55 protein-coding genes, 1 tRNA gene and 1 pseudogene (2 of these 57 cut by a window edge) are annotated in these 57,671 nt (G+C 31.8%); 28 read left to right on the top strand and 29 right to left on the bottom strand.

From position 1 onward, the window contains the following. On the top strand, positions 1-1,299 hold the 3' portion of the coding sequence (locus CX675_RS12425) for an ABC-F family ATP-binding cassette domain-containing protein (RefSeq protein WP_130735564.1). The gene continues 564 nt to the left of window position 1, outside the view; only the last 1,299 of its 1,863 coding nucleotides appear in the window; its start codon lies beyond the left edge, outside the window; the stop codon is at positions 1,297-1,299. Positions 1,300-1,368: 69 nt separating this feature from the next. On the opposite strand, the gene CX675_RS12420 is transcribed toward CX675_RS12425, so the two are convergent. Further along, the gene (locus CX675_RS12420; protein WP_130735563.1) at positions 1,369-1,743 is read right to left on the bottom strand and encodes a hypothetical protein; all 375 of its coding nucleotides are present in this window, start codon (positions 1,741-1,743) and stop codon (positions 1,369-1,371) included. Positions 1,744-1,865: 122 nt separating this feature from the next. Here CX675_RS12420 and CX675_RS12415 point away from each other — a divergent pair, with 122 nt between their 5' ends. The 10 genes from CX675_RS12415 (at position 1,866) to CX675_RS12375 (ending at position 10,767) form a co-directional block, all read left to right on the top strand. After that, a complete protein-coding gene (locus tag CX675_RS12415) occupies positions 1,866-2,216 on the top strand; it encodes a helix-turn-helix transcriptional regulator (RefSeq protein ID WP_130735562.1) in 351 nt (116 codons plus the stop codon). 73 nt (positions 2,217-2,289) lie between these two features. Next, complete coding sequence (locus CX675_RS12410; protein WP_130735561.1) at positions 2,290-3,117, top strand: O-methyltransferase; 828 nt, start codon at positions 2,290-2,292, stop codon at positions 3,115-3,117. A 76-nt stretch (positions 3,118-3,193) separates the two neighbouring features. After that, entirely contained in the window at positions 3,194-3,883 is a 690-nt protein-coding gene (locus CX675_RS12405) for an ABC transporter ATP-binding protein (protein WP_130735560.1), read from the top strand. A 7-nt stretch (positions 3,884-3,890) separates the two neighbouring features. Continuing rightward, positions 3,891-4,058: a hypothetical protein gene (locus CX675_RS19845; protein WP_165396039.1), complete on the top strand. Its 168-nt coding sequence runs from the start codon at positions 3,891-3,893 to the stop codon at positions 4,056-4,058. Positions 4,059-4,219: 161 nt separating this feature from the next. After that, the gene (locus tag CX675_RS12400; protein WP_130735559.1) at positions 4,220-5,080 is read left to right on the top strand and encodes a RimK family alpha-L-glutamate ligase; all 861 of its coding nucleotides are present in this window, start codon (positions 4,220-4,222) and stop codon (positions 5,078-5,080) included. Between the two features lie 213 nt (positions 5,081-5,293). Then, positions 5,294-5,863: a cob(I)yrinic acid a,c-diamide adenosyltransferase gene (locus CX675_RS12395; RefSeq protein WP_130735558.1), complete on the top strand. Its 570-nt coding sequence runs from the start codon at positions 5,294-5,296 to the stop codon at positions 5,861-5,863. 188 nt (positions 5,864-6,051) lie between these two features. After that, positions 6,052-6,273 carry a DUF2795 domain-containing protein gene (locus CX675_RS12390; protein ID WP_002986941.1) on the top strand — a complete coding sequence of 74 codons (222 nt, stop codon included), beginning with the start codon at positions 6,052-6,054 and terminating at the stop codon, positions 6,271-6,273. An 85-nt stretch (positions 6,274-6,358) separates the two neighbouring features. Continuing rightward, the gene (gene secA, locus CX675_RS12385; RefSeq protein ID WP_130735557.1) at positions 6,359-9,715 is read left to right on the top strand and encodes a preprotein translocase subunit SecA; all 3,357 of its coding nucleotides are present in this window, start codon (positions 6,359-6,361) and stop codon (positions 9,713-9,715) included. 79 nt (positions 9,716-9,794) lie between these two features. Beyond that, the gene (locus CX675_RS12380) at positions 9,795-10,367 is read left to right on the top strand and encodes a hypothetical protein (protein ID WP_130735556.1); all 573 of its coding nucleotides are present in this window, start codon (positions 9,795-9,797) and stop codon (positions 10,365-10,367) included. A 1-nt stretch (position 10,368) separates the two neighbouring features. Continuing rightward, complete coding sequence (locus CX675_RS12375; RefSeq protein WP_130735555.1) at positions 10,369-10,767, top strand: hypothetical protein; 399 nt, start codon at positions 10,369-10,371, stop codon at positions 10,765-10,767. A gap of 50 nt (positions 10,768-10,817) precedes the next feature. On the opposite strand, the gene CX675_RS12370 is transcribed toward CX675_RS12375, so the two are convergent. Together CX675_RS12370 and CX675_RS12365 are read right to left on the bottom strand one after the other, a co-directional pair. Beyond that, entirely contained in the window at positions 10,818-11,660 is an 843-nt protein-coding gene (locus CX675_RS12370) for a DUF5777 family beta-barrel protein (RefSeq protein ID WP_130735554.1), read from the bottom strand. Between the two features lie 16 nt (positions 11,661-11,676). After that, positions 11,677-12,069, bottom strand: coding sequence for a hypothetical protein (locus tag CX675_RS12365; RefSeq protein ID WP_130735553.1), 393 nt, complete (start codon positions 12,067-12,069; stop codon positions 11,677-11,679). Positions 12,070-12,182: 113 nt separating this feature from the next. Between CX675_RS12365 and CX675_RS12360 the strand changes: the two genes are divergently transcribed. Further along, positions 12,183-12,521 (top strand): cytochrome c, encoded by a 339-nt coding sequence (locus CX675_RS12360; RefSeq protein ID WP_130735552.1) that lies wholly within the window; start codon positions 12,183-12,185, stop codon positions 12,519-12,521. Positions 12,522-12,542: 21 nt separating this feature from the next. Continuing rightward, positions 12,543-13,079 carry a YceI family protein gene (locus tag CX675_RS12355; RefSeq protein ID WP_130735551.1) on the top strand — a complete coding sequence of 179 codons (537 nt, stop codon included), beginning with the start codon at positions 12,543-12,545 and terminating at the stop codon, positions 13,077-13,079. A 37-nt stretch (positions 13,080-13,116) separates the two neighbouring features. Here CX675_RS12355 and CX675_RS12350 read toward each other — a convergent pair whose 3' ends face one another. From CX675_RS12350 to CX675_RS12335, 4 genes are all read right to left on the bottom strand, one after another. After that, positions 13,117-13,827 carry a DUF6048 family protein gene (locus CX675_RS12350; protein WP_130735550.1) on the bottom strand — a complete coding sequence of 237 codons (711 nt, stop codon included), beginning with the start codon at positions 13,825-13,827 and terminating at the stop codon, positions 13,117-13,119. Next, positions 13,808-14,341: a DUF6452 family protein gene (locus CX675_RS12345; RefSeq protein WP_130735549.1), complete on the bottom strand. Its 534-nt coding sequence runs from the start codon at positions 14,339-14,341 to the stop codon at positions 13,808-13,810. Before CX675_RS12345 ends, CX675_RS12350 begins: the two co-directional genes overlap by 20 nt. A gap of 20 nt (positions 14,342-14,361) precedes the next feature. Then, a complete protein-coding gene (rlmD, locus tag CX675_RS12340; RefSeq protein WP_130735548.1) occupies positions 14,362-15,774 on the bottom strand; it encodes a 23S rRNA (uracil(1939)-C(5))-methyltransferase RlmD in 1,413 nt (470 codons plus the stop codon). Between the two features lie 463 nt (positions 15,775-16,237). Next, on the bottom strand, positions 16,238-18,577 hold the full coding sequence (locus CX675_RS12335) for a fibronectin type III domain-containing protein (protein ID WP_130735547.1): 2,340 nt from the start codon (positions 18,575-18,577) through the stop codon (positions 16,238-16,240). Between the two features lie 169 nt (positions 18,578-18,746). Between CX675_RS12335 and CX675_RS12330 the strand changes: the two genes are divergently transcribed. Further along, positions 18,747-19,616: a hypothetical protein gene (locus tag CX675_RS12330; protein ID WP_130735546.1), complete on the top strand. Its 870-nt coding sequence runs from the start codon at positions 18,747-18,749 to the stop codon at positions 19,614-19,616. Between the two features lie 51 nt (positions 19,617-19,667). Here the strand turns inward: CX675_RS12330 and CX675_RS12325 are convergent, their stop codons facing one another. Beyond that, complete coding sequence (locus CX675_RS12325) at positions 19,668-24,257, bottom strand: PA domain-containing protein (protein WP_130735545.1); 4,590 nt, start codon at positions 24,255-24,257, stop codon at positions 19,668-19,670. A gap of 110 nt (positions 24,258-24,367) precedes the next feature. Here CX675_RS12325 and CX675_RS12320 point away from each other — a divergent pair, with 110 nt between their 5' ends. From CX675_RS12320 to rocD, 3 genes are all read left to right on the top strand, one after another. Next, on the top strand, positions 24,368-24,913 hold the full coding sequence (locus CX675_RS12320; protein WP_130735544.1) for a DUF1697 domain-containing protein: 546 nt from the start codon (positions 24,368-24,370) through the stop codon (positions 24,911-24,913). Positions 24,914-25,028: 115 nt separating this feature from the next. After that, on the top strand, positions 25,029-25,439 hold the full coding sequence (locus tag CX675_RS12315) for an OsmC family protein (RefSeq protein ID WP_130735543.1): 411 nt from the start codon (positions 25,029-25,031) through the stop codon (positions 25,437-25,439). Positions 25,440-25,630: 191 nt separating this feature from the next. Further along, on the top strand, positions 25,631-26,875 hold the full coding sequence (gene rocD / locus CX675_RS12310; RefSeq protein ID WP_130735542.1) for an ornithine--oxo-acid transaminase: 1,245 nt from the start codon (positions 25,631-25,633) through the stop codon (positions 26,873-26,875). 49 nt (positions 26,876-26,924) lie between these two features. Here rocD and CX675_RS12305 read toward each other — a convergent pair whose 3' ends face one another. The 8 genes from CX675_RS12305 to rsfS form a co-directional block, all read right to left on the bottom strand. Continuing rightward, a complete protein-coding gene (locus CX675_RS12305) occupies positions 26,925-27,500 on the bottom strand; it encodes a uracil-DNA glycosylase family protein (RefSeq protein WP_130735541.1) in 576 nt (191 codons plus the stop codon). Positions 27,501-27,513: 13 nt separating this feature from the next. Next, positions 27,514-28,287: a superoxide dismutase gene (locus tag CX675_RS12300; RefSeq protein WP_130735540.1), complete on the bottom strand. Its 774-nt coding sequence runs from the start codon at positions 28,285-28,287 to the stop codon at positions 27,514-27,516. After that, entirely contained in the window at positions 28,284-28,562 is a 279-nt protein-coding gene (locus tag CX675_RS12295; RefSeq protein WP_130735539.1) for an acyl-CoA-binding protein, read from the bottom strand. Before CX675_RS12295 ends, CX675_RS12300 begins: the two co-directional genes overlap by 4 nt. Continuing rightward, positions 28,562-29,209 carry a phosphatidylserine decarboxylase family protein gene (locus CX675_RS12290; RefSeq protein WP_130735538.1) on the bottom strand — a complete coding sequence of 216 codons (648 nt, stop codon included), beginning with the start codon at positions 29,207-29,209 and terminating at the stop codon, positions 28,562-28,564. The genes CX675_RS12295 and CX675_RS12290 overlap by 1 nt, the downstream gene beginning before the upstream one ends. Next, entirely contained in the window at positions 29,199-30,011 is an 813-nt protein-coding gene (locus CX675_RS12285; protein ID WP_130735537.1) for a phosphatidate cytidylyltransferase, read from the bottom strand. The genes CX675_RS12290 and CX675_RS12285 overlap by 11 nt, the downstream gene beginning before the upstream one ends. A 1-nt stretch (position 30,012) precedes the next feature. Next, positions 30,013-30,615 (bottom strand): LUD domain-containing protein, encoded by a 603-nt coding sequence (locus CX675_RS12280; protein WP_130735536.1) that lies wholly within the window; start codon positions 30,613-30,615, stop codon positions 30,013-30,015. A gap of 115 nt (positions 30,616-30,730) precedes the next feature. Further along, positions 30,731-32,650 carry an ATP-dependent zinc metalloprotease FtsH gene (ftsH, locus tag CX675_RS12275; RefSeq protein ID WP_130735535.1) on the bottom strand — a complete coding sequence of 640 codons (1,920 nt, stop codon included), beginning with the start codon at positions 32,648-32,650 and terminating at the stop codon, positions 30,731-30,733. An 8-nt stretch (positions 32,651-32,658) separates the two neighbouring features. After that, complete coding sequence (gene rsfS / locus CX675_RS12270) at positions 32,659-33,027, bottom strand: ribosome silencing factor (RefSeq protein ID WP_130735534.1); 369 nt, start codon at positions 33,025-33,027, stop codon at positions 32,659-32,661. Between the two features lie 95 nt (positions 33,028-33,122). Between rsfS and CX675_RS12265 the strand changes: the two genes are divergently transcribed. Further along, positions 33,123-33,848, top strand: coding sequence for a biotin--[acetyl-CoA-carboxylase] ligase (locus CX675_RS12265; RefSeq protein WP_130735533.1), 726 nt, complete (start codon positions 33,123-33,125; stop codon positions 33,846-33,848). Between the two features lie 97 nt (positions 33,849-33,945). Further along, a complete protein-coding gene (gene ccsA, locus CX675_RS12260; protein ID WP_130735532.1) occupies positions 33,946-37,116 on the top strand; it encodes a cytochrome c biogenesis protein CcsA in 3,171 nt (1,056 codons plus the stop codon). An 82-nt stretch (positions 37,117-37,198) separates the two neighbouring features. Here the strand turns inward: ccsA and CX675_RS12255 are convergent, their stop codons facing one another. Together CX675_RS12255 and CX675_RS12250 are read right to left on the bottom strand one after the other, a co-directional pair. Further along, positions 37,199-38,239: a PLP-dependent cysteine synthase family protein gene (locus CX675_RS12255; protein WP_130735531.1), complete on the bottom strand. Its 1,041-nt coding sequence runs from the start codon at positions 38,237-38,239 to the stop codon at positions 37,199-37,201. A 76-nt stretch (positions 38,240-38,315) separates the two neighbouring features. Continuing rightward, a complete protein-coding gene (locus CX675_RS12250) occupies positions 38,316-40,448 on the bottom strand; it encodes a S9 family peptidase (RefSeq protein WP_165396038.1) in 2,133 nt (710 codons plus the stop codon). Between the two features lie 65 nt (positions 40,449-40,513). Between CX675_RS12250 and CX675_RS12245 the strand changes: the two genes are divergently transcribed. Further along, entirely contained in the window at positions 40,514-40,837 is a 324-nt protein-coding gene (locus CX675_RS12245) for a YbaB/EbfC family nucleoid-associated protein (protein ID WP_130735530.1), read from the top strand. A 49-nt stretch (positions 40,838-40,886) separates the two neighbouring features. Here CX675_RS12245 and CX675_RS12240 read toward each other — a convergent pair whose 3' ends face one another. The 3 genes from CX675_RS12240 to CX675_RS12230 are packed head-to-tail and all read right to left on the bottom strand — an operon-like array spanning position 40,887 to position 42,883. Then, positions 40,887-41,600 (bottom strand): ThiF family adenylyltransferase, encoded by a 714-nt coding sequence (locus tag CX675_RS12240; RefSeq protein ID WP_130735529.1) that lies wholly within the window; start codon positions 41,598-41,600, stop codon positions 40,887-40,889. Positions 41,601-41,636: 36 nt separating this feature from the next. Beyond that, positions 41,637-42,290, bottom strand: a complete 654-nt coding sequence (locus CX675_RS12235; protein WP_130735528.1) for a TatD family hydrolase — start codon at positions 42,288-42,290, stop codon at positions 41,637-41,639. After that, positions 42,290-42,883: a DUF1684 domain-containing protein gene (locus CX675_RS12230; protein WP_130735527.1), complete on the bottom strand. Its 594-nt coding sequence runs from the start codon at positions 42,881-42,883 to the stop codon at positions 42,290-42,292. Before CX675_RS12230 ends, CX675_RS12235 begins: the two co-directional genes overlap by 1 nt. Before the next feature lie 80 nt (positions 42,884-42,963). Between CX675_RS12230 and CX675_RS12225 the strand changes: the two genes are divergently transcribed. Continuing rightward, on the top strand, positions 42,964-44,187 hold the full coding sequence (locus tag CX675_RS12225; RefSeq protein WP_130735526.1) for an MFS transporter: 1,224 nt from the start codon (positions 42,964-42,966) through the stop codon (positions 44,185-44,187). Positions 44,188-44,222: 35 nt separating this feature from the next. Here CX675_RS12225 and CX675_RS12220 read toward each other — a convergent pair whose 3' ends face one another. After that, positions 44,223-45,338 (bottom strand): T9SS type A sorting domain-containing protein, encoded by a 1,116-nt coding sequence (locus CX675_RS12220; RefSeq protein WP_130735525.1) that lies wholly within the window; start codon positions 45,336-45,338, stop codon positions 44,223-44,225. 191 nt (positions 45,339-45,529) lie between these two features. Here CX675_RS12220 and CX675_RS12215 point away from each other — a divergent pair, with 191 nt between their 5' ends. The 4 genes from CX675_RS12215 to CX675_RS12200 all read left to right on the top strand — a co-directional run bounded on the left by CX675_RS12215 (position 45,530) and on the right by CX675_RS12200 (position 48,151). Next, the gene (locus tag CX675_RS12215; RefSeq protein WP_130735524.1) at positions 45,530-45,889 is read left to right on the top strand and encodes a BlaI/MecI/CopY family transcriptional regulator; all 360 of its coding nucleotides are present in this window, start codon (positions 45,530-45,532) and stop codon (positions 45,887-45,889) included. Between the two features lies 1 nt (position 45,890). Beyond that, positions 45,891-47,768, top strand: a complete 1,878-nt coding sequence (locus CX675_RS12210; protein ID WP_130735523.1) for a M56 family metallopeptidase — start codon at positions 45,891-45,893, stop codon at positions 47,766-47,768. A 67-nt stretch (positions 47,769-47,835) separates the two neighbouring features. After that, positions 47,836-47,976, top strand: coding sequence for an SsrA-binding protein (locus CX675_RS12205; protein WP_130735522.1), 141 nt, complete (start codon positions 47,836-47,838; stop codon positions 47,974-47,976). A 101-nt stretch (positions 47,977-48,077) separates the two neighbouring features. Then, positions 48,078-48,151: transfer RNA gene (locus CX675_RS12200), tRNA-Arg, on the top strand. A 127-nt stretch (positions 48,152-48,278) separates the two neighbouring features. Here the strand turns inward: CX675_RS12200 and CX675_RS12195 are convergent. Then, positions 48,279-48,560 carry a hypothetical protein gene (locus CX675_RS12195; RefSeq protein ID WP_130735521.1) on the bottom strand — a complete coding sequence of 94 codons (282 nt, stop codon included), beginning with the start codon at positions 48,558-48,560 and terminating at the stop codon, positions 48,279-48,281. A gap of 101 nt (positions 48,561-48,661) precedes the next feature. Between CX675_RS12195 and CX675_RS12190 the strand changes: the two genes are divergently transcribed. The 3 genes and pseudogenes from CX675_RS12190 to CX675_RS20265 all read left to right on the top strand — a co-directional run bounded on the left by CX675_RS12190 (position 48,662) and on the right by CX675_RS20265 (position 51,801). Continuing rightward, on the top strand, positions 48,662-50,713 hold the full coding sequence (locus CX675_RS12190) for an N-6 DNA methylase (RefSeq protein WP_130735520.1): 2,052 nt from the start codon (positions 48,662-48,664) through the stop codon (positions 50,711-50,713). Positions 50,714-50,754: 41 nt separating this feature from the next. Further along, positions 50,755-51,216, top strand: a pseudogene (locus CX675_RS20270) (restriction endonuclease subunit S); the annotation flags it as partial. A 69-nt stretch (positions 51,217-51,285) separates the two neighbouring features. Continuing rightward, positions 51,286-51,801 carry a restriction endonuclease subunit S gene (locus CX675_RS20265; protein WP_255509227.1) on the top strand — a complete coding sequence of 172 codons (516 nt, stop codon included), beginning with the start codon at positions 51,286-51,288 and terminating at the stop codon, positions 51,799-51,801. Positions 51,802-51,823: 22 nt separating this feature from the next. Here the strand turns inward: CX675_RS20265 and CX675_RS12180 are convergent, their stop codons facing one another. The 6 genes in view from CX675_RS12180 to CX675_RS12155 are tightly spaced (at most 60 nt apart) and all read right to left on the bottom strand, a layout consistent with a single transcriptional unit that may run on beyond the window. Continuing rightward, complete coding sequence (locus CX675_RS12180; RefSeq protein ID WP_130735518.1) at positions 51,824-54,010, bottom strand: LPD29 domain-containing protein; 2,187 nt, start codon at positions 54,008-54,010, stop codon at positions 51,824-51,826. 22 nt (positions 54,011-54,032) lie between these two features. Beyond that, a complete protein-coding gene (locus CX675_RS12175; protein WP_130735517.1) occupies positions 54,033-54,515 on the bottom strand; it encodes a hypothetical protein in 483 nt (160 codons plus the stop codon). Next, the gene (locus CX675_RS12170; RefSeq protein ID WP_130735516.1) at positions 54,512-55,066 is read right to left on the bottom strand and encodes a hypothetical protein; all 555 of its coding nucleotides are present in this window, start codon (positions 55,064-55,066) and stop codon (positions 54,512-54,514) included. Before CX675_RS12170 ends, CX675_RS12175 begins: the two co-directional genes overlap by 4 nt. Continuing rightward, entirely contained in the window at positions 55,063-55,392 is a 330-nt protein-coding gene (locus CX675_RS12165) for a hypothetical protein (RefSeq protein WP_130735515.1), read from the bottom strand. The genes CX675_RS12170 and CX675_RS12165 overlap by 4 nt, the downstream gene beginning before the upstream one ends. Positions 55,393-55,402: 10 nt before the next feature. Then, the gene (locus CX675_RS12160) at positions 55,403-57,133 is read right to left on the bottom strand and encodes a hypothetical protein (protein WP_130735514.1); all 1,731 of its coding nucleotides are present in this window, start codon (positions 57,131-57,133) and stop codon (positions 55,403-55,405) included. A 60-nt stretch (positions 57,134-57,193) separates the two neighbouring features. Beyond that, a protein-coding gene (locus CX675_RS12155) for a glycoside hydrolase family 108 protein (RefSeq protein WP_130735513.1) crosses the window boundary here: on the bottom strand, positions 57,194-57,671 show its 3' portion. 62 nt of this gene lie beyond the right edge of the window; 478 of the gene's 540 nt are visible here — the last part of the coding sequence; its start codon lies off the right edge, out of view; the stop codon is at positions 57,194-57,196.

Genomic DNA, 57,671 nt, shown 5'->3' with positions numbered 1-57,671 from the left:
TGGTTAGAAGATTATTTTGCTAAAGAAAATATCACTTTATTCATGGTCACACACGATCGTTTTTTCCTAGAGCGTGTGTGCAATGAAATTATTGAATTAGATAATAATAAGGTATACCAATACAAAGGAAATTATTCGTATTATTTAGAAAAAAAGGAAGAACGAATTGCTTCTGAAAATGCGAGTATCGATAAAGCACAAAACCTTTTTGTTAAGGAATTAGCTTGGATGCGTCGCCAACCCAAAGCAAGAACTACCAAATCCAAATCGCGTCAGGATGACTTTTATAAAATTAAAGAAAAAGCCGAAAGTCGTAGAAAAGAAAATGTAGTAGAATTAGAGATTAATATGGAGCGAATGGGGAGCAAAATTATTGAAATGGTAAAAGTGACTAAAAAATTCCCTGAAAAAACCATACTCGATGATTTTTCATATTCTTTCCAACGGGGAGAACGCATTGGTATTATTGGAAAAAATGGAACTGGCAAATCTACCTTTCTAAATATTTTAACGCAAACAATGTCACCAGATTCAGGAAAAGTAATTATTGGCGACACAATTAAAATTGGTTACTATACACAAAGTGGCATCAACCCAAAACCAGGACAAAAAGTTATCGATATCATTAAAGAATATGGAGAATACATCCCTCTAACCAAAGGAAAGATCATTTCTGCATCACAACTATTAGAACGTTTCCTTTTTGATGCCAAAAAGCAATATGATTTTGTAGAAAAATTAAGTGGTGGCGAATTAAAAAGATTGTACTTGTGTACCGTTTTAATTCAGAATCCAAATTTTTTAATCCTCGATGAACCTACCAATGATTTAGATATTGTAACCTTAAATGTTTTGGAAAGTTTTCTTTTAGATTATCCAGGGTGCTTGTTAGTGGTAAGTCATGATCGTTATTTCATGGACAAAATTGTGGATCACTTATTTGTTTTTAGAGGGGAAGGAAAAGTAGAAGATTTTCCTGGAAACTATTCCGATTTTAGAAGTTATGAAGATTCGGCAGAACCTAAAGAACTCCATGCAGTGAGTACCGAAAAAGTAAATTGGAAAGAGAAAAATGCAACAGCTTCCGGATTATCTTTTAACGAACAAAAGGAACTCGCTAAAATTGAACGTGAAATTAAAGATTTGGAACACGAAAAAACCAAAATTGAAAAAGAATTTGCCGATGGAAAAGTAGCAGATGACAAGATTGAAGCCAAGGCAAACGAACTCCAAAAAATAATTCAAACTTTAGAGCAAAAAGAAGAAAGATGGTTTGAATTATCTGCTAAATCACAATAATAAAACTATTTTTAAACATCCAAATATCTTTAATCAATTGAAAATATTTGGATGTCTAAAAATGAAAAATTAAATTTTTCCTGAGATTAAATTTTTGTATTTATTTAATAATGCTTTTGTCATTCCTAAATTTGATTTTGTGGAATCAACCGCTAGGTAAATAAAATATTGATTGTCTTCTGAAACATCTACTATATGTATTTGTCCCGTTAAATTAATCATAATATTATCTATAGATTGATTCAAATTAAGTGCTTTAATTGCATTCAACTTCGCTTTAACCACTTCAAGATTGTAAGCTGCCGCTAATTCTGGATCAAAATCAGGCAAAGCAGAATCAGAATAATACGAAATTCCACTTTTCACTTCAGTTATTGCTACAGCTAAATAACCCGCAACATTCTTTTTCAATTCTTCTCCAAATTGATTTAAAAATTCAGACATAATATTTGTTTTATTAAATTAACTAATTAATTCCTAAATTTGCATCACAGGAACGTTTATTCATTTTTTTGTACAAATGTAAATTATTTTGAATGCTATGCAAATTTTAACAAACAATTTTAATGGATAATTTTAACGAATTAGGTGTTAGGTTTTACAAATATTTAAAAACCAAAGGTTTAGGAGTAAACGACACTGCAAAATTATTAGGTTTATCTGGAAGTCAAATTAGCAATATTAAAAACGGAAAAGTTTTCGGAACAGACAAAATGTTCAAAATATTGAATAAATTTGAAGACTTAGATGCTAATTGGTTGTTCAGAGGTGTCTCAAAAGAGATTCCAAACGTAGATATTAATCATTTAGATTATGTAATTGAATTACAAAAAGAAAGAATTATAGATTTAAAGAAAGAAAATGCCGAACTAAAAAAAGAAATAAAAGCTTTACAAGCAAAAATTTCTAATGTATAGCCCTATCCTTCTTTCAAATATTTTAATGAATTTATATCTTCGCAATCATTTTTAGAATTCTTCCCATAAAATAATGGTGTTTCATATTAAAGCCTTCTTAACATTTCTTTTCCACGCTAAAAGCGAACATGGAGTGCATTCACCATTTGTTTATAATGTAATAACTAAATGCTTTTATGACAACTCTAAGTATTCCGAATATACTACCCTAAAAAACTATCGAAAAGCACTTTTAGAAAATAAAAACACTATCGAGGTAACCGATTTTGGAGCGGGTTCAAGAGTTTTTAAATCAAACATTAGGATAATTGCTGCTATTGCAAAAAATGCTGGAATTACTCCTAAAAACGCACAATTATTATTTCGTATTGTACAGTATTTTCAACCCGAAACCATTTTAGAAATTGGCACTTCTTTAGGATTAGCTACTTCTGCCCTATCATTAGGTGCTGAAAACTCAAAAATTACAACGTTAGAAGGTTGTCCAACTACTTTGTCTGTTGCAAAAGACCACTTGACAAATTCAACTATAAAAGCCAAAAACATTGAGTTCATAAATACCGAATTCACAAAATACCTTTCTTCCAACAACCATCAACCAGTAACCTACAACCTTATCTACTTCGATGGAAATCACTCCAAAAAAGCCACTTTAGCTTATTTTGAAGCATTACTTCCAACTGTTACTAATAATAGTGTTTGGATTTTTGACGACATTCATTGGTCCAAAGACATGGAAGAAGCTTGGAAGATAATTCAAAACCATCCCAAAGTAACCGTAACCATAGATACCTTTCAATGGGGAATAGTTTTCTTTAGACAAGAACAAAAGAAAGAACATTTTATAATTAATCCCAAAAGAAACCTTAGTTCCTACCTATTTAAAAAAATTAGAATCTAATTGTAACAAATTAACTTCTTTTTCTACTTATGTGTAATTAAGAATTCAACTTTCTAAATTCTAAATTCTAATTTAAATGGCACAACCTATTATTGAAATAAAAGGAATTAAAAGAGATTTCCCTTTGGGAGACGAAATTATTCACGTTTTAAAAGGCATCGATTTAACTATTAATAAAGGCGAATATGTTGCTCTTATGGGACCATCTGGTTCAGGAAAATCTACTTTAATGAATCTTTTAGGTTGTTTAGACACACCTACTTCTGGAAGTTATGTATTGAATGGAAAATTAGTGAGTCAAATGCATGATGATGAACTCGCAGAAATTCGCAACAAAGAAATAGGTTTCGTTTTTCAAACTTTCAATTTAATGCCCCGAACAACAGCTTTGGATAATGTAGCATTGCCGATGGTTTATGCAGGTTATTCTAAATCTGAAAGAAATGAAAGAGCCACAGAAGTACTCACACAAGTAGGTCTGTCAGATCGTATGGATCACAAACCGAATCAGTTATCTGGTGGTCAAAGACAACGTGTGGCTGTGGGTCGTGCTTTGGTAAACAAACCTGCCATTATTTTAGCCGATGAACCAACTGGAAACTTAGACAGTAAAACTTCGGTAGAAATTATGAATCTTTTCAATGAAATCCATGCCAAAGGAAATACCGTTATTTTAGTAACACATGAAGAAGACATTGCCGCTTATGCACACCGAATCATTCGTTTAAGAGACGGACTTATTGAAAGCGACAATCTAAATAAATAATAGGAATATGAAATCCAAAGCTTTTTTTATTGTAGCCATTTTAGCCGTTAGTATTTCACAAATTCTTACGCATTATTTTCAGTTTAACGATTTAACTAAAGGTATTTTAACAGGATTAGGACTAGGTCTTTTATTGTTAGCGCTTTTACAAAAAAACAACACCGCTAAAAGTTAATTTTAGAAGCGAATCGCTTGGTTTTTATAGGTTATCCTTTTTCCTGCCATTCCAAGTAGTCCCGAAAAAATCGGGAGCTACTTTTTACTGTCAGAGCTAGTTGTTTTTCCATTTCTTCTTTTGTTTGGAAGTCCTTATCTTTGAAAAACAAAAATAAACCCATGACAAAAATTGCTTTACTTACTTGCGATAAATTACCTCATTTAAAACCATCTGACCAACAACTTATTCCCGAATTAAAAAAACATAATATAGAAGCCCGTGCTGCTATTTGGGATAATTCTGAAGAAGATTGGACCGCTTACGATTATCTGGTTTTCAGAAATACATGGGATTATTATGAAAAAGAAGAAACATTCAATCAATGGCTTTCTAAAATAGAGCATCTAGGTATTCCTACACTAAATTCATTGAACGTAATTCAAAAAAACAAACATAAATTCTATTTGCAAGAATTGGAACAAAATGGAATTACTATTTTACCCACCTATTTTCAGAAAAAAACAGCTCATCTCGACTTAAAAAACAACATTCCTGCACATTGGGAAAAAATGGTTATTAAACCTGCTTTTTCTGCGGGTTCTTATTTAACCAAAGTATTTGAACCCTATGAAATGGAACTCATTAATATAGAATATCAATCCATTGCTCAAGAAAAAGATTTGTTAGTTCAAGAATTTCAACCAGAAATTACTTCATCAGGAGAAACTTCATTTATTTTCTTTAACAAAGAATTTTCTCATGCTGTCAATAAAAAACCAGCTGCAAACGATTTTAGAATTCAAGTTCAGTTTGGAGGCCAATATACTTTAGTACAACCTTCAGAATCTTTGATTCAGCAAGCGCAAGAAATTGTCAATCAATTTCCAGAACCATTACTATATGCACGTGTAGATGGAATTGTAAAAAACAACACCATACACTTAATGGAAGTAGAATGCATTGAACCCGATTTGTATTTTGATTATGCTCCAGAAGCATTAAGGAAATTTATACATGCAATAGTGCAATTAATTCAGTAAATTTGAAAATAAAATGGACATGTTTTTTTTGGTCGGTATTTTGGCGTTTTTATACATTGCATTGAGATTGGTGCAAAAAAAGAATTCAAAAAATCTAAATCATAGAAAACCATTTCATATTAAGTATAGTAAAAGCAAAAACAACTTAAAAAAATAGAACTACAATTTTCTGAAATAAATGTCAGATTTTTAAATTCCAAACGCTACATTCATATGAAAGTATACACAAAAACTGGAGATAAAGGTACCACAGCGCTATTTGGTGGCACACGAGTTCCTAAACATCATATTCGCATTGAAAGCTATGGTACAGTTGATGAATTAAATTCACATATTGGATTAATTCGAGACCAAAACATAAATGCTCATTATAAAAACGTTTTAATTGAAATCCAAGATCGTCTTTTTACTTTGGGAGCTATTTTAGCGACTCCTCCTGAAAAAGAAATCTTAAAGAACGGGCAACCTCGTTTGCAACAATTAGGCATTATTGAAAGTGACATTGAATATTTAGAAAAAGAAATAGATGCAATGGAAGAAGACCTTCCACCTATGACACACTTTATATTGCCTGGCGGACATACAACTGTGTCATATTGTCATATTACTAGGTGTGTATGCCGAAGAGCTGAGCGCTTAGCCACACATTTAAATGACATAGAGCCAATCGACACCTTAGTTTTAAAGTATTTAAACCGACTTTCTGACTACCTTTTTGTACTGGCACGAAAGTTGTCTTACGATGTAAAGGCTGAAGAAGTAAAATGGATACCAAGAAAATAATTTATTGGATTTAAATCGCAGAAACGGCCTTTTTTAATGTTAATTGCAATGTCCTAATTTAATAGCTTTAAGACTGCGTTTGGAACACTAAAAAAACACGTTCTTATAAATAATAAAAAATAAATCAAAAAAAACTTGATTTTTTAAGTTAAAAAATTATTTTTGCATAAATTTAAATCGATAGAAAAATGTATTGGACATTAGAACTAGCATCTTATTTAAGTGATGCTCCTTGGCCTGCTACCAAAGACGAACTTATCGACTACGCAATCAGAACTGGTGCTCCTTTAGAAGTAGTAGAAAACCTTCAATCGATTGAAGATGAAGGGGAAATCTACGAATCAATGGAAGAAATTTGGCCTGATTATCCAACAGATGAGGATTATCTTTGGAATGAGGATGAGTATTAAAAAATAAAATAACAACATTTAAAAAGTCTCGAAATGAGGCTTTTTTTTGTACATTTACACACCTAATTTTTGAATAAAAATTATTATGAGTTTAATTAATTCTATATTAAAAGCTTTTGTAGGAGATAAATCTCAAAAAGACGTAAAAGCCATACAACCACTTGTAAACAAAGTAAAAACCTTTGAGACCGCACTTGCCTCATTATCTCACGATCAGTTGAGAGCAAAAACAGATGAGTTCAAAGAAAAAATAAAAACAGCTCGAGCTGAAAAAGACAGTAAAATTGAAACACTGAAAATTGAAGCCGAAAACACAACAGACATAGACAAAAGAGAAGATATCTATTTAGAAATTGACGCTTTAGAAAAAGAAGCCTATGAAATTTCTGAAAACATATTAAATGAATTATTGCCAGAAGCTTTTGCGGTTTTAAAAGAAACTGCAAAACGTTTTAAAGACAATACTTCTGTTACTGTAACCGCAACTCCAAGAGATCGAGAATTATCGGCAACAAAACCTTATATTGCTATTGAAGGAGACCATGCTACTTGGGCAAACTCATGGGATGCTGCTGGAAAAGCTATCACTTGGGACATGATACATTATGATGTACAGTTAATTGGTGGTGTTGTTTTACATCAAGGAAAAATTGCTGAAATGCAAACTGGTGAAGGAAAAACTTTAGTAGCTACACTACCACTATACTTAAATGCTTTAACAGGTAATGGTGTACACTTAGTTACCGTAAACGATTATTTAGCAAGACGTGATAGCACGTGGAAAGCCCCGTTGTTTGAATTTCATGGTTTAACTGTTGACTGTATCGACAATCATCAACCGAATACGGCTGCTCGTAGAAAAGCCTACAACGCAGATATTACTTATGGAACAAATAACGAATTTGGATTCGATTATTTAAGAGATAATATGGCGCATTCCCCTGAAGATTTAGTTCAAAGAAAACACAACTACGCTATTGTAGATGAGGTGGATTCTGTATTAATCGATGACGCGCGTACACCTTTAATTATTTCAGGACCTGTACCACAAGGAGATCGTCATGAATTTAACGAATTAAAACCAAAAGTAGACAACTTGGTTTCTTTACAAAGAAAATTAGCTACGGATTGTCTTACTGAGGCAAAAAAACTTATTAAAGAAGGTAACACTAAAGATGGTGGTTTCTACTTATTACGTTCCTATAGAGCCATTCCAAAAAACAAAGCGTTAATTAAATTCTTATCGGAAGAAGGAATCAAACAATTGCTTCAAAAAACGGAAAATCATTACATGGCAGATAACAATCGTGAAATGCCAAAAGTAGATGAAGCATTATATTTTGTAATTGAAGAGAAAAACAATCAAGTTGAATTAACTGATAACGGTATTAAATTCCTTTCTCAAGATACCGATGAATATTTCTTCGTTTTACCAGATATTGGAACTGAAATTGCAAAAATTGAAAAACAAAATTTATCTACAGAAGAAGAAGCAGAAAAAAGAGAAGAATTATACAAAGATTTTTCTGTTAAATCAGAACGTATTCATACATTAACTCAGTTACTAAAAGCCTATACTTTATTTGAAAGAGATACAGAATATGTCATTATGGATAATAAAGTAATGATTGTTGACGAGCAAACGGGTCGTATCATGGATGGCCGTCGTTATTCTGACGGATTACACCAAGCTATTGAAGCCAAAGAAAACGTAAAAATTGAAGCAGCTACACAAACTTTTGCAACTGTAACCTTACAGAATTATTTCCGTATGTATAGCAAACTTGCTGGTATGACAGGAACTGCAGTTACGGAGGCTGGTGAGTTTTGGGAAATTTATAAATTAGACGTTGTTGAAATTCCAACAAACAGACCGATTGCCAGAAAAGATAAAGAAGATTTAATCTATAGAACCGTTCGTGAAAAATTTAATGCAGTAATTGAAGATGTAGTTGGTTTATCACAAGCTGGTCGCCCAGTATTAATTGGTACTACTTCGGTAGAAATTTCGGAATTATTAAGCCGAATGCTAAAAATCAGAAATATTCCACACAATGTATTGAATGCTAAAATGCATAAAAGTGAGGCTGAAATTGTTGCAGAAGCAGGAAAACCAGGAGTGGTAACGATTGCTACTAATATGGCGGGTCGTGGTACCGATATTAAATTATCTGATGAAGTTAAAAAAGCGGGTGGTTTGGCGATTATTGGTACAGAACGTCATGATTCAAGACGTGTAGACCGTCAGTTAAGAGGTCGTGCTGGTCGTCAAGGAGATGTAGGTAGTTCACAATTTTATGTATCATTAGAAGACAATTTAATGCGTTTATTTGGTTCAGAAAGAGTAGCCAAAGTAATGGATAGAATGGGATTAAAAGAAGGTGAAGTGATTCAGCATTCTATGATGACTAAATCTATCGAAAGAGCACAGAAAAAAGTAGAAGAAAATAACTTTGGTGTTCGTAAGCGCTTATTAGAGTATGATGACGTAATGAATGCGCAACGTGAAGTAGTATACAAACGTCGTCGTCATGCACTAGAAGGAGAACGTTTAAAAGTAGATATCGCAAACATGATGTATGACACTTGTGAAGTGATTGTACAAAATAATAAAGCCACAAGTGATTTTAAAAACTATGAATTTGAATTAATTCGTTATTTTTCAATTAGTGCTCCTTTTACGGCTGAAGAATTCTCTAAATTACAAGAACGTGAAATCATCAGTAAAACATATAAAGCAGTTTTAGATCATTATACAGAAAAATCAGAGCGCAATGCTAAAGAAGCATTCCCTGTAATTAAAAATGTATATGAAAACAATAACGGACAATATGAACGTATTGTAGTTCCTTTTACAGATGGCATTAAGTCATTAAACATTGTAACTAATTTAGATAAGGCATATAGCACAGAAGCAAAATCATTAGTGACTGATTTTGAAAAAAATGTATCTCTTGCTATTATAGATGAAGCTTGGAAAAAACATTTACGCAAAATGGACGAGCTAAAACAATCTGTACAATTAGCAGTGCATGAACAAAAAGATCCTTTACTTATCTATAAATTTGAAGCTTTCAACCTTTTCAAAAGAATGATGGACGAAGTTAATAAAGATGTCATTTCATTCTTATTTAAAGCAGATTTACCTTCTCAAAATGAAAACACAATCAGTGAAGCAAAAGAAGTAAGAAGAAAAGAAAACTATACTGAAAGTAAAGAAGAAGTTTTAAATAGCGATGAATTAGCAGCAAAAAACAGAGAAGCAGGTCAACAAACTCAAAATCGCCCTCAAGTTACGGAAACTATTGTGAGAGAAACTCCAAAAATCAACCGTAATGATACTGTTACTATTAAACACGTTATGAGTGGTAAAACTGAAACTATGAAATTTAAAAAAGCAGAAAACCTAATCGCTTCGGGTGAGTGGGTTTTAGCACAATAATTCTTTAAAACTACGTTAAAAAACATCCTCAATTCTACTAAGAGTTGAGGATTTTTTTATCTTTGAAAAAATCTATAATATGAAAACTAAAATAGCATTATTTATTGCCTTATTTTTTATCTCTTTTACCCATTTTTCACAAGACATGAAAAGCTTGAAAAAAGAGGTTTTAAAGACATACAAAGCCACAACTTCTATGAACTATGATGCAATATTTGCAACAACATACCCAAAAGTATTTGACATTATTCCAAAAGAATCTATGAAAGAAATGTTTGAACAAATGATGGATAATGAGCAGTTCAATATTCAACTGGTTGAAGTAGAGCCTAATTTTACATTTGGTGAAATTAAAACAATTGGTACACAAAAATTCTGTCTAATCGACCACGACAATCTGATGTTAATGAAATTTAAAACCCCTATGGAAGATGCTGAAGCCATGACTGATATTTTTAAAAAGTCTATGGATGCTAATAATGTAACTTTCGATAAGGAAAAAAACCAATTTAAAATTGAAATTCGATCTACTCTCATAGCTGTTTCTGACGAATCGACTGGCAACCAATGGAAATTTCTAAACAAAGACAAAGAAAATCAATTATTTAATATGATATTTGATGAAAAAATAAAAACAGAATTAGGTTTATAACATGACAAATGAAATCACCTTTTCCCAATTCTTTTCGTTGGTTTTAGAGAGTATTACTAAAGGAACTTTTGCCAAATTAACATTAGCAAAGACCATTGGGAAACCTGAATTGCAAAATATCTATGTAAAGTTAATTCTTGAAGAAGATGTGCTAAAATGTACTTTTACAAAAAAAATCTACGATGGTGAAAAAAAAGAAATTACTTCAATCCATCTTATTAAAGATATTGAAAGTGAGCTAACCCCTTATCTTACTAATCCTTTTTTAACCGCTTTACTATTTACCACGGAAGCTGATATTACCATGAAAATAAACAAGAAAAAAGTAGCTAGTATTATTGAACAACCTCCTACTTTTAAAAATGCAGATACAGTTTTAACAGACTATTTAAACAAATAAAAAATCCAACTTCTTAAGTTGGATTTTTTATTTTTCATATCATGTAACGTTTAGAAAACTCGCACTAAATTAAATCCAAAAAAGATATCTCCTTTAGACCAATCTCCATAAGCATTAGCCAAATAACCCGTTTCATTCATAGCTTGTGAATTGGTAAAATGCAATTGAAAAATATGTCCTCCTGTTTCAATATCAACTCCTACAGAAAAAGGATTATGAGATAAAGAGCTAGCAGCTCGATTCAAATGAGCTGCATAATCCATTGTTAAAGCCAATCGATTAGACAATTTATACCTTCCTCCAGCCCCTATCGCATACTGACTATTATCTTGATAATCATTTACAACATAATTCTCATGAAAAAAAGTAGGAGCTAACTCTAAAGATAATTTGTCTGAAAACTTCCTAGAAATTAAAATCTGTGTTGTATAATTTAAACGATTCTCAAAAGTTAATTTAGGTAACAAATCTTTATCAAGTTCAGTATTTACAACAATACTATTAAACCCAACAATAGTTACAGGAAAACCATTTTCTTGCTGTGGCATTAATCTATATTTAACTGCTCCTTCATACGATTTTTGAAAACCACTTCTTGAAGCATGAACAGTCAACCAATTATTAATACCATATAGAAACTTAATTTGAGTATTAGCATCGTCCAGTCCAAAAAAAGTATCAATCCCATTTTTTATAGAACCAAAACGATGCGAAACTATAAAATAAAAATCTCCTTTTGCCGCTAATTTAGTCGATTCTAAATTAACAATCTTTAAAGATTTAAAAGCGGATGTTACCTCAACTGTTTCTGATTTTATATCAATTTCAGAAAGTAAATCATCTTGTGCATGCAAACACAAAGGCAATAGCATAGCGAATAAAAATTTTTTCATAGTAATTTTTAGCAATTTATTTAATTATAGATACTTGATCCATTTTGAATTCTTCTAAAAGTTCATCATAACCAATAAACCTTCCTTTAATAGTAATATTCTGGTCTTTTACAATTTCTTGATTTGGTTTTTCCAAAAGCGTAGCAGATAAAACTTCGTCTATAACGATAAGATTAGATGCACTATCAAAAGATGTTACGGTTCCATTAACATCAATTGTCTTGTCTAAATACTTTTCATTTGCTTTATTTTCATCCGTTTTAAAGTCATTAGCTAAGGTTCCAACAGTAATAGAAAAGCTTGCCTTTTCACTACTAATGTCTCTGTGGCTTTTGTAGATATAATTGTAACCAAAAACACCAGCTAAAGCGAGGATTACAAGTATTAAAATCCATTTATTTCTTTTCATAATGTTATTTGTTTTTAACAAAAATAGAATAAAATTTCAATGTATATTACAAAAAATACTATTTTTACTGTAACAAATTACAAAATGCTATGAAGAAAAAATCGATATTAATCATGTCAATTTTGACATTTTCTATCTTGAGTTGTACTAATGATTCTGAATCAGATTTAATCGTTGCTCCTGAAGTTGAAGTAATAACTTATAATAATTATGTAAAAAATGTTATTAATTCTAACTGCTTATTCTGTCATACAAGCCCTCCTCAAAATGGAGCACCTATGCAACTTACAACCTATGAAGATGTAAAAAATGCGGTTTTAAATAGGGGATTATTAGATCGAATTTCAAGACCACAAGGAGCTACTGGCATGATGCCTCTTGGTGGCACTAGATTACCACAAACGACTATTGATGCAATCGTAAAATGGCAAGCAGATGGCTTATTAGAATAATCAAAAAACAATAAAATAATTATGAAAAAAATTGCAGTATTTATATTAATGTGCTTTGTTTTTTTGGGTTTTTCACAAGAGAAAAAAACTACAAAGACTGGTGAAATTACATTTGAAGCTTCAGTTCCTTCTTTTGAAGAAGTAAAAGCCACTAACAAAGGAGTGTCTTGTATTTTAAATACACAAACAGGTGAAATTGCCTCTTTAGCTTTGGTGAAAGGATTCCGTTTTAAAGTGGCTTTAATGGAAGAACACTTTAATGAAAATTATATTGAAAGCGGGAAATATCCAAAAGCTATTTTTAAAGGTAAAATTGAAAACTTTGATGTTTCTAAATTAACTGAAAAAGAACAAAAATTTACCATCAATGGAACGTTAGAACTACATGGAAAAACTAAAAATATTGCTTCAGTGGCTTTGATTAAAAAATCTGGAGATACAATCATTATAGATAATACATTTACCGTAAAACCTGAAGATTTTGATATTAAAATACCAAGTGTTGTAAGCCAAAAAGTAGCTAAAACTGTAGATGTAACTTGTCATTTTAACTTGTAACAATTACCACTTATAAAACTAAAAAAGACAATAGCTATTATTCGTTAGCTGTTGTCTTTTTTATTTCTTTCTTGTTTTTCTTATAAATCGGAATAAAATAACTTAAGGTATAATTAAATCCAGCACCAAATTTTCCATCATAAGTTCTATTAAAACCTGGGATAAACAAATTATCAAAATTATCTGGCTTCTTATTGGACACCAAATAATTTAATCGCAAGGAAAAACCTAAGTAAACATTATTAAACATTTTTGCTTTTACACCACCTACTACTTCAATCCAACTGGCATTTAAACCACTAAATTTCTGATTGGGATATATGGTGTTTACTCCATAAAAATTAGCAGCATCATAAATTGTATATGAATTTAATTGTTGGCTAAACGAACTAAAACCGTATCGCAACCCTATATGAATTAAATTTTCCATATCGAGCCAGTTTTCGTAGGAATTAAAATCGAAACCCGCCTTAAAATAGGTACCACTAGTTGTAAAATTAAATCGGTCATCGTCTACCGTTTTTTCTTCATTTCCTAATTCACCAGCAACATAAAACTTCTTGGTTAAACGATAAGCCCCTTCTAATTCTAACCCTTTGTAATTAGAATCATAAAATGATTTTGCTAAGCGATGCAAATCGACACCCACGCGCAATCCATAACGCTCAGGATATTTTTTAATTGTATCTTGAGCTATACTCTGCAAAGTAAAAAGAAGAATGAGTAGACTAGAAAAATATTTTAACATGGACTTCGGTTTCGTTATCAATTGAGGTATTTTCTACATTTATAGCTTGTATCCAATTTGCTGGTAAACCACTACTTATAAGCCCTGTAGCATTTGTAATTTCAAAATTTGTTTTGTAACCACAGGCTCTCGAAATATAAATTTCATTTCTGGTATACTGAAAAGTAAGTACATCACTAGCTTCATCTACCGCATCTTTATTTAATGTTAAATTAAAAATCGATTCATCCACTGTTGTACGTAAGGGTAAATAAATTTTGCTCGTATTAAATAAGTAACGTGTATCGTCATCTTCTTCTAAAGACTCATTGGCTACTAATTTATTTCCTGTAACTGTTTCCTGAACAACTAAATCAGTAACACTTTTTAGTTCTGTAGGAGCTGTTATGTCATAAAACTCAACAACAACTCTAGGTGTTGTAGGTGTACTTTCTGCACATAAATCGTCTTTTTCACAATTCCAGAATGAAATTAAAACTAACAAAGTAAGTGCTATGTAACTTATTTTTTTCATCGTATCAATTTAGTCCTTTTCTATCTTTTTTCCAAAAGTACAACATTTTCTACATGATGTGTTTGTGGAAACATATCTACTGGTCTTACCCGCACAACTTTGTACATTTCATCGAGTAACGCTAAATCTCTAGCTTGCGTAGCACTATTACAACTAACATACACTACACGTTGTGGGGCAATTTTTAAAATTTGAGCCACCACATCTTTGTGCATTCCATCTCGTGGTGGATCTGTAATAATAACGTCTGGATGACCGTGTGTAGTTATAAAATCGTCATTAAATACATTTTTCATGTCTCCTACAAAAAACTCACAATTGGTTATATTATTGCGTTTTGCATTTTCTTTCGCATCAGCAATCGCTTCTGGGACAGCTTCAACACCAATTACTTTTTTCGCTTTTTTAGAGACAAATTGTGCAATCGTTCCCGTACCAGTATATAAATCATATACTAATTCTTCACCTGTTAAACCAGCAAATTCTCTAGTTATTTTGTATAATTCATATGCTTGATCGGAATTCGTTTGATAAAACGATTTGGCATTAATACTAAAATGCAACCCTTCCATCTCTTCTAAAATATAGTCTCTTCCTTTGTAAAGCTTAATATCTTGATCATAAATGGTATCGTTAGGTTTCCCATTAATTACATATAATAAAGAGGTAATTTCTGGAAAACGATCTGCTAAGAAGTTTAATATTAATTCTCTTTGTGCTTTGTCTTCTTTAAAAAACTGAAGTAGCACCATAATTTCTCCTGTAGAAGCCGTACGAATCATTAAGGTACGCAACAAACCTTCTTGTGCTCTAGGATTGTAAAATTCTAATCCATGAGCGACTGCAAATTCTTTAATTTCGTTTCGAATCGCATTAGAAGGATCTTGCTGTAAATGACATTTTTCAATATCTAAAATTTTATCCCACATTCTTGGAATATGAAATCCTAAAGCGTTTTTATGTTCAAAAGTAGCGCCACTTCTCACCTCTTCATCGGTCATCCAACGCGAATTAGAAAAACCAAATTCCATTTTATTGCGATAGAAAAATTGTTTTTCAGAACCTAAAATAGGTTCAAATTCTGGCATTTCTATTTTACCAATGCGTTTAAGATTGTTATATACTTCCTGATTTTTATAGAACAATTGTTTGTCGTAGTTCATATTTTGCCATTTGCAGCCTCCACAAGCTCCAAAATGTTGGCAAACTGCTTCCACTCTATCTTCAGAAAATTGATGAATAACAGTAGCTTTACCTTCGTAATAAGCTTTTCTTTTTTTCATGGTTTGCACATCTACCACATCACCTGGAACTACATTAGGTATAAAAATTACCTTACCATCTGGAGCTTTTGCTACCGATACACCTTTTGCACCTGCATCAAGGATTGCTACGTTTTCGAATACGATTCGTTCTGTTCTCTTTTTTCCCATAGCGCAAAAATAAAGTATTGCTTACATTTATAGATATACTTTAAGAAAAAAATATCGTTTTTTATGGTTTTACTAATAGATGATCCCTAAAGGATTTGTCTTTTTATTGCCAATATTTTTTTGGTATCCCAATAGAATTGCATCTGCTTCGGCTTAAATACTCAAAATCTGAATAGAACGACACTCCTTTCTGACTAGATTTTCGAAATCTGAGTAGAACGACACTCCTTTCTGGCTAGATTTTCGAAATCTGAGTAGAACGACATTCGTTTCTGACTAGATTTTCAAAATCTAAGAAGAAATTCGTTTAAAAAAATCTTTCAGAGAAGAATATTGGACATTTTTAGGAATATTTGAAATGGATTATAATGAAAATTATATTTTTCAATACTCACTTTAAAAAATAAAACCCGACAAACAGTATCGTCTTATCGGGTTTTAAAGTAAAAAGAGAAATTACTATTTAAAATATAATCTTCTTAGAAAGGATTTTCCCTTCTTTTGTTTCGGTTGTAATCAATAAGATTTGATTGTTACTTTGAATTCCTTCAATTTGAACCGAAGTTTGATTGATATTTTCTTTCTGAAATACTACTTTTCCTGTGATATCATAGCCTGTTACTGTTTTAATTTCTTCTGAATAAGCTACAGATATAGTTTGGTTTGAAGTGGTAACTGTAATTTCAGGTTGTTTTTCAAATTGTTTTTTAGCCAATGTATTACAAGAATAGGAATAGTTTACCACTAGTTTAGGCGCTTTGGCTGAACCTCCTTCAAAAGAATCGGCTACACGTTTCGCAGATGTATTGGTCAAACTTACTCCTGTTCCTTTTATTTTAAAAGCGATGGCATTGCCGTTTTGCCAGTTGGGTTTATTAATACAATATTGTACCAAATTAACTAATGAAGGGGTACGTTGTCCAGCACCACTTTGATTTGTTGTTGGCCAAGCCACTGGAGACCAACTCACCGTGGTTGCATAATAATTTCTTGAGCTAACGCCATAAGACAAGGCTTCCACATATTCGGTAGCATTTTCTGTATTTTCTACTGCTATTTCTAATTCGCAGGTAGCACTATTCGCTTCGTCTACTGTAAACTGAATGTAAGCACTGTTAATGATTGCTCCTTGTGGAATGCGAATATCAGTAAAACGCAATCCAATATTTTGATACAATAATCCGTTATAACTGTCGTACGTTAATTCTAAATCGGAACTATCTGTATATAATCTTCCATCTTGTGCTTCTTCTACATCATCGTCACCCGTAAGAATAGAAAAGGTTTCTGTATTGGTGAAATTTTCAACATAAATATAGTGTGACACAGAAGCTGTACGATTACTTCCATCAGTAGCAACTACAGTAACAGTGTGTATTCCTGCTGAAAAGTTATACGTAAATGCATACGGAGCTATAGCATCAGAAGTAATATAATTACCATCAATATAAAGTTTTGCATCTACAATACCACCTCCATCTTCAATGACATTTACATTTACGGCTATCGCATTACCATCATCATAACATTGTCCGTCAATAATGTTGGTTAACTCAATTTGAGGTGCTGCCTGATAGGTATTTTTAAAAATTTCAACTACAGCGCCATTACTAGGGTTCCAAACATCTAAATTAGTGGGTAAAGTAAAGGGATTTGAATTAGAAACAGAACCTACTGTATCTGCATTATCTATTTTAATGGTTCTGGCTTCAATTTTATTTTGATCCACAAAAATAAGCTTGAATTGATTAAACGAACCTGAATTTCTAGTCCAGCTTTTATTGTCGTCATTAGCTCGTAAAGGTGCTCCCCAACAACCTTCACCAAGATAAACGGTTCCGTTATTATCATCTCTTACAAAACCTTCGTCATTACCTGGTTGTGTCGATGGTTTTAAAGGCCAAGTTGATTTTACAGTATGCGAATCGCAATCCACTACCATTCGCACTTCATTATTATAAAATGTTTGCGCCCAAGCGTTATACACACTCGTTCCTTCAGATTTAGCGGCATTGTGAGGACGCATCGGTTTATGGTATTGCGCTCCTTTCCAAATGACATTCGTATTATTTTGTAAATCGTTGTTTAACCATGTGTTTTGGTTACCCGTTACCGAAATTTCAGAATTTAGTGAATACATTCGTATTAAATTAGCTCCAAAAGTGATCGCATAATACGAATCGGGAGTAGGCGTATCAAATAGATTATAAATAGTAGATGCTCCTTCATGATTTCCTCTAGCGGGAATAATAGGAAACATTCTTCCATCTGTAGCAATAGTTAACTGCCAATCATCAAACCATTCTTTCCATTGAGTATCATTGTCACTATCTGTCATATCGCCTCCAAAAAACACCGCATGTGGTTTTAATTTAGCTACTAATTTATTTGCTTTTTGACGTGGTGTTCTGTTATTTCTAGAATCGCCACCAGCAATAAAAGACAAACGACTTAAATCATTGGGTGCGGTTTTAAACCAAAAACGCTGACTGGTTCCTTGACTGTCTTTAATTACAAAATAATAGGCTGTATTTGCTGTTAAGCCAGAAATTCTAGAGAAATTATTATTCATTCCTCTATAAGTTATTGCTCTATCTACAGTTTTGTTATTTGGATAGGAATTCCAATTGGTTCCAAAATCGGTTGTACCATAATACACCATTGGGTTAGTCCCAGAAATTTGGTTCCAAGCTATAGTAATAGTAGTACTTGGATTATCTGATAAGATAATACGGTATTTATCATTGTTACTAAAACTGGTTAGATAACTCAATAATAAAAATAAAAGGTAGCTTTTTTTCATGATTGTTCTATTTGTTTGCTATGTAAAAGTAAGCGGATAATCAAGAAGTATCTTATATTGAAAAAAACTTAATAATTTTATAATAATCTTAAAATTTATTTAACAAAATAGACATATTTCAGTAATGTTTTAGAAAAATCAAAAGTGTATCATTGCTTTCAAAAAAATAATGAATTCTAAAAGCATCTTTGTTCTTAAACTATCTGTATTTACCATTTTTCTAGCCCGAGCCTATCAGCATTTTTTTTGGGATATGCCTTATAGAGCTATTTTATGGTATGAAGATTTAATGCGTCCTGTATTAAATTGGTTTCAAATTGATTGGGAAGATTTTGTAAGTGATACTACCACAGACACGAACATACAATTCATTATCAAAAGTATTGGAGTGCTTTATTTTATTGTTTCAATTTTAGTACTTTTTTACCATCAAAATTCAAAAAAATGGCATAAAGGAATGATTATTGGTATTACCGTTTGGCAGTTTTTTGTTGTGTTTCTATTTACCAAAGAATCTTTTTTTCAATTAGGTCAGTATTTTGAGCACAGTTTGCAATTAGGATTACCCATCTTGTTATTATATATTTATTCTAATTCATTTTCGTTACCAAAAGCACTCGTTTTTTTAAAAGTGCTGATAGGAATTACTTTTCTCTGTCATGGATTATATGCTTTAGGTTTTTATCCTGTTCCAGGAAATTTTATAGATATGACTATTTCCATTTTAGGTTTTTCTGAAGCACATGCCAGAACTTTCTTGTGGATTGCTGGTGTAATTGATTTATTTATTTTACCCCTTTTATTTATTAGAAAAATAACAAAAATAACTGCTATTTATGCTGTTTTTTGGGGCTTTTTAACTGCCTTTGCTCGAATTGTGGCTAATTTTTCAATAGATTTCCCTTTTGACACAATGCATCAATATGGTTTTGAAACAATCGTACGTTTATGTCATGGATTAGGTCCTTTACTCATCGTTTTACTGCTTCCCAAAAAAAATAATGTTTTAGAAAAAGTAAGACAACAACTATTTTTATAAATAAAAAGGCTATCTCTTATGATAGCCTTCTTCTTATTTAATAATTAGATATTAATAAACGATCTTTTTAGTAACCATTTTACCATTTTGATCGATTACTTTTACAATTAAAGCTTGATTGCTTCTTAGAATTGATGCATTAGTATATGCTCTCGAATTAATATTTTTACTATTTAATAGTACTTTTCCAAGTATATCATAAACAATTATCTCATTGATGAAAGAGGAGGATTGTATGTTAATTCCATTTTGATTTGTAAATACATTGATGGTCGTTTCGGTGTCAAAATCGGTAGTATTCAATGCACTGTTTTTATAAACAATTTCAAATCGATTATCAAAAATACCTGCTTGAGAAGAAAATTGATAACCTCCTGATTTCAAATCATGAATTACGTTAGTCATTTTGTCCTTTAAGAAAATATCTTGTGCATCAAACAATCCGTCAAAATTTTCTAATGCAATGGTATAGGTATCTGGTTCATTAGCCATAAAACCTAAAGGCACTACATCTTGGTCAGTAAAAGGCATACTTCTTCCTTGGATTACATAGGCTTTACTATTAATTAAGTTATATAGCTTAGAATTAGAGTCCTCTAATGTTAATCCGTCTATAGAAGAATCTACATTATTTGTAGCGCCATTCATATACCCAATTAAAATTTGATTAATAGGATGATTTGATGCATTTAGATTTAACCAAATTCTATGTTTCTCTTGATTTGTTGTGGTGGATGCTCTAAAAAACTGAGTAGAAGATATAGCATCTCTTCTCATTTCGTTATTAAATTCAACAGAAAAAGCATCTAGCGAACTTACATAAAAACCTTGCCCTACCTGAATAATATTGTTTGGTGTGGCTCCACCAGCTGCGGCTGCAACACCTCCTAAAAGAGTATAGGAAGCAAAATTATTTACAGGGTAAACACCTCCTACTGCTGGTGCAGTATGTGTCCAATAATATAAAGCTCTAACTTTAGCGTTTTTTTGAATAAATTCGTCTGCATTTATAGGAGATGCATAAGGATTGCCCACTACATTAAATCCTTTACCAATAGGATAGGTACAAATTCCATTATTAGGCACACCAGTAAACACACCATTATAAGGCGCTGGAGTGGAAGCACTCCAATTATTGTCTACACGAATAATATATCCTTTAGCTGTTATAAAATTAGTAGTCGGATCTACTGTTTGATATGCCGTAGGTGTTGTTGTTCCTGTGTATAAATATTCATAAAAGCGATTGGGTAAAGTATTTGGTGAAAAAGCTAATAATTGTTGCCCTTGAACTGGTGAAGACCAAGCCGTATAATCTAATCGAACCATAGGTGCAGAATTTCTTTTTACAATTATGTTGCCCGTATTAACGGCATGTTTTGCATATTGAATTAAGGCCGCATTATTCTCGATAGTTAAGGTACCTGTTCCATTTACGGTAATATTATCTCCAACTCGTAATGTATGACCTGAATTAAAAACTACATTAGTTCCTGTATTAATCACTACAGAACAAGCATCTAAACTAGCCGTTGAATTATAATTTCCAGCAAAAACAACAGCCGTCTTAGGACTAGGCACTCCGTTAGACCAACTAGAACCGTTCCAAGTTGTTGTAGTAGCTCCACAATACCAAAAATCAGCTGAAAAAACACCTCTACCATATGTCGCTGCAAAAACACTAAATTTCCCTGGATTATTCAAATCTTTTTGGATATCCATGTCTGTTACTTTTACATTACTCATACCATTATAAGATGGTCTCCATACCAAAGCCTGATCATTTGTAGCAGAAGGATCAAAAGTATTCGCATACCAAACTCCTAAATCAGTTCCAATCATTAATTCGTTTGAAGCTAAAGGGTTTTGAATGAAACATTTTACGGGTAAGTCAGGTAAATTTCCTTCGATATTAAACCAATTAGTTCCTCCATTTGGGGTATACCAAACATTGGTAACACCATAATTATGAAATGTTACAAAAATCTGATTTTCATTAGCTCCAAATTCTATATCTGATACACTTCCTATAAAATTTGGTCCTGAAATATCTGTCCAAGTAGGCGTTCCATTTGCATTAGTTACGCGTAATAATTTACTATTTATAGTACCTACAAATAGTTTAGAAGAAGCTGTGGTGTAAGGCGAAACTGTTAAAGCCGTAGGAATTCCGGTTAATAATGCATTTGTTAAACTAGTTCTTGAGGCTGGTGCTCCTCCTAAAAAGTTAGAAATTCTTCTAATTTGAATGGCACCTGTTCCATAATCATAAAATTCAGAGTAGACTATATCCTGATTAGAATCTAGAGCCATCGCTGGATAAAACATACCAGCTTGCGTTGTCTCTAAACTTTTAGTACTATAAGCTCCACCAATACCGCGTCTATTCATACTTTGATTGTACACATAATTTGTGATATAATATTTATCACCATCTTGCGATGCTAAAGGAATACCACCGTCTCCTCCTTGTACTTCAATACTAGGATTAATTCCTGCTGTAGCCCCTGTATTTGAAGTGGTTCCTGCTGCAAAATAATTAGACCCATTATCTTGTGCTCCAGCAACAAAGAAATCACCAGAAGTACCTGATTGTCCTAGAGGTGCAACCGCTAAACCAACAAATTGTGTCACATTAAAACCTGTATTTCTTGAAGTTATATTTGCTGTTGTGCCAGTAGCAAGAGATAAATTAGGACAATAATATATCCCACCGTCATTTCCGAATAAAACTGTTGTTGGATTATTTGGATTAAATACGATTGCATGTTGATCTGAGTGTACTAAATTAGCGCTACTCCAATTGGAGATTTGCGTCCAAGAAGAACCACTATTAGTAGATTTAGCTAAATTAATTCCTCCTGCTACAATAACAGCATCATTGCTAGGGTCTGATTCTAATACTAAATCATAAAAGGCTTGAGCTCCTGTAAACCCATAGGTTGTAAGACGCGATTCGCCAGAAGCTGGTGGTAAAGTAACTGAAGAAACAGTACCAAAACCGTTAGTGGTCATTTCTAATTTCACTTCTATTGTAGGCGAACTAGCATTAGCTTGAGACAATTCAGATAAAATATAAAACTTATCTGGATTAGTATTTGATGCTTCCAATTCTACTCTTGCGCCTCCTCCATTTCCTGTAACCGTATGTACCAATGTAAATGTAGTACCTCCATCAGTAGAACGAAAAACCCTACCACCTCCATCTCCATAAGTCCAACTATTCGTTGAAGAGACCCATACACGTCCATCGGTTCCTATTTCAATATCGTTAGGACAAATTGCATTTCCATTAGGTGTTAAAGGAAACGTAGCTTTTGTCCAGGTTTCACCACCATTAGTCGATTTATATACACCAAAAGTGGTTGGAGAAAAATAAGTATTCGCCCCTATTCCTCCGTAATATCCATCACCTAACGCAACAAAAATTTCTGTAGTTCCAGCATTATTTCGAGTAACAACATCATTTACAACTTGAACACCTTGCACTTCTAAACCAGAAAACTCTCCTTGGATTGGTGGATTAATTGTTCCTGTCAAATTAGTTAAGTTTGCCATTAATAAATCGCCATCTTCCTTAGAGACCATAATAGCAGGTATTGTTGCTCCTGAGCCATCTCCAGACATAGTAAAAACGCCCGCACCAGCAGCATTATTCATAATAATCGCAGCCACAGCACCTGCATTTTCAGCCATTACTACTTTAGATTCAAAAGAACAACTTCCTCTTCTTATTAAAGCAATTTTACCACTCATTGAATTTGCTGGCAAAGCAGAACAAGCATCTTCAGTAGGTGCTACACCATCATTTACCAATGCTATTGGGGCTGTAATAGGACTTATAGGTGTGTTCCCAAAACCAGCCAAGCCTGTTGTATAATTTCCTATCACTGTAGCATTTGAAGGAGTGATAATTTGTAATCTTTGTATTTGATGATTTACAGATGTAAGTGTTCCTCCTCCAAAAACTTGAAACCAAGATAAACCTGCATCTAAAGTTTTCCATACTCCATTTCCGTTAACATCTCCAAAAACATACGATTCTCCAGTTCCCACATACCAAATATTAGTATTGTTTGGGTCTATGGTAATATTTTGCACATTCAAATGTTCAGGTAAGGGCATTTTAGTCCAACTAGAAGCAGCGCTTGCAATGTTAGTGTTTTTCCATAAACCACCACTTACTCCACCAGCTATAACCGTTATACCATCTGCAGTATTGGTATCTGTTGGGTCAAAAATTAGGGCTCTTGTTCTTCCTCCTACATTATTAGGTCCTCTTTCTACCCAACTATTATCCGTTCCATCTCCTGGAATTCTCATAGTAGCAGCTAGCAACTTATCGTATTCCATATCTTTTCTGATTTGAGAAATATTTTCAGGAGTAGGTCTTCCTATGTAAGGATTCATTTCAAGCAACCATTCTTGTTCAAAATATTTATTTGGTGGTAGTCCAGCTGCTTTTCTTTCAGCTTTTGATAAATTAAATACTTTTTTAAAAGGGTTATTCTCCAAAAAAAGTTCATGCTTTTTTCTAGCATCTTCTATTTTTGAATTTTCAGCTATTTCTTTTGGTTTTTGGTTACAAGATATAGCTAATAAAAAAAATGATACTAAAAAAAGTAGTATTCTTTTATTCATAAGGATTTGGGTTTAAATAATAAACTAAATTAACAAAAATTATATTATTTCTATAAAAATTATTAAAATTTAATTTATATATTTTTGCATAAAAAATAAACAAGAAAAAGATGACAATTCATTTAGCGCTTTTAAGAGGTATTAATGTTTCAGGCCACAATATGATTAAAATGGATGCTTTAAAAAAAGCATTGGAAAACATTGGTTTAAAAGATGTACAAACATACATTCAATCTGGTAACGTCTTTGTAAAATCGGAAGAAACGAATGCTGCTGCAGTAGGTTTTCAAATTAAGCAAGAAATTTTTAAATGTTTTGGACATGAGGTACCCGTTATTGTTATTCACAAAAAAGATTTAGAAGATTGTTTCTCAAATAATATATTTCTAAAAGAAAAAGAAATTGACACCAAGAAACTCTATGTCGCTTTTCTTTCAAAAACCATTACACAAGAAGCAATGAATGACCTAAAAATGAGTCAGGTAAAACCTGATGAATGTCAAATAGATGGTAATAAAATTTTTATAAAGTATGATAAAGGTGCAGGAAAGACTAAATTTGATCAAAAATATATTGAAAAAAAATTACTACTAACTGCCACTATTCGCAATTGGAACACGGTTACAAAATTACTAGAATTATACGGAGGAATATAGGCTTAAATATTATACAAAAGTTAATTCTTTTTTAAATCTTACTTATAGCAATGTTAATCCTTCTTTTTCACGTTTTATTTTAAGTAACTTTAAAGAATAACATAAAAAAAGTAACATGAAAAGAAATGCAACAGCCGTTTGGAACGGAGATGTAAAAACTGGAAAAGGAACAATTTCAACACAAAGTAAAACTTTAGACAATACCCAATATTCTTTTAAAACTCGTTTTGAGGATGGTGTGGGTACCAATCCAGAAGAATTAGTTGCCGCTGCACATGCTGGGTGTTTTACCATGCAATTATCGGCATTTATTGGAGAAAAAGGCTTTACAATTGATGAAATTAAAACCAAATGTGATATTACACTAACAGAAGGCACAATAGTTCAATCGTATTTAACAGTAGAAGCAAAAATAAAAGACATTTCCAATGAAGAATTTCAAGAATTGGTCACAAAAGCGGAAGAAAATTGTCCAATATCGAAATTATTGGATACAGAAATTACATCAACAGCCACTTTAGTATAAACCCAATTATCCCAAATCATAGTACAGCCTCTGTCTTTAATTGGAACAGAGGTTGTTTGTAATATTTCAAGAAATAGTAAAATCATTGTAAAAAGAAGCTAAATGGGGTATTTTTTTTACATTTGTAATACGGATGATTTCTCTCCACTTTTAAGAAGGAATTGAAGATTAAATAATCTAATAAATTTATCATGTCAGTTTTACAAAAAATGAGCTCGGCAGAAGCTATTGCATTAGAGGACAAATTTGGTGCACACAACTATCATCCACTACCTGTGGTATTAAGTAAAGGAAAAGGAGTATTTGTTTGGGATGTTGAAGGAAAAAAGTATTATGATTTCTTGTCAGCATACTCAGCAGTAAATCAAGGGCATTGCCATCCAAAGATAATAGATGCAATGACACAACAAGCGCAAACATTAACGTTAACGTCTAGAGCCTTTTACAATGACAAATTAGGTCTTTACGAAAAATACATTACCGAATATTTTGGCTTTGACAAAGTGTTACCTATGAATACGGGTGCTGAAGCTGTTGAAACAGCATTAAAAATCTGTAGAAAGTGGGCATATGAAAAGAAAGGAATTGCTGAAAACGAAGCACAAATTATTGTTTGTGAAAATAATTTTCATGGAAGAACTACAACAATTATTTCGTTTTCTAATGATGAAAATGCTCGCAAAAACTTTGGCCCTTATACCGCTGGTTTTATCAAAATAGCCTACAACGATATTGATGCATTAGAAAAAGTGATTACTTCTTCAAAAAATATTGCTGGTTTCTTAGTAGAACCTATACAAGGGGAAGCCGGTGTTTTTGTTCCTGATGAAGGTTATTTAACTAAGGCTAAAGCATTATGTGAAACAAATAATGTTTTATTTATTGCGGATGAAGTACAAACTGGAGTTGCAAGAACTGGTCAGTTATTAGCCGTACAGCATGAAAATATACAACCAGACATTTTAATCCTTGGGAAAGCTTTATCAGGAGGTGTATACCCTGTGTCTGCAGTATTAGCAAATGACAACATCATGAATGTAATTAAACCTGGTCAGCATGGTTCTACTTTTGGAGGAAATCCAATAGCTGCGGCTGTAGCCATTGCAGCATTGGAAGTTATTAAAGAAGAAAACCTAGCTTCAAATGCTGAAGCGTTAGGACAATTATTTCGATCTGAATTAAACAAATATATTGCTACTAGTTCTATTTGCTCATTAGTAAGGGGAAAAGGTTTATTGAATGCAATTGTTATCAATGATAGTGAAGAAAGCGAAACAGCTTGGAACATATGTGTGAAGTTAGCTGAAAATGGTTTGTTAGCGAAACCAACACATGGCAACATTATTCGTTTTGCTCCGCCATTAGTAATGACTGAATATCAATTGTTAGATTGTGTTGGAATCATAATCAACACTTTAAAAGATTTTGAAAAATAAAATAATTCTCAATTTATACTAAAAAAGTCCAATCAATAGATTGGGCTTTTTATTTTAAAAGTATTTCACTAACTTTTTCTTGAAGAATAGGTATTATATTCTTTTCATACCATTGATTTTTTTGTATCCAAAATCGATTTCTTGGCGAAGGATGTGGTAATGGAAAGTATTTTGGTAAATATTCTTCAAAAGAACCAACTGTTTGAGTTAGTTGTTTTTTACATTTTTCTTTTAAATAATATTTTTGAGCAAATTGGCCTATAAGCAGTGTTAATTCTATATTTGGCATTTGGTTAAGTAATTTTTTATGCCAAAGAGGCGCACATTCCTCTCTAGGAGGCAAATCTCCAGTTTTTGATTTTCCAGGATAACAAAATCCCATAGGAACAATAGCAATTTTTGAAGTGTCGTAGAATACCTCATTAGAAATATTAAGCCATTTCCTGAGTTGATTTCCGCTAGGATCATTCCAAGGAATTCCAGTTTGATGTACTTTAATTCCTGGTGCTTGTCCTACAATTAGAATTTTTGCAGTTTCACTTGCTCTAATAACTGGATTAGGTGCTAACGGTAAAAAGTCTTTGCAATGTTTACATTTTATTATTTCATCTAGTAATTCTTCCATTCAAAAAAATCTGCTACTGTAGATTCGAAAGCAATAAGTTATCGTATTTTTTAGCAACTACGGACCAATTTATAATATCAAAAATATTTTCTAAATATTCTTTTTTCCTATTTTGGTAATCCAAATAATAGGCATGTTCCCATAAATCAATTCCCAATATTGGAATTCCTTTATTTTTTGCATCAAACAGTAAAGGGTTGTCTTGATTTGATGTAGTTACCACTTTTAATTCGCCTGATTTGGTAAGAATTAACCAGACCCATCCAGACCCAAAGTGATGCATGCCTTCTGTAATAAATTTATTTTTAAACGCTGAAAAAGAGACAAAATTCTTATTTATTGCTTCTAACAAATCTCCTTTTGGCATTTTTGCGCCTTTAGGTTCTAAAATTTCAAAGAAAAGAGAATGATTATAATAACCTCCTGCATTGTTTTTTAATGTAATATCATTATCAGAAACTTTAGCTAGAATTTCTTCAATTGTTTTGGCTTCCCATTCTTTTTTATTAATGAGTTCTTTATTTAAAGCATTGGTATACCCTAAATAATGTTTGGCATAATGCAATTCCATTGTATTACCCTCCAATACAGGTTTTAGCGCATCATAATTAAAGTTTAAAGAGATTAGTTCAAACGGTTTACCTGATGCTTTTACATCAAGCGGGCTACCAAATTGATTTGCTACCTGTTTTTCAGGTTCAGGAAGTGTTACTTCGACCAAATCTGTTTTTTCTTTGCACGAAATAAATAATAGTAAAAGAATAGAAAAAGAGTACTGTTTTATCATAGATTACGTTCTCGCATCAATTCGTTTATAATATCAATATAATTTTGTTTTGCTTCTTCTATAGTAAGATGTTTTACCTGAATCCAAGCGTTTAACTTAAATGCATTTATTAAGTCTTGAGGATTTTGAACTTGTATGTTTGAAGTACCACTTGTTGCTTGTTTATATAACCCATACAAAACGAGTTGTACATTTTGTGGTACAGATTCTTGAGGGATTAATTGAGCATTATTAAAAGCCTCATCAAATAAAGTATCTAAATCTTTCTCACTCATTATTTTTTACAAATAACTGTTTTAGCACCTATTGCTTTCTCGCCTAATTTTACGTTAACTTCTGTTCCTAGAGGCAAATAAATATCCACTCTAGAACCAAATTTGATAAACCCTGCATCTTTTCCTTGAACTGCTCGCATTCCTTCTTTGGCATAATTAATAATTCTACGCGCCAAAGCTCCTGCAATTTGTCTATACATTACTTCGCCATACACTCTATTATTAATTACAACTGTTGTGCGTTCATTTTCTTCACTAGCTTTTGGATGCCAAGCTACTAAATATTTCCCTGGATGATATTTACTATATTTTACTACTCCATTAACAGGATAGCGAGTAACATGTACATTAATAGGCGACATAAAAATAGAAACCATTAATCGTTTGTCTTTGAAGTATTCTGGTTCATATACTTCTTCAATAACTACTACTTTACCATCAACTGGTGCTAAAATATGATTATCGCTATTATCAGTTTCTCTTTTAGGATTTCTAAAAAACTGAAGAATTAATACTAAAAACACTAATGCAAGTACAATTACACCAATTCGTAACCATTGGATTGTAATATAATCTGATGCAAAAATAACAGCTACTACTAAAATTAGTGTTATTAAAATAATTTTGGCTCCTTCTTTATGAAACATAATATAAAATTAAATAAAACAAATTAATAAACGGCACTACAAATATAATACTATCTAAGCGATCTAAAATACCTCCATGTCCAGGCATAATATTTCCAGAATCTTTAATTTCTGCTACTCTTTTTAATTTAGATTCTATTAAATCTCCTAGTGTACTGAAAATACTAATTATGATAGCTATTACAATCCAAATGTATACATTTTTTGTTTCAATATAATATTTAGATAATAGGATACTACAAATAATTGTAAATACTATCCCTCCTATAAAACCTTCAATTGTTTTTTTAGGAGAAACACTTGGAAATAATTTTCTTTTACCAAAATTCTTACCTACTAAATATGCAAAAGTATCATTGGTCCATATACAAATAAAAATAGTAATTAGAATTTTTTCATTATATCTATTTCCCTTTCCAATAGAGATGTAATTTGTTAATATAAAAGGTACGACAACATATCCTAACAACAAAATATAACGCGTCATAATTTTAAATTTTGTCTTTTTAGGGTTAAACAAATACAGTAATAATTTTATAGCTATAAGTATTGAAAAAACACTTAAAATAGTCCATAACTGAATACTTATTTGTATTTTATCCCATAGGAAAAAGTACATTAAACTGGCAACTGGAATAGCTATATAAACATTGATTGAGGCTAATTTACAAAACTCATAAACGCCTAAAATTAAAAATATACCAAAGAGAATGGCTAAACTCCCTTTAGAATACATAATGCAGCTTAATAATAAAATAATATAAACAGCACCTGAAATAGCTCTCTTTAATGTTTCATTCATATTAAAGATCTTCTAATAAAAGCAAGTATAAGTTTTTATGACTACTTCCGTAGTGCAAAAAGTCTTCTTCTTTTACTTTTTCGAAGTATTTTATTGTAGTAATATTTGTTGGATATTCTTTATCATATTTATTCTTAATATGACGTAGTCCTTCACTTTTGTTAGCCACTAATTGACTAGTTGTGGCCAAAACCACCATGTTAGTAGGTAAATCTGCGGGTCTGAAATGTTTTAATTGATTTGATGAAAAAAGGACAGAACCTTCATCTGCAATTAAATTTTCACAGGTAGAAAAGTAAAACTTAGCTTCTTTAGAGTTATTTTGATAGGTTAATTTATTTTCGTCTAACAAATGAAATAATTGGGGTTCATAACAAATTACTTCATTCTCAAACCAATCATTTTCTTCCAAAATATTAATAAAATTCTCAGAAACTTCATTTAAGTTTTCACAATACAAGAACTTGCCACCATTTTTCTTAAAATGGTGAGTAAACATTTCATCTATGGGTAATTTTACTTCTGGTGCATATGGACTTTTCTCTTCATCTCTATTGCTCTTTGCATTGCCAGAGTTCCCAAAAATTTTTCTAAAAAGACTCATGTATTTTTAGTAGGTATATTGTGGTTGCGCGAACCAAAGATAAAAAAAAACTTAGTTCTTTAAGGATAATGAACTAAGTTTTTTTAAAATTGATAATTCTATTTTTTATAACATCTTATTCAGCAGGAATTTCCATTGTTCTTTCATGTGGTCTATTTCCAAAAATTGCTTCTAAATCATCTTTAAAAATAACTTCTTTTTCAATTAAAATATCAGCTAACTGAATTAATTTATCTTTATTTTCTTCTAATAAAAGAATAGCTCTTTTATATTGTGTTTCTATTAATAATGAAATTTCATCATCTATGACTTTAGCGGTTTCTTCAGAATATGGTTTTGAAAAATTATACTCACTTTGACCCGAAGAATCATAGTAAGTAATATTCCCTAACTTGTCATTTAAACCGTAAATGGTAACCATAGCGCGCGCTTGTTTAGTTACTTTTTCTAAATCGCTTAATGCTCCTGTAGAAATTTTATCAAAAATTACTTTCTCAGCTGCTCTTCCTCCCATAGTGGCACACATTTCATCTAGCATTTGTTCCGGTCGAACGATTAATCTTTCTTCAGGTAAATACCACGCTGCTCCTAAACTTTGACCACGAGGTACAATAGTAACTTTTACTAATGGCGCGGCATGCTCTAACATCCAACTCACAGTTGCATGGCCAGCTTCATGTATAGCAATAGCTCTTTTTTCTTCAGGTGTTACTATTTTATTTTTCTTCTCTAAACCACCTACAATTCGATCTACAGCATCTAAGAAATCTTGTTTATCTACTGCTTTTTTATTTTTTCTTGCCGCAATCAAGGCTGCTTCATTACAAACATTTGCTATATCAGCTCCTGAAAAACCAGGTGTTTGTTTTGCTAAAAACTCTGTATCTAAAGCTTCAGATTTTTTTATCGGTTTTAAGTGTACTTCAAAAATTTCTTTACGTTCTCTAATGTCTGGCAAATCTACATAAATTTGTCTATCAAAACGTCCTGCTCTCATTAATGCTTTGTCTAATACATCTGCTCTATTAGTTGCTGCTAATACAATTACATTTGTATTTGTACCAAAACCATCCATTTCTGTTAATAATTGATTTAATGTATTTTCTCTTTCATCATTTGAACCAGACATATTATTTTTACCTCTAGCTCTTCCGACTGCATCAATCTCGTCTATAAAAATGATAGCAGGAGATTTTTCCTTTGCTTGCTTAAACAAGTCTCTAACACGTGATGCCCCAACACCTACAAACATTTCCACAAAATCAGAACCAGACAATGAAAAGAAAGGCACTTTCGCTTCTCCAGCTACTGCTTTAGCTAATAATGTTTTACCCGTTCCTGGAGGCCCAACTAACAAGGCTCCTTTTGGAATCTTACCTCCTATTGAAGTATATTTTTCAGGGTTTTTTAAGAATTCAACTATTTCTTCAATTTCCTCCTTAGCACCTTCTAATCCTGCAACATTTTCAAATGTAACTTTAACGTCGTTTTTTTCGTCAAATAATTTAGCTTTTGATTTTCCAATACTAAAAATTTGACCACCTCCGCCTGTTCCTCCACCAGACATTCTTCTCATCATGAATATCCAAAGGGCTGCTAATAAAAGGAAGGGTAATAGCAATGATAAAACATCTCCCCAAATTCCTTCAGGCTCTTTTGCATAATCATTAATAAGTCCTTTTTTCTTCGCTTCAATCAATTCTTTTTGAAATAACTCAGAATTTCCTATTTCAAAATAATAATGTGGCCCTTTAGGGTCTAATTTACCTAAAATATCATTCTTCGCTTTTTCATGTTCTTTATCACCTAATGCTTCTTTCTTTAAAAAGACTTGTGCTTTAGTATTACTAAAAATGACTTTATCCACTTGATTTGCTTCAAGAAAATCATAAAATTTAGATAAGGTCGTCGGTTTTGGATTACTTAAATCTAATCCATTACTATTAGATAAACTTAAAATCAAGAATAAACCAAGAACAAGACCGTAAATTAACCACGGATTAAACTTTACTTTTGGGTTTTTATTTTCAGACATAATTTTTTTTAATATTTACTTTCAATTGAAGTTATTTTGGCATCACCCCAAAGGCTTTCGATGTTATAATATTCTCTAATATGTGTTTGAAAAACATGAACAACAACGTTTACAAAATCCATTAAAACCCATTCCCCATTTTCTAAACCTTCTACATGCCACGGTTTTTCTTTCAGTTCTTTAGAAACTACTTTTTGAATGGAATTTGCGATTGCAACTACTTGAGTGTTTGAGTTACCATTACAAATAATGAAATAATCGCATACAGTGTTATCAATTTCTCTAAGATCTAAGACATCTATATCAGCCCCTTTAACATCTTCAATTCCTTTAATGATATTTACTACTAAATCGTCGTTACTATTATTTTTTGCCATTTAAATTTTATAAGTTTATGCAAAGTTACCATTTTTTGTGTTTATTTTTGAACCTTAACACAAGATTAAAATTAAAACTTTACATTTTTTTGTAAATGAATATTATCAAACTCAATGCCATAGATTCTACAAATATCTTTTTAAAAGATTTGTCAGTATCACAAAACCTAGAGAATTTTACTGTAGTAGTTACTGAAAACCAATTAAAGGGCAAAGGTCAGCGAGGAGCAACATGGACCTCAGAAGACGGTAAAAACCTGACATTCAGCATTTTCATCAACCATAAAAATATCCCTTTTGAACAAGTTTATTTAATTAACATTATTACTTCTTTAGCTTTGGTTGACGTTTTACAGAAAAACAATTTATCAAATGTGTACATAAAATGGCCAAACGACATTTTGTCAGAAAACAAAAAGATTTGTGGAATATTAGTTGAAAACACTCTTAAAGCTGACGGTTCTTTTACTTCTATTGTAGGTGTTGGACTAAATGTTAATCAAGAACACTTTGAAAATTTACCACAAGCTTCCTCTTTAGCTTTATTAAAAAATATACCATTTGATAAAGATATTCTTTTAGTCGCCATTATAGGCGCATTTGAAAAATGGTATGAAAAAATCAATAAGCCCGAATTATTATGGCAGTTATACCATAATCATCTTTTTAAAATGGGAATACCAACTGCTTTTGAAAGCATAAAAAAAAGAAAATTTATGGGCATCATCAAAGGCGTTTCTAAAAATGGTCAATTAATGGTCTTATTAGAAGACGACACTGTTCAAGAATTTGATATTAAAGAAATTAAAATGCTCTACTAAAATTAATTCTTAAAAGTTAACAAAGACTTGTTAAACATTGCAATAAAGTTTTAGTTTTTAAGTACTTTTGCAAACGTTTAAATTTACTACTACTCAAATGGACAAAAAAATATTTTCTTTCTTATTCTCTACTCGATTGATGGCTGTTTTGTTTCTAATTTTTGCAGCGTCTATGGGTATAGGAACTTTTATTGAAGACGCTTATAATACAGAAACAGCTAGAATCATAGTATATAATTCATGGTGGTTTGAAGTTATTATGGCTTTTTTAGTAATCAATTTTATAGGTAACATTAAAAAATATAGATTATACAAAAGAGAAAAATGGACCACCTTATTACTACACTTATCGTTTATATTTATTTTAATTGGTGCTTTTATTACTCGTTATATTAGTTTTGAAGGTATGATGCTAATAAGAGAAGGGCAAACTGAAAATCGTATCTACTCTGACAAAACTTTTGTATATGGTTTTGTTGATGGAGAATATAATGGTGAAATGAGAAGACGCTCTTTTGAAAAAAGCAATTATTTTGCCCCTGAAAATGTGGCTTGGTTTTTAAAACCATTCTTCTCAAATGATTTTTCAATAAAAGGAGAATTTAATAGTATTCCTTACCAAATTGAATATGAGAAATTTATAATGAATGCCAGCGAATCTATTGAAGAAGATGCTTCAGGAAATTACTATTTAAAATTAGTTGAGTCTAGTGATGGCAGCCGTCATGAACACTATTTAAAAGAAGGGCAAGTTCAAAATATTCACAACATTTTATATGCCTTTAACGCTCCAACAAATGGCGCTATAAATATTGCATTATCTAATGACAGTTTAACCATACAAACTCCATTTGAAGGTAACTTTATGAAAATGGCAGATCAATCTAAAGGTTCGGTTGCTAAAGACAGTATACAACCTTTATATTTAAGATCTTTATATAGTTTAGCTGGGAACCAATTTGTATTTCCTGAAAAACCAATCAAAGGTAACATTACTTATAAATCAAATAACGACTACAGAGATAAGCAAACACAAGATGCGTTAGTAGTTACTATAAAAACTCAAAATAAAGAAGAAAAAGTAACACTTTTAGGCTCTAAAGGAATGCAAAGTGCTCCACAAATGGTAACAATTGGTGATTTAGATTTTACGTTATTTTTTGGAAGCAAAGTATACGAAACTCCTTTTGACGTAAAATTAGAAGACTTTATAGCTGACAAATATCCTGGAACAGAAAAAAGCTATTCTGCATTCAAAAGTAAAATCGAAATTCAAGACAACGAAAAGAATACTGTTTTTAGAGATAGTATTTTTATGAACAATATTTTAGATTATAGAGGTTATCGCTTTTTTCAAGCCGGATTTGATCCAGATGAAAAAGGAACTCATTTATCTGTAAATCATGATCAATGGGGAACATGGATAACTTATATTGGTTACTTTTTATTATATCTTGGTTTAATGGCTATATTATTTGACAAAAACACACGCTTTGGTGATTTAAAGAAAAAAATAAATAAAATACAGAAAAAGAAAAACGCTTTAGTAGCTTTATTTTTGTTTTTCTTTACAATTATTGGATATTCCCAAGAACATACTCATGAAAATGAAATAACTGATGCTAAAAAAGCATTTGAATTTCTTTCCAAATATAAGGTTTCTGAAGAACATGCAACTGAGTTTGGAAAAATGGTCATTCAAGATCAAGGTGGAAGAATGAAGCCTATTAATACATTCTCCTCTGAATTATTGCGAAAAGTTTCCAAAAGTGACACTTACCATGATATGAATTCTGACCAGGCTTTTATATCTATGACACAATTTCCTCAATATTGGTATACGATGCCCATTATTTATCTAAAAAGAGGTAATGATAGTATTCGAAAAATTGCAGGGCTTGACAAAAAAATAGAATTTGCTGCTTTAGTAGATTTCTTTGATACCAAAGGGAATTACAAATTAGCTCCCTATTTAGACGAAGCTTATGGTGCACGAGTGCCTAATAGTTTTCAGAAAGATTTTATAGAAGCTGATAAGAGGGTGAATCTTTTGTATGATGCTTTAAGTGGCAAAATATTACGCGTTTATCCTATTCCAAATGACAAAAACAACAAATGGCTTTCTTATTTAGAAATTAATAATGTAACGCAAACGGCATTAGATACTGTAAAAAACATTGTTCCTTTTTATCTTGACGCAGTTTCCAAAGCGAGTCAAAATAACGATTACAAGTTAGCTAATTCCTTATTAACTGGTTTAAAGGCATATCAGAAAAAATTTGGCAAAGAAGTTATGCTTTCAGACAAAAAAATTAATACAGAAATAGCATATAACAAATATGATATTTTTAAAAGATTGTTTTATCTATACATGTTAGCAGGTGTTTTAATGTTAGGGTTTGCCATTTATCAATTATTTTCATCAGCAAAATGGGTAAAATATACAGTTAACTTTTTTCATGTAACCACAGTCATCTTATTTTCTTTACATACTTTAGGATTAATAGCTCGTTGGTATGTATCGGGTCATGCACCATGGAGTAATGCCTACGAAAGTATGATTTACGTTGCTTGGTCTACCATGTTCTTTGGAGTAGCCTTTAGTAACAAATCTAAACTAACTATTTCGGCAACTGCTTTTGTAGCTTCTATGCTGTTAATGGTAGCACATTGGAGTTGGATGGATCCAGAGATTGGGAATTTACAGCCTGTTTTAAACTCCTATTGGTTAATGATTCACGTAGCTGTAATTGTTGCTAGTTATGGTCCTTTTACACTAGGAATGATACTTGGTTTAGTAGCTTTATTTTTAATGATTTTTACGACTAAAAACAATTCGGAGAAAACTAAATTAGCGATTGACGAATTAAGTTATATTAACGAAATGGCCTTAACAGTTGGTTTAGTCATGCTTACAATTGGTAATTTCTTAGGTGGTCAATGGGCTAATGAAAGTTGGGGTCGTTACTGGGGTTGGGATCCAAAAGAAACATGGGCTTTAATCAGTATTTTTGTATATGCTTTTGTTATTCATGCCAGATTAGTACCAGGATTGCGAAGCAAATGGTTTTATAACTTTGCTAGCGTATTGGCTTTTGCGTCAATTGTAATGACTTATGTGGGTGTGAATTTCCATTTAAGTGGATTACACTCTTATGCTTCGGGTGAGAGACAAAATGTTACTTATTACATTTATATCTTTTTTGCAATTGTTGGAATTGGGCTTATTGCATGGGTAAAATATCAAAAATATTTTATTAAAAAATAGAAATAAACAGGACTTATTATATAAAAAAACTCCGAGAAATTTCTCGGAGTTTTTTTATATAATAAGGTAAAAATAAAATTACTTACTTAATAATTTCAATTTTTTGTGCTTCTTCAATATTAACGCTATCAAAGAAACCTTGTTCTCCCATCCATTCGTCACTATAAATTTTACTCATGTACCTTGAACCGTGGTCTGGGAAGATTACTACAATTTTACTGTCTTTAGTAAATTCACCTTCTTCTGCAAATTGTTTTACTGCTTGCATAGCTGCTCCAGAAGTATACCCTACAAAAAGACCTTCTTTTCTTGAAATTTCTCTTGCTGTATGAGCGCTTTCTTCGTCAGAAACTTTGATAAATTTATCAATCATATCAAAATCGGTAGCCGTAGGAATTAAATTTTTACCAAGACCTTCTATACGATAAGGATAAATCTCTTCACTATCAAATTCTTTAGTTTCGTGGTATTTTTTTAATACAGAACCATAAGCATCAACACCTAAAATTCTAATATTTGGATTTTTCTCTTTCAAGAAACGAGCTGTTCCTGAAATAGTTCCTCCTGTACCACTACAAGCTACTAAGTGAGTAATTTGTCCTTTGGTTTGCTCCCAAATTTCAGGACCTGTAGTATTATAATGTGCGTCAATATTTAAATCATTAAAGTATTGATTGATATAAATTGAACCTTTGGTTTCTTCGTGTAATCTTTTGGCTACACTGTAATAAGATCTTTTATCATCAGCTGAAACATTTGCCGGACAAACATACACTTTTGCCCCCATAGTACGAAGCATGTCTATTTTGTCTTTAGATGATTTTGAACTTACAGCTAAAATACAATCATATCCTTTTATGATGCTAACCATTGCTAAACTAAATCCAGTATTACCTGAAGTAGTTTCTATAATAGTATCACCTGGTTTTAAAATACCTCTTCGCTCTGCTTCATTAATAATATAGAGTGCTATTCTATCTTTTGTAGAATGACCTGGATTAAAAGCCTCTACTTTGGCATAAAAACTACCTTCTATATTTTCAGTTACTCTATTTAATTTAATTAGAGGCGTATTACCGATTAACTCTAAAACATTGTTGTAGGCATTTATTTCTTCTCTCATAAAAACTAAATTATATTGAGGTGAATCATCTTTTTAACAACCTCAAAACCCTGCAAATTTAACAAAAAAAAATTAACTACTTCTTAATATTCTCTAAATCTAACAAAAAACTAAATTCTTTTGCTACCTCCTTAAGTGCTTCAAAACGCCCTGAAGCGCCACCATGCCCAGCATCCATATTAGTATGCAAGAATAATAAATTTTTATCGGTTTTAGTTGCTCTTAATTTTGCCACCCATTTGGCAGGTTCCCAATATTGCACTTGTGAATCATGCAAACCTGTTGATACATACATATTTGGGTAATTTTGAGCGATTACATTATCATAAGGAGAATACGATTTCATGTAATCATAATATTCTTTTTCATTAGGATTACCCCATTCATCATATTCGCCAGTTGTTAGTGGTATAGTATCATCTAACATAGTGGTTACCACATCTACAAAAGGAACCTGAGCAATGACACCGTGATATAATTCAGGAGTCATATTTACAATTGCCCCCATCAAAAGTCCGCCTGCTGAACCACCTTCAGCATAAAGATGATTGGAAGAGGTATATTTTGTTGCAATTACATATTTTGAACAATCAATAAAATCGGTAAACGTATTTTTCTTTTTTAATAATTTCCCATCTTCATACCATTGTCTACCTAAATCTTCTCCTCCTCTAATATGAGCAATGGCATAAATAAAGCCTCTATCTAATAAACTTAAACGAGTGGTTGAAAAATAAGGATCCATAGAAGCTCCATAAGAACCGTAAGCGTATAATAAGAATGGATTACTACCATCTTTTTTCATCCCTTTTTTATACACCATCGAAATAGGCACTTTTGTTCCATCTGCGGCTGTTGCCCAAATTCTTTCTTCTGTGTAATTATTTTTGTCAAATTTTCCTCCTAAAACTTCTTGCTCTTTTAAAACCGTTTTTTCTTTGGTTTTCATATTAAAATCAATTACCGAAGAAGGGGTAATCATGGATTGATAAGCATAACGTAAAATCTCTGTATCAAAATCTGGATTTGTGGTAGTATAAGCTGTATATGTTTCACTTTCAAATGGTAAATAATATGCTCCTTCTCCACTCCATGGTCTGATTTGAATTTTATTCAACCCATTGGAGCGCTCTTCTACCACAAGATAATCTCTAAAAATATCAATTCCTTCTAAGAGCACTTCTTCTCTATGCGAAATTACCTCAACCCAATTTTCCATTGAAGTGGCATTTTCATTGGTTTTCATTAATTTAAAATTAGTCGCTTTGTCTTTATTGGTCACAATATAAAAATCATTTCCAAAATGAGAAATACTGTATTCTAACCCTCTTGTCCTTTTTTGAAACATTTTGAATGCTCCATTTGGATTGTTAGCTTCTAAAAACTGATATTCTGATGTTAACGTACTGGTAGAACCAATTACGATGTATTTTTTTGATTTTTCTTTGTAGACAAAAGAATAAAACGTATCGTCTTTTTCATGGTACACTAAAGAATCGTTTTGAACATCTGTTTGTAAAACATGTTTGTAAATTTTGTCAGAGCGCAACGTTTTTGGGTCTTTTTTAGTGTAAAAAATAGTTTTATTATCGCTTGCCCAAGTAGAACCTCCTGTAGTATTTTCGATTTTTTCTGGTAAAACAGCACCTGTTTCTAAGTTCTTAATCTGTAAGGTATATTGTCTTCTAGAGACTAAGTCCACCCCAAAAGTTACCCATTTATTATCTTCACTAACACTAATACCACTTAAATTGAAATAGGATTGCCCTTTAGCCATTTCATTGCAATCAAACATAATTTCTTCTTTGGCTTCCAAACTCCCTTTTTTACGAGCATATATAGGGTAATCTTTTCCTGTTTCAAAGCGTGTAATGTAATAATATCCATTATAAAAATAAGGAACTGAAGTATCATCTTCTTTAATTCTAGCCTTCATTTCCTTGAATAAATCGTCTTGAAGTTGCTTGGTATGAGCTGTCATAGCTTCATAGTATTCATTTTCTTTATTCAAGTAATCAATAACTTCTTTGTCTTCTCTTTGGTTTAACCAAAAATAATTATCTGTACGAATGTCACCGTGTTTTTCTAACGTATGTGGAACTATTTTTGCTATAGGTGGTTGAATTTCTGTTTTCATTTTTTCCTGTTTGTCTTTACATGAAGAGGCAAAAATAATAGAAATGACAACAAAAAAAGAGATTTTTTTCATGAAGTTATACATTTTAAGTTAACAGCTAATTTAGTACTTTTGCAGTAATAAAAAAATTAAATATTATGTTTGGAGACCTTATGGGAATGATGGGTAAAATTAAAGAAACCCAAGCCAAAGTAGAAGCAACTAAAAAACGTTTGGATACTGTTTTAATTGATGAAAAAAGTAGTGATGGATTACTTGAAGTAACACTAACGGCTAACAGAAAAATAAAATCAATAATAGTACAAGATGATTTATTACAAGATAAAGAAATGCTTGAAGATTATTTAGTAACGGTTTTAAATAAAGCGATTGAAAAAGCTACTAATGTAAATGAAGCGGAATTAGCAGCTGTTGCAAAAGAAGGCATGCCTGATATTCCTGGTATGGATTTATTTAAATAAAATAGTGTTTCTATCTGAACATTTATCGGTTCAGATAGAAACTTACAAATTACTTAATCAAATTTTTCACTACGGTTTCAGCAGCATGCAAACCAAACAAAGCGGGCATCCAACTATTGGTACCATAAAAAGACTTTTTAAAATTGGTTCCATCAGTAGTTTTAATACTTGTGTAATCTGGACGTTCATCTGAATACACCACTTTTACTCCTTTTGAAATTCCTTCAGCTTTTAAACGCTTTCTAACATTTTTAGCTAACGGACAATATTCGGTTTTACTAATATCTCTTACCTTTACATTCTCAGCATTGTATTTTCCTCCTGCTCCCATATTGCTAATCACTTTTACTTTCTTCCTTTTACAAGCAATAATTAAGTTTAACTTTGGAGTTACACTATCAATACAGTCTAAAACATAATCAAACTCTGTTGTAACTAATTCAAAAGCCCTTTCTGGAGATAAAAATTCTTGAATTCTAGTTAATTTTAATTCAGGATTAATATCTAACAAACGATCACCTACAATTTTTACTTTGGGTTCACCAACTGTAGAATGTAAAGCAGGTAACTGGCGATTAATATTGGTAATATCCACCGTATCTCCATCCACTATGGTCATGCTTCCTACTCCTGCACGTGCTAAAAATTCGGCTGCAAAACTACCTACACCTCCTAACCCAACTACCAATACATTCGCTTGGGTTAACTTGTTCATTCCTTCTTCTTTAAATAATAAAACTGCTCGTTCTTGCCACTTTGCCATTTATCTTTCTGTTTAAATTTTTAATTGTTTAAAGGTTTAAAATTCTTTCTTAAATATTACTTCAAAATTGTTTTTCACTATTTGTTTGAGTGCATCTATGGGTATCTTTTTAATTTCCGAAGCTTTTTCATACACTTGAGCAATCGTTTCTTCAATGGTATCGGTTTCTAAAAAAAATCGGTCCATTGGTACTTTTTGAAACACACTTTCTAATTCTGGATTGCGTAATAGGTATTTTCCAAATGACAAATAAAATCCATTATCTAAAAGCGATTGTGCTACTTGCTCGTTTTTGGAAAAACCGTGAATAATCATTGGATTTTGAATATTCGTTTCCTTTTTTACTGCAATCACTTCCTGATAGGCAGCTACACAATGCAAAATTACAGGTTTATTTGTTTTTTGTACCAATGCCAATTGGGCTTTAAAAACCTCTAATTGCTTTTCCAAAGGGATTTCAATCCGCTTATCTAAACCACATTCACCTAAAGCAATACAATTTATTGAAGCCAATTTCTCTTCAATGCAAGCTAAATCTGTTGCTATTCGATTTTCATCAATATACCAAGGATGAATGCCTATGGAATAGTTGGGAATACTTTCTTGAAACTCCCAAGGATATTGATTGACCACTTCACAAACAGAAGTATCATTTGTAAAGGAATGCGTATGTAAATTGATAAAATGCATTAGTCATGAAATTTTTTAACTCCTGCTTCAATCGCTATATCTAAATCATTTTCTAAAGGCACTATTGGACAAGAATATTTATAATTATAAGCACAATACGGATTATAAGCTTTATTAAAATTAATAATAACTTTATCTGAACTAGGAATTCGCATGTCTATGTAGCGTCCACCAATATAACTTTCTTTACCACAAGTTAAGTCTGAAAAAGGCAAAAACAAATAATCTTTAAAACCAGGTCTTTTTGATAATTCTATATTTTGATACACATTTAATTGAAATGTTTTCCCTTGTAACTCAAAATATAGCGTACCAAATTTAACATACATGGGTGTTCTATCGGTAGATGTTTTCATTTTGAAAGGTTTCTCCTTTTTAGCTTTTTTAAAAGTCGCTTCAACAATAAATTTCTCGTTTATAGGATAAAAATCTAAACTGGTGAATGTTTTTCTATCTTCTTCCGTTAACGGACTTTCATTTTCATCTGCAAATTCTATATTTATTTTTTTTTGAAATTCATGAACCGCTTCTACTTCGCTATTTTGCGCAAAAGAAATACTAATCCAAAACAATAAAACGCCAATTTTCAACATCTTTTTTTTGCAAAAATATATATTTTGAGTTATATAATTTTAAAAAAGCTATTTCGTACCTTTGAAAATCAATCAAAATCATGATACAAAAAGCATTTTTTAAGTACATCGAGAACTTTAAAGGGTTTTCCAGAGAAATTTGGATTTTAACACTAATTACTTTTATTAACAGGGCTGGAACTATGGTTTTGCCCTTCTTATCAAAATATTTAAATGAAGATTTAGGATTTTCTTTAGGTCAAGTGAGTTGGATCATGGTTAGTTTTGGTTGTGGATCCATGTTAGGATCCTGGCTTGGCGGTAAATTAGCAGATAAAATAGGTTTTTACAAAGTAATGATTTTTAGTTTACTCACTAGTGGACTGATGTTTTTTGGCTTGCAACATATTACAAACTATATCGGACTCCTAGTTGCTATCTTTTTAATCATGACGATAGCAGATATGTTTCGCCCTGCCATGTTTGTCTCTTTAGCAGCTTATGCGAAACCAGAAAACAGAACCCGTGCCTTAACATTAGTCCGTTTAGCAGTTAATTTGGGTTTTGCAGCCGGACCAGCATTGGGAGGATTAATCATCATGAATATTGGTTACAAAGGACTATTTTGGGTAGACGGATTAACTTGTATTGTAGCTATTCTTATTTTTTGGCTAAAAGTAAAAGAAAAACAGAAATCATCTTATTTAGACAAAAGAAATCCTGGTGAAATTTTAACTGCTTCTGTATTTAAAGACGGTCCATTCTGGACATTTTTGATTATGTGTGTTATTAATGGAATCATATTTTTCCAATTATTTACCACTTTACCACTTTATCATAAAGTACAATTTAATTTAACCGAATTGCGTACTGGATTACTTTTAGCTTTTAATGGAATTCTTATTTTCATCATGGAAATGCCAATAGTAAGTTATATTGAGCGAAAAAAATATGACAAAGTAAAAGTAGTTACAGTAGGTACATTTATTATGGGATTATGCATGTATCTTCTACTTATTAATCAATGGGAAATTGTTTTATGGATTATGATGTTTTGTATGACATTTGGAGAAATGTTAGCTTTCCCTTTTTCTAACTCCTTTGCAATGAGCCGTGCACCAAAAGGACATGAAGGTCGTTACATGGCTATATTTACCATGAGTTACAGTTTGGCTCATATTCTTTCAGCAAAAACAGGATTTACTATAGTTTCTATTTTTGAAAGCTATCAATACAACTGGTTTTTTATGGGAAGTCTTGGTGTAATAGGCACACTTTTGGGTTATTGGACGTTACTGTTAATAAAAAGAGAGAACAAGTCATAAATCTTGTTCTCTCTCTTTTTGTTTTTATTAAAAAACTATTCTTTTATTATTTTAAAACTATCATGTGCATTATCAGCATCAACCGTAACAATATAAGTCCCTTTTGTCAAAGCTGACACATCGATTTTTTCCAAAGAAGGATTATTCTTAACTTGCATTACTTGTTGTCCTAACAAATTATGTATCTTAACATCAAAATTTCCTTCATTCTTTGAAGAAATAATAAAAGCATCTTTTACAGGGTTTGGATACCAATTGAAGGATGATGAATTATTTGTTGAGACAGATAAAAGATCATTTATATTTATTCCAAAAAGAAGATTATTAGGTGTGGCTTGAGAAACACCTACAACAATTGTTTCACCAGAAACCACTTCATTTGAAATAAACAAACCTCCTGCTAAAGAACTAGTTGAACCAGTTCCACTAGCATCATTAGTAAAAAAATCATAGGTTAAACCAGTAGGCAAGCCAGTGCTCAAATCAATACTTGAAATAGTATCATTATTTGGAGGACCTTGATGATAAATATACAATAATCCAGATCCATCAACCGCTGCACCATACATTCCTGTAAAACCATGTGTTGCTGCTGGAATAACAGACAATTGATTACCTGTCATACTAACTGAAGTGATGTCTGTGTTAAAGTTAGCTATCCAAAAACCTCCTGCTCCGCTATCTAAAGAAGCATCATAAGTACAAAATCTTGCTTGTGCACTAGAAGTTGTCGTTATACTTATAGTATTTGTTAGCATTCTTGTTATTGGATCTACCACATAAATAGAAGATTGAGCGGTACCACAATATACATTTACACCATCTGTTGTCATGGATCTTGTACCACTTAAACCAGCAACTTGAAAAGTTTCAATGAATGCTCCTGTATTACTGAGAACATGAATGTTACTTGAATTCCAAGCCGAAACCCAAAATTGATTATTAATAAATACGACACCCGCATTTCCTTGAGCACCTATTGATGTTCCAATATCATATAAAAACTCTGTTGTTAAAACACTATAATTAGTGTAATTACCTGCCTGCGAATTACTTGGACTTACATTTACAGATGGAGCAATTTCTTCAGATTGACCAAACCCTAATAGTATTGAAAAAAGGAAATAAATAATAATGTAGTTTTTATTCATACTTATATTTTTTAAAGATTTACATTATCGCAATATAAGATTTTCCTTATACAAATAGCTAATTTACTGCCAAATGGCATTATTTATCGGTATAAGTCAATTTTAAAAAACTAAAAAAATAGTTAAATAACTAAAAAAATAGTTGTTAAACTAAAAATATAGTTTTATGTTTGTATAACAAAAAAAGAGAGATGCAAAAGTTAACCAACAAAGAAGAAGAAATCATGCAGATTTTATGGAAACTTAAAAAGGCTTTCGTAAAAGATATTCTGGAAGAAATAACAGAAGATAAACCGCACTACAATACCCTTTCTACCATAGTAAGAAATTTAGAAGAAAAAGGATATGTAGGTTACACCGCTTATGGAAAAACGCATCAATATTTTCCGATTGTAAGCATAGAAAACTACAGAAAAAAATTTATGAATACAGCTATTGCTACCTATTTCAATAGTTCGTATAAAAATTTAGTTTCCTTTTTTGCAGAAGAAGAAAAAATATCTGCCGATGAACTTCGTGAAATTTTAGAAATCATAGAAAAGAAAAAGTAGCATGGAAAACTTAATGTTATATATTCTAAAAGTAAATGGATTACTGTTTGTTTTCTATTTAGCCTATTATTTTCTGTTAAGAAAAGAGACTTTTTTTCAAAGCAATCGCAGCTTTTTACTTTTAGGTATAGCGACATCATTTGTTTTACCACTTCTTTCATTTACTACTATTATTTGGGTAGATCCAGAGCCATTTACAAATAGCTATTCTTATAACACTTTTCCTCTGAGTAATTTCCAAGATAAAACTGAAGTAACTACTCCATTCAATTGGAATAAATTTGTTATGAGTTGTTATGTTATGGTATCCGTTTTCTTTTTAAGTAAATTAGCTATCGAACTTTTTTCTTTTTTTAGAATCATTCGAAAAGGAAATAAAATAAAATCGGAGAAAATTGTTTTAGTGGAAACCAATGAAAGTCAGAATCCATTTTCGTTTTTTAATTATTTGGTAATTAATAAAAACCATTTTACACCCGAAGAATTGGAATTAATTTTAATTCATGAAAAAATTCATATTCAACAAAAACACTCTTTGGATGTATTAATTAGTAAAATATTGTGTTTACTTTTTTGGGCAAATCCTATTATTTGGTTATACCGAAAAGCTATTCTTGAAAATTTAGAATTCATCGCAGACAAACAAACGTCTGCCGTAACAAATAAAACTTATGAATACCAAAAGACCTTATTAAAAGCGGTTATCTGCTCCAATCAATTATCAATTACAAATCAATTTTATCAATCATTAATCAAAAAACGAATCGTTATGTTAAACACCAATCCATCCTCTAAAAAGCAACTTTGGAAATACAGTATTGCATTACCACTAATAGTCGGTTTTATTTTCTGTTTCCAAATTGAAACTATTGCTCAAGTCAAAGAGCAACAAAAACAAAGCAAACCAGAAGTAGTACAATCTCAAGAAAAAGTAGAACTTCGTATCGACAAGAATTCGAGCGATGAAGAAATTAAAAAACAAACCGTTTTCCTTCAGGAAAAATATGATATTACTGTTAAAGTGTCGAAAATTAAAAGAAATACTGCCCATGAAATTGTTGCTTTAAAAATAGATTACAAAGATGGTAAAGGAAATTCAGGATCATCTCACGTTACTGGAGACGAACCGATTAAACCTTTCATTTTCTTCTTAAACAATACCAATGGAAAAAGAAATATGGGTTTTCAAACCTTAAGTAATACAGGTAAGAAACCAGAAGTTTATGTTTATCATAATGATGAAGATAACGATGATGAAGATGTAATGGCTTATTCTTTTTCAGATTCAGACGAAGATATGCCAGCACCTCCAATGCCACCCGCTCCACCTTCATTTAAAGGTATAAAAGCATTACCAGCTCCACCAAGCCCACCTAATTTTCCAAAAGCACCAGCTGTACCTTCGAATTTAAATAATGAAAAAGACATGAAAAAATTTGAAGAAAAAATGGCCGCATTTGAAATGAGCATGCAAAAAATGCAACCACAAATGGAACAGTTTGAAAAAGAAATGGAAAAATATGAAATGCAAATGGAAGGTTTTGAGCCAGATATGAAAGCTTTTGAAAAAGAAATGGAGAAATTTGAAAAAGAAATGGAAGTGTATCAGGAAAAAATGATGAAAAAGCATCAGTATGCATATGAAGAAAAAATAGAAAAAATGCAAGATAGAGAAGCATTCATGAAAGAACGCAAAGAGCATCAAGAAGAAATGATGAAAGCACATAAAGAAGTTATGGAAGCTCATAAAATGGAAATGAAAGCTAGAAAAGAAGCATTAAAAAAACAATTAGAGGCTGAGAAAAAAAGAATGAAAGCAGAAATGGAGCGAGAAAAAGCCGAGCAAAAAAGAAGAGCTGAAACTTTAAAAAAAATATAACACTTTAATAAAAAACATCCTGTAATTACAGGATGTTTTTTTAGTTATCTTTGTCAAAAACAAACCTATGTATCAATTTTTGGCCAAACTGAACAAACTCATTTTACCTAGTTTAACCAAACAAAAGCTAGATGTTACCAAAGCTAAAAAATGGCAAAAAGCCTTATTAGCGTATCGTTATTATATCACTATCAGGAGTTTAGATTAAGCTGTAAAAGTGAAGCAAAAATCAACCTAAATTATTTTTTATTTTTTTTAATTTTTGATTTGCAAATTAATCAAATATACCTATATTTGCACCCTCAAATAGGCCTCGTGGCGCAACTGAATAGCGCATCTGATTACGGCTCAGAAGGTTACAGGTTTGAATCCTGTCGAGGTCACAAATAAAAACCCTTATCTCTTGAAAATCAAGATTTAAGGGTTTTTTAATTTTAAATTTAGCCGACATTTAGCCGACATTTAGCCGAAAGTTATTCTATTTTTGTCTTTTTCAAAGAATAATAGGCATTAAATAGCCTTCCATCCTATTCTATAAAAATTATCCACTTGTTTGATAAAAAACTGGTGTGGCACTTCTTTATGTCTTTTAAAAAGAATTCTTAATTTCCATTCGTTAACCAAATCGAAGTCTGTCCAAGCAGCTATAATTTTTCTATCTTTTTCAAGTTTCACCAAATAATTAATTCGACATTTTTCATTAGGATTATATAACTGTTCATTTCCTCTGAGATTTGGATTGACTTGCTTAAAGATTCTAAAAATAATTTTTAATTGATCTGGGGTTATCATGTTACAAAATTAGATAACAGATTTTAAATAATATCAATTAAAATCTGACTTTAAAAAAAATACAAAATTGTATATTTGAAAAAAATCTGAATATTGGAATAATGAAAGTAAAAAAAACAGTACAGTCCATAGAACCAAACATCGCTGACCTTGCAAACGGTTGGCTTAAATCATATAAATTACCTTATAAATTAGAACAAGAGTCTTTAAATGATGAAATAGACAAAGCTCTTTCAGATTATTTTACAAAAAATGGAGGCGTAGGTGCAAACCGCCCAGACGCAAAATTAATAGGCTATGATAAATACAAAAATCCTTTCCCTGTTTTAATAGAATACAAAGGTTACAAAGATAAGTTAGTAAAACTCGATGCTAATAATCAAGTTGAAAATCGAACAACTAAAAATGAACCTAACTTAAAAAATATAAATGCCTTTGCAGTAAATGGTGCTGTACATTATGCAAACGCAATACTACATCATACTAGTTATACTGATATTATCGCAATAGGTATGACAGGTTATAAAGATGAAAGAGGAGCAATACAACATCAAATAGGAGTCTATTACGTTTCAAAAAGCAACCTTGGAGCAGGGCAAAAAGTAGGCGACTATTCCGATTTCTCTTTCTTAGCACTTAAAAACTTTGATGCTTTTATAGAAAAAGTAAAAACCTTACAACTATCTCAAGAAGAACTAGACAAGCTCAAAGAACAAAGAGAAAGAGAAATAGACATTAGTCTTGTAAAACTCAACAACGATATTTACCAAAATGAAAAAGGATTAGGAGAAAATGACCGTGTGTATCTAGTAGCAGCTTCCATAATTGCTACATTAGGAATACCAGGTAAAGTAGCCCCTTTAGAAAAAGCAGATTTAAAATCATCTACAGAAAAAGGAAACAATGACGGTGATATCATTGTAAGAAAAATAAAAGCCTTCTTAAGTGAAAAACAAATACCAAAAGAAAAGAAAGATTTAATAGTAAGAACATTAGAAAACACTCTTACAACCGATAACATCAACAAGGTTGAAAATGGGGAAAGTCAACTCAAAAGAGTATTTACTAAAATTGTAGATGATTTAGGAATCTACTATAAAATAGGATTAACTACTGACTTTACAGGAAAACTATTTAATGAAATGTATGGTTGGCTAGGTTTTTCACAAGACAAACTAAATGATGTGGTTCTTACACCATCTTATGTTGCTAATCTATTGGTAAAATTAGCACGTGTTAATAAAGATTCTTATGTATGGGATTTTGCAACTGGTTCAGCGGGTTTGTTAGTATCAGCCATGAACGAAATGCTTAACGATGCCAAAAACACTATTACTTCACCAGATGAACTCACCCAAAAAGAAATTAAAATAAAAGCCGAACAATTACTTGGTTTAGAGTTGCTTTCAAGTGTCTATATGTTAGCTATCTTAAATATGATTTTAATGGGTGATGGTAGTTCAAACATTCTAAACAAAGATTCCTTAACAGATTTTGACGGTAATTATGGCTTTGGAGACACCAACAGCAAATTCCCAGCCGATGCTTTTATATTAAATCCTCCCTATTCAGCTAATGGTAACGGGATGAACTTCGTTGAAAGAGCTCTGAGCTTAATGAACAAGGGCTATGCCTCTATAATTATACAAAACTCAGCAGGTTCAGGTAAAGCTAAAACATATAATAGAAAAATACTAGAAAGGAATACACTTGTAGCCAGTATAAAAATGCCAGTAGATATTTTTATAGGTAAATCTAGTGTTCAAACTAATATATATGTTTTTAAAGTAAACGAAAAACATCACAAAGACGATATAGTAAAATTTATTGATTTCACAAACGATGGTTACAGCAGAAGTAACCGTAAAAAAGCAAGTAACAATCTTAAAGATACAGACAAGGCAAAAGAAAGATATGAAGAACTAGTAAATTTAGTTAGATTTGGTAAAAGCAAACTCAAAATATTTACTGAAAAAGAATATTATGAAGGATATATAGACCCAAATAATGGAGCCGATTGGAACCAAACATCCCCTATAGACACTAAACCTACACTAAAAGACTTTAAGAAAACAGTAAGCGATTATTTGGCTTGGGAAGTAGCAACCATATTAAAACAACAAAGTAATAATTTTGAAAATGTGGGAAAGTAAATGCCCTACTCAACGAAAAATTAGAAAAAGTTGAGTGGGGAGAGTTTAAGTTAGGAGAATTATTTGATATAAATCCAACGAAATATTATCGATTAGAAAATGAAGAAATAATCTCAATAAATGGAAATGTTCCCTTAATATCAAATTCTTCAACGGACAATGGAGTAATGGGGTTCTCAAATTTAAAAGCTAACAATAAAGGAAATACAATTTCATGTTCCGATACAACATTGGGAGCGGACACTATGTTCTATCAAGAAAAAGATTTTATAGGTTATTCACATATTCAACATTTAATACCGAAGTTTAGTCCATTCAATAAAGCAATTGCCAGTGTAATCATATCTGCATGTAAAATTTCTACATCCAAAAAATATGATTACGGGAATAAATTTAATCGTGATGCAATGAATAGTACTACTATACAACTTCCTACAAAAAATAATAAAATAGATTTTGATTTCATGGAAAGTTTCATTACAGAGCTTGAAAAATCACATATAAATGAACTAAATGCTTATTTAACTGCAACTGGCTTAAAAAATTATACTTTAACAGCTCAAGAAGAAAAAGTGCTGCAAGATTTTGAAAAGATTAAATGGAGTACGTTTAATTTAGAAAAATTGTTTGGTAAAGCTACTAGAGGAAGGCGTCTAAAAAGTGCAGATAGAATTGAAGGTAAATTGCCATTTGTTACAGCTGGTGAGACAGATGAAGGAGTTTCAGCTTTTATTGATAATGATGTAATAATTTTTCCAAAAAATACTACAACTATAGATATGTTTGGTTCGGCTAAATATAGAAACTATAAATATGGTGGAGACGATCATATAGCAGTAGTACACACAAATAATTTACCAAAATTTGCTGCAATATTTGTAACAACTGCAATTCATAAAACTTCATATAATGGACAATTTAATTATGGTAGAAATTTTTATGCAAAAGATGCAGATGTATTAAACATTTCTCTTCCCATAAAAAATAATCAACCAGATTATGAATTAATGGATACATATATGTCAGCTGTACATAAACTTGTAATTAAAGATGTTATCTTATATGTAGATAATAAGATAACATCTTAAAAATAATATTTTAAATATTTTTTTATCCTAATTCTTTACTAAAAATATTATATTTCAATTCTCCCAGTGGAATGGATTGATATCTATGTTTGTCGAAATAGGCGTAACTGTTTTTATAATCGGTTGCATCTTTTTCGACTTTCATAGTCGCATCGGCATCGAACTGGGAAGCGGAACCACCACGCATTTTTCCGTCTTGGGTTCTTTGGTAGATCACAAAAAATAATTTCCCATTGTAACGTTTTCTAATGTCTTTGTCTAGGTCAATTCCGTTGTACAATTTTCCGAAACTATCAATAAAAACAATCTCATAGTTTTCTATGATTTCATATAATTTACTTGGTGTTTCTGGTAAGGAACCCATCGTATGTACTTTGTTTTTGTTTTCTTCGCTCAGGTATTCGTCTCTTTTGCCAGTGAATAAACTAGAATCGGGATGCTCTTCTAAGGATAAAAACAACGGATTATAACCTGCTGAAGTCACCATATTAATAATTTGGAATAATAGCCTGGTCTTTCCTGCTCCTTGTGGTGCATCGATAGTCACAACTATACTTTCTTGTGGTTTGACTTCCAAATCGCCTAAAAACTCCCCTAACGGGCCATAAAAATCAAAATAATTAGCATTGCCATTGCTCCCACAATCGGCCATCGATTTCACATAAGGATTAGAAGGTTTGGCAGCTGCTTTTCTCTCAGATGTAACAGTTCTTACTTCAGGGGTTCGCGCTGTCGTAGTATCCACTGGTATTTCGGGTTTGTTTTCTGGAAAAGTTTGGGTTTCCACCACCGGAACAATCGGCTGCGCTACAATAGGATTAAAGCTTTGCACTACTTTCATATTGTCTTTTGGAATAACAATGGTTTTCACCGGTGCATTTTCGATTTCAAAGGATGCAGGAAGAGCCGAATTTAGTGAACCAACTTCATCTTGTTTGGAATAATCAATCAACACATTAATTACCTGATCTGATTTGGATTTATTGAAAACATATCCCGAATGCTCTTTCCCATCATGCTTAATTTTATGACTGTGCTTTCCTCCTAACTCCAATAATTCATCTTCAATTTCTCCTAACAATCCAATAACCGCCACCGTGTTTTTTCCATAATCGAAAAAGACAATCTTGTTTTTAACGATAGCTTTTTCTTTTATCATTTTGGTTGGATAAATCTTTGGTTTTAGGGTGTTGTATGCTGTCCCTTCAAAGGTATAAGTGAAATAATATTTAGTGCTTTCTGGATCTCTAAAAGCTTTTATGTTTTGGATTGCATGGTCATCTTGAGTAACAAAATTTTTATTCCCTGAGGTTAAATAATGAAACAATTGACTCCAGGAACTGTAATGCAAAAACGGACTATCAAAATACTTGTAATAACTTTCTTTAGTTCCATCCATTATTGGTACATCCTTATAATTAATTTCCTGACTTAACACGGTGGCCAAACGTACTTTAAAGTTTTCTGTTAGATCCTGATCTACAAAAACATATTTGTACTCATACAAGCGATAACCATCCAAAACAATTCCGTTGAAAGCTTTGTCATTATAATTGTACATATCGGTCATGCCATCAAAACGGCCATACTGCAAACGCTTTAATTCGCTTTCTACCATATTCGATTCTGGTCCCATAACATAACTCACATGCAAACTACTACCTCCTGAGTAAAAATCACTCCTAACGCTCGCTTTGATATTGTATTTTTCTTTCAAATACTTTTTAATCAAACTCGTTGATTTTCTCACATCGGCCTTGATCCATTCTTCCGGTTTAAAGGTTTTCTTTTCAAAGGTTTGTTCCTTAATTTTCTTTGGTGCTGCTTTTGGTTGGCTTTGCTTTTTAGCAGGTGTAAGTTTCTTAGCAACTGGTTTCTTTACTTCAATAGGTTTTACTTTTTTCTCCTGTGGTTTCTCCACTTGTACTACATTTCCGTTTTCAAACTTCCAGCCTTTTTTTAATCTTCCACAATCATCCAGAGCTAATTTGTAATTACCAATGTGCCTTGGAGCATTCAAAGCATCATTACTATATTGATCTACGGTTAAAGTAAAATAATTCGAATCCGGATATTGATTGAGTAGTTTGGATAATCGATAAATAATATTGATTTCGTTTTCCGCTTTGGCTTGAGCCAAAATCGATTCGATATGCTTTCTCTTAACTGTGGTTCCGTTTAAATTGTTGAATTGCTCTACTAATGTCATGGCTAAAAAGGGTTAAATGGTATTATTCTAAGGGTTGTTCGAGTAGGTAAGTTTGTCCAAGTGCTTCAATAATGATTTCTGTTTTCCATCGTTTTAAATCGGTAAATTGTTCCAAGTTTATTAATTCGTTAAGCAAATGCAAGTAATTGGTTTCAATAGTAATGTCTTTGATAATAGCAAACGACTTGGCCAAGATTTCAATTTGTGTGATATCAGAATTGGCCTCCCCAATTAAAACATTGTCCCGATAGACTTTTATTTTTTTAACCGAAACGAGTCCCAAGGTATTTATGGCAAAATCGTACTTGGTAGGATTGGTAAACTTAATCGAAATATCAAATAATAATTTGGTAGTCTTTACTTTGACATTGTAAATACTATTGATTTTAAATTGCAAATTATTGATCACCGTTTGATAGTCCTCCAGTTTCTTGGAACCATACGCGGTGATTAATCCGAAAGCCGCTAAGCCTAAGGCTATTTTGGTTTGTGTGGTGAGTTTCATACTTCAGGTTTAAAAATTAAACTGATTCGATAGCCAATAAAAACAATAAACAGCGTGCCTAAAACTGCCAAAGCAACCAGCCATTTTGGATATACTTTTCTCTCCACAACCTTTACCGTTTCTTTTGTGTTATGCTGCACTTTTTTAAGCTTAGAAATACTATCGGTTTTCATATTAATGGTGGCTTGCATTTCTGCTATAGTGTAGAGAAACTTTGTTTTTTCATCGTAAAACATCTGGTAACTGTTGGCTCCACTTTTCTTATAAAAGTTAATCGCTTTCAAAGCTTCGCGGTATTTTTCATTACACAAGCTGTCACACTCTTTGCCTTTGCCTGTTTTTAAATCGGGCATATAATGGGAACTACTGTCTTTTATCGCCTTGGATATTTCAACGACTTGTTTGACATTGGTGTCCTGGACTAAACTGTCTTTTTTAATCTCTACTTTTTTTTCTTCAGCTACTCTTTTGGAACAACAAGAAATACTACACGTTGTCACAAAAAGAAGTAACGCTAAAAAAACAAACCAGTATGTAATGACTCTTTTCATGATTTCCCGATTTTGTTATTACTACATTTCGAACATTGTTTTTTATACAAGTTCAGCTCTTCTTTAATCTCTTTGTTCTCTTTTTTAAGGGCTACCATTTCCAACTTCATTTCTTCATATTGTTCTTTCATGGTTTCTCTTAACTTATTAATAAGTTCGATGGCTCCATCGGCCGTTTTGAGTTTCTCTTGTTCTGATCTGGAGACTTCCTGACTCGACAAAGCTTCAATCTTTTTTATTTCTGATTTTCTGGTTTTCCAAGCAATAAAAAGGGCTAGTATGGTGGTGGAACCAAATAAATAATTCAATAGTTCTGATAAGGGCATATTCTAAATTTTAAAAAGGGGTTTCTGCTATTTTTTTCCAGTTATTCGCTGCTATACAGATATAAATAAAGCCATCACCAGGAGCGCGTATTTCTCCTTTTACCCCATCATCAACCGCGCTTGCTGGTGCTGCGTTTGTACTTACTTTGGCTACATTGTCTAATGCTACCATATTTCCAGAAGCAGCTCTACCTAAAACCAAAGCCGAATTATCCAAACTAGGCACTACATGAATTTTTAGGGTACCATCAGATACAATGGTTAATTTTTCACTAAGCGTTCCAAAAGAAGCTCCGGTTCTAAAAATGATATTGTGATTATTCCAAGTCGCTATATTTAAAGTTTTATCCGAATAAAACAACCCGCTAGATTGTAACCAAGTCACGTAATAACCAGCGCCATAATGACTAATTCCCGTATTATTAGAATACAATGGTCCTGGTCCTTTCACGGTAACATTCGATTGTGCGGTGTTGCCTAAATCATCATCATTAAAAACTGAAAAACCAATATTGTCATTGAGGTTTCTTTGCACATGAAAGCCAAATATATTTTCGTTGGAAGGTTGTAATCTCGTGCCATTATACGCATCTATAGCGATTTCCTCCAAAGCGTTTTCTTTGGATTTGGACTGTTTGTTTCCAGTGTAATTATAATTGATAGAACCAACTGATCCTTTGCCATTAAAAAACTGAGCGCTTGGCAGTTCTTCCGTTAAATCGGTAAAATCATCATACTTGATTTTTAATAGTTTTGGTGGCAAATTATCCGCATCAAAGCTATTCTCTTCTCCATTTAAGTAAATAAATCCGTTTGGCATCAGCGAATTATCATCGGTTACGGTCATTCCGATATTGATACACTCTTCTAATACTAAAGTTTGACTATCAATACGGCAAATGAATTTGTTATACAACGAAGTAATGATAATCTTACCATTAAAAATACTCATCCAATGCGGGTGTGGTCGTTGCGTGCCGTTTAAAGTAGTTGTTAACTCTCCCGAATTTCTTAACTCCTTACCCTCAATATCTAAAACATCAATCCCTATTTTATTATACACACCTGTGGATCTATTGACCCAAACGATAAAAATCTCATCGTTATAAATGTAAAAAGGATAAGGCGAATTGATTCTTTTGGCAGCGGTGGTTCCAGTAGTGTAAATCATTTGAACGGACGTAAAAGATAAATCCACTTTGATGAGATACGCTCCTGAATTACCATTGGAGATAAGCGTGTAAATATACCCACGATATACTTTTAAGGTATCGGTAGAACCAATGTAACCAGTGCCATTAGGCAATTGAAAATAGGTTTGCTCACTTAGATCATACGGGTTTATTTTTCCTAAAATAACCGGCTGTCCTGGTACTCGGTTGGACAAATACAAATAGTCTTCATAAAAAACTATCGAATGCACGTAAGTAATTCCTGTTAATGCTCTATAATTAACTGAATCATAGATTAATCTATTGTTTTTAATTTGGCAATTAATAAGTGAAACAATGATATTATCTACCCCAAAATTACACGTTAAAAACAAGTCGTTTCCCTGTCTAACAATCTCATTAATATTGGTTATCGTTACACCAGGAATCGTAAGTATCAATTTACGATAGGTATTGGTTTTATAAATAAGCTCATTGCCATCAGCGGAACCTGCAATATAAAAATCAGCTGGTAGATTGGTGGTTTTATTAAAAAATAGTTTGCCTATGGGAATCGAAAGGTTATTCATTATATATTTTTTTTAGGGTTAAAGCGCTCGCTGCTATAAAAATCAAACTACCTAAAGTGATTAGACTTTTTTTTTAAACACAAAGGATTTTAAACGAGTAAGCCATCCATCAAAAAAAACTCCTCCAATACTCCTGTAATGATTAATTCTTTCCATTAAATACAATTCGTGTAATTGTTCCTGGTTTACTTTGTTAATGGCATTAATGGTATGATTACCAATAGTACCATCTACTGAAAGCGAAAAACCAAACTTGGTGTTTAAAATTCGTTGTACTTCTTTGGTGGCTGTTCCGATTCCAGCATTTACCCCATGATCGATAATGATATCAGCCACACTTTGATTTACAAATGCGTCTCCTTTCATTACATTCCAATACCAAAGTCGGTAAATTTGTACCGCAGTGGCTTTGGGCATTGCGCGCATATCTACTTCTGAAGGCACTCTTTTGATCCAGCGCTCGTAAGTTTTTGCTGAAATACCCCAATTGGTTCCTACTAACTGGTTTAAACTATTGTAATTTCCAGAATCTTTGTAA

The organism is Flavobacterium sp. J27 (genome assembly GCF_004303025.1).
Classification (GTDB): Bacteria; Bacteroidota; Bacteroidia; order Flavobacteriales; family Flavobacteriaceae; genus Flavobacterium.
This window is presented reverse-complemented; position numbering and strand designations above follow the sequence as displayed.

What these genes read in the sequence shown, in the direction of transcription:
- CX675_RS12355 (WP_130735551.1), top strand. Translation starts at nt 12,543, where the DNA reads ATGAAAAAAATTGCAGTATTTATATTAATGTGCTTTGTTTTTTTGGGT.
- ccsA (WP_130735532.1), top strand. Translation starts at nt 33,946, where the DNA reads ATGGACAAAAAAATATTTTCTTTCTTATTCTCTACTCGATTGATGGCT.
- CX675_RS12160 (WP_130735514.1), bottom strand. Translation starts at nt 57,133, where the DNA reads ATGAATAACCTTTCGATTCCCATAGGCAAACTATTTTTTAATAAAACC.
- CX675_RS12380 (WP_130735556.1), top strand. Translation starts at nt 9,795, where the DNA reads ATGAAAACTAAAATAGCATTATTTATTGCCTTATTTTTTATCTCTTTT.
- CX675_RS12400 (WP_130735559.1), top strand. Translation starts at nt 4,220, where the DNA reads ATGACAAAAATTGCTTTACTTACTTGCGATAAATTACCTCATTTAAAA.
- CX675_RS12350 (WP_130735550.1), bottom strand. Translation starts at nt 13,827, where the DNA reads ATGTTAAAATATTTTTCTAGTCTACTCATTCTTCTTTTTACTTTGCAG.
- CX675_RS12175 (WP_130735517.1), bottom strand. Translation starts at nt 54,515, where the DNA reads ATGAAACTCACCACACAAACCAAAATAGCCTTAGGCTTAGCGGCTTTC.
- CX675_RS12330 (WP_130735546.1), top strand. Translation starts at nt 18,747, where the DNA reads ATGAATTCTAAAAGCATCTTTGTTCTTAAACTATCTGTATTTACCATT.
- CX675_RS12370 (WP_130735554.1), bottom strand. Translation starts at nt 11,660, where the DNA reads ATGAAAAAATTTTTATTCGCTATGCTATTGCCTTTGTGTTTGCATGCA.
- ftsH (WP_130735535.1), bottom strand. Translation starts at nt 32,650, where the DNA reads ATGTCTGAAAATAAAAACCCAAAAGTAAAGTTTAATCCGTGGTTAATT.
- CX675_RS12295 (WP_130735539.1), bottom strand. Translation starts at nt 28,562, where the DNA reads ATGAGTGAGAAAGATTTAGATACTTTATTTGATGAGGCTTTTAATAAT.
- CX675_RS12215 (WP_130735524.1), top strand. Translation starts at nt 45,530, where the DNA reads ATGCAAAAGTTAACCAACAAAGAAGAAGAAATCATGCAGATTTTATGG.
- CX675_RS12205 (WP_130735522.1), top strand. Translation starts at nt 47,836, where the DNA reads ATGTATCAATTTTTGGCCAAACTGAACAAACTCATTTTACCTAGTTTA.
- CX675_RS19845 (WP_165396039.1), top strand. Translation starts at nt 3,891, where the DNA reads ATGAAATCCAAAGCTTTTTTTATTGTAGCCATTTTAGCCGTTAGTATT.
- CX675_RS12220 (WP_130735525.1), bottom strand. Translation starts at nt 45,338, where the DNA reads ATGAATAAAAACTACATTATTATTTATTTCCTTTTTTCAATACTATTA.
- CX675_RS12250 (WP_165396038.1), bottom strand. Translation starts at nt 40,448, where the DNA reads ATGAAAAAAATCTCTTTTTTTGTTGTCATTTCTATTATTTTTGCCTCT.
- rlmD (WP_130735548.1), bottom strand. Translation starts at nt 15,774, where the DNA reads ATGGGAAAAAAGAGAACAGAACGAATCGTATTCGAAAACGTAGCAATC.
- CX675_RS12170 (WP_130735516.1), bottom strand. Translation starts at nt 55,066, where the DNA reads ATGAAAAGAGTCATTACATACTGGTTTGTTTTTTTAGCGTTACTTCTT.
- CX675_RS12180 (WP_130735518.1), bottom strand. Translation starts at nt 54,010, where the DNA reads ATGACATTAGTAGAGCAATTCAACAATTTAAACGGAACCACAGTTAAG.
- CX675_RS12230 (WP_130735527.1), bottom strand. Translation starts at nt 42,883, where the DNA reads ATGTTGAAAATTGGCGTTTTATTGTTTTGGATTAGTATTTCTTTTGCG.
- CX675_RS12195 (WP_130735521.1), bottom strand. Translation starts at nt 48,560, where the DNA reads ATGATAACCCCAGATCAATTAAAAATTATTTTTAGAATCTTTAAGCAA.
- CX675_RS12315 (WP_130735543.1), top strand. Translation starts at nt 25,029, where the DNA reads ATGAAAAGAAATGCAACAGCCGTTTGGAACGGAGATGTAAAAACTGGA.
- secA (WP_130735557.1), top strand. Translation starts at nt 6,359, where the DNA reads ATGAGTTTAATTAATTCTATATTAAAAGCTTTTGTAGGAGATAAATCT.
- CX675_RS12325 (WP_130735545.1), bottom strand. Translation starts at nt 24,257, where the DNA reads ATGAATAAAAGAATACTACTTTTTTTAGTATCATTTTTTTTATTAGCT.
- CX675_RS12405 (WP_130735560.1), top strand. Translation starts at nt 3,194, where the DNA reads ATGGCACAACCTATTATTGAAATAAAAGGAATTAAAAGAGATTTCCCT.
- CX675_RS12235 (WP_130735528.1), bottom strand. Translation starts at nt 42,290, where the DNA reads ATGCATTTTATCAATTTACATACGCATTCCTTTACAAATGATACTTCT.
- CX675_RS12265 (WP_130735533.1), top strand. Translation starts at nt 33,123, where the DNA reads ATGAATATTATCAAACTCAATGCCATAGATTCTACAAATATCTTTTTA.
- CX675_RS12240 (WP_130735529.1), bottom strand. Translation starts at nt 41,600, where the DNA reads ATGGCAAAGTGGCAAGAACGAGCAGTTTTATTATTTAAAGAAGAAGGA.
- CX675_RS12395 (WP_130735558.1), top strand. Translation starts at nt 5,294, where the DNA reads ATGAAAGTATACACAAAAACTGGAGATAAAGGTACCACAGCGCTATTT.
- CX675_RS12420 (WP_130735563.1), bottom strand. Translation starts at nt 1,743, where the DNA reads ATGTCTGAATTTTTAAATCAATTTGGAGAAGAATTGAAAAAGAATGTT.
- CX675_RS12305 (WP_130735541.1), bottom strand. Translation starts at nt 27,500, where the DNA reads ATGGAAGAATTACTAGATGAAATAATAAAATGTAAACATTGCAAAGAC.
- CX675_RS12375 (WP_130735555.1), top strand. Translation starts at nt 10,369, where the DNA reads ATGACAAATGAAATCACCTTTTCCCAATTCTTTTCGTTGGTTTTAGAG.
- CX675_RS12365 (WP_130735553.1), bottom strand. Translation starts at nt 12,069, where the DNA reads ATGAAAAGAAATAAATGGATTTTAATACTTGTAATCCTCGCTTTAGCT.
- CX675_RS12165 (WP_130735515.1), bottom strand. Translation starts at nt 55,392, where the DNA reads ATGCCCTTATCAGAACTATTGAATTATTTATTTGGTTCCACCACCATA.
- CX675_RS12280 (WP_130735536.1), bottom strand. Translation starts at nt 30,615, where the DNA reads ATGAGTCTTTTTAGAAAAATTTTTGGGAACTCTGGCAATGCAAAGAGC.
- CX675_RS12415 (WP_130735562.1), top strand. Translation starts at nt 1,866, where the DNA reads ATGGATAATTTTAACGAATTAGGTGTTAGGTTTTACAAATATTTAAAA.
- CX675_RS12225 (WP_130735526.1), top strand. Translation starts at nt 42,964, where the DNA reads ATGATACAAAAAGCATTTTTTAAGTACATCGAGAACTTTAAAGGGTTT.
- CX675_RS12290 (WP_130735538.1), bottom strand. Translation starts at nt 29,209, where the DNA reads ATGTTTCATAAAGAAGGAGCCAAAATTATTTTAATAACACTAATTTTA.
- CX675_RS12190 (WP_130735520.1), top strand. Translation starts at nt 48,662, where the DNA reads ATGAAAGTAAAAAAAACAGTACAGTCCATAGAACCAAACATCGCTGAC.
- CX675_RS12285 (WP_130735537.1), bottom strand. Translation starts at nt 30,011, where the DNA reads ATGAATGAAACATTAAAGAGAGCTATTTCAGGTGCTGTTTATATTATT.
- CX675_RS12335 (WP_130735547.1), bottom strand. Translation starts at nt 18,577, where the DNA reads ATGAAAAAAAGCTACCTTTTATTTTTATTATTGAGTTATCTAACCAGT.
- CX675_RS12345 (WP_130735549.1), bottom strand. Translation starts at nt 14,341, where the DNA reads ATGAAAAAAATAAGTTACATAGCACTTACTTTGTTAGTTTTAATTTCA.
- CX675_RS12255 (WP_130735531.1), bottom strand. Translation starts at nt 38,239, where the DNA reads ATGAGAGAAGAAATAAATGCCTACAACAATGTTTTAGAGTTAATCGGT.
- CX675_RS12320 (WP_130735544.1), top strand. Translation starts at nt 24,368, where the DNA reads ATGACAATTCATTTAGCGCTTTTAAGAGGTATTAATGTTTCAGGCCAC.
- rocD (WP_130735542.1), top strand. Translation starts at nt 25,631, where the DNA reads ATGTCAGTTTTACAAAAAATGAGCTCGGCAGAAGCTATTGCATTAGAG.
- rsfS (WP_130735534.1), bottom strand. Translation starts at nt 33,027, where the DNA reads ATGGCAAAAAATAATAGTAACGACGATTTAGTAGTAAATATCATTAAA.
- CX675_RS12360 (WP_130735552.1), top strand. Translation starts at nt 12,183, where the DNA reads ATGTCAATTTTGACATTTTCTATCTTGAGTTGTACTAATGATTCTGAA.
- CX675_RS12210 (WP_130735523.1), top strand. Translation starts at nt 45,891, where the DNA reads ATGGAAAACTTAATGTTATATATTCTAAAAGTAAATGGATTACTGTTT.
- CX675_RS12390 (WP_002986941.1), top strand. Translation starts at nt 6,052, where the DNA reads ATGTATTGGACATTAGAACTAGCATCTTATTTAAGTGATGCTCCTTGG.
- CX675_RS12300 (WP_130735540.1), bottom strand. Translation starts at nt 28,287, where the DNA reads ATGATAAAACAGTACTCTTTTTCTATTCTTTTACTATTATTTATTTCG.
- CX675_RS12245 (WP_130735530.1), top strand. Translation starts at nt 40,514, where the DNA reads ATGTTTGGAGACCTTATGGGAATGATGGGTAAAATTAAAGAAACCCAA.
- CX675_RS12410 (WP_130735561.1), top strand. Translation starts at nt 2,290, where the DNA reads ATGGTGTTTCATATTAAAGCCTTCTTAACATTTCTTTTCCACGCTAAA.